A 44,193-nucleotide genomic window follows, 5' to 3' on the forward strand; every position below is an offset into this window, starting at 1 on the left:
GCCATTTATACCGGCCGGATCAGCCCGGCGCAGGCCAAACGTGTCGATGAAATGCAGGCTGTGGCCGATGCGTTGAGCCTGATGGCCAACATCGTGATGGCGTGGAATACCTCACAGATGCAGGCGGTCCTGGATCGCTGGTCGAACCGCCGCCAGGTCATTCCACCGGAACTGATCGGGAAGATTGCGCCCACCAGGCTGGAGAGCATCAACTTGCGGGGTGTGTTTCGCTTCCCGGTTGACCGCTATGCTGACCAAATCCTGCCTTCGCGGCCAAATGCATCGATAACTGGCACCAATGGATGAAACCGACCACGGTTTGACGCCACGAATCGCAGATTTGAAAGTGAACAGGAAAGTCAATGAAATCAACGATCTACCAACACCACCTCCGCGCCAGTGCTAGCTTTTCGTACCGTCACTTATTGCACTGAAAACGAGGAGACCCCAGATTGCGCCGGCGCATTTCCAGGCGGTCCAGGCGGAGATCCTGGGCAGCCATCTCCATCAGCCGCTCGCAGAAGAAGCAGCCCTCGTAGCGCCCGGGGCCGCGGTAGGTGCCGGCCGGGGTCTTGTTGCTGGTGATGGCCCGCGCCTCGAAATGGATGTTGGGCACCTTGTATGGCCCGGCCAGGAACTGCGACACGTTGCGCACCGGCGTCATGCCGTTGGGACGCACGTAGGCGCCGATGTTGACGTTGATCGTGCCGCGCAGGCCGATCACCGTGCCGTCGAGTTCGCAGGCGATCTCCAGCTCGGCCTCCATCTCGCGCGCATGAGCGATGGCCAGGAAGTGCTCGCGGCGATCCTCGATCCACTTGATGGGCCGGCCGAACTTTCTAGCGGCGAAGGCCACCAGGAAGTCTTCGGGATAGAACTCCCCCCTGGCGCCGAAACCGCCGCCCACGTCGAGCTCGATGTAGTCCACCGAGGTTTCCGGCAAGCCCATCATCTGCGCCATCGCGCGGCGGTTGAAGAAGGGCAGCTTGGCCGCGCCCGACACCGACAGGCGTTGTTGCTGCTCGTCCCACTCGGCCAGCAGGCCACGAGTCTCCATCGGCATCGCGGTCTGCCGCTGGGTGCTGAAGCGCTCGCGGCGCACATAGGGCGCGCGCCTGAAGGCGGCATCGGCGTCGCCGCTGTCGGCCGTGAACACCGAGGCGATATTGCTGCCGGTGTCCGGGAACAGCAGCGTTTCGCCGCTGGCCGAAGCCTGCGGGTCCACTACGGGCGGCAGCGGGTCGATGTCCACCCATATCTCGGCCAGCGCATCCTCGGCAATCTCGGCCGTGTCGGCCAGCACCATCGCCACCGGTTCGCCCACGTAGCGCACGCGGTCGCGTGCGATGACCGGCTGTGCGTAGGGGGCGATGGTGGGGTTGGGGCGGCGGAACGGAATGGTGGGAATCTCGCCGTCGATATCGGCGGCGGTGATGACCGCGTGCACGCCGGGTATCGCCAGCGCCGGCGATGTGTCGATGCTGCGCAGCACGCCGTGCGGGTAGGTCGAGCGCAGCATGGCGGCGTGCCATTGGCCTTTGCGCTTGATGTCGCCGATGTACCGGCCCTGGCCGCGCAGGAAGCGCTCGTCCTCGACGCGCTCGACCGGCTGGCCCACGTAGCCCACGGCACCGGCGGCCGCCTGCTGGCCTGCTGGCGCCGGCGAGGCAACTTCGTTGCGCGGATCGTTGACGAATTTGTCGACGAGCTCCATCAGCGTCCTCCCGCGGCTTGCTGGTAGAAGGCCCGGGCCTCCAGCGCCGCCTCGACGATAGGGACATAGCCGGTGCATCGGCACAGGTTGCCCGACAGCACATCGCGGATCCGCGCTTCGTCGGCCCACGGGTCTTCGGTAAAGAGCGCGTGCAGGGTGGTCAGCATGCCAGGCGTGCAGAAACCGCATTGCAATGCGTGGTGTCGGCGGAAGGCCTGCTGCAGCGGCGAAAGCTCGCCGCCGTGGGCCAGGCCTTCGACCGTGGTGACGGACGCGCCTTCGGCCTGTACCGCCAGCATCAGGCAGGAGCGCACGGCGGCGCCGTCCACAATGACGGTGCAGGCCCCGCACACCCCGTGCTCGCAGCCGGCATGGGTGCCGGTCAGTTCGAGCTCGTCGCGCAGGCAGTCGCACAGCGTGGTGCGTGGCGCGACGTCCACCTCGGCCGGGCGGCCGTTCACTTCCAAAAGAATGTTCATGTCTCTTTCCCCCGGCGTCAGGAGCGGGCAGCCGCCGCGGCGAGCGCACGCTCGACCAGGGTGCCGACCAGGGCGCGCCGGTAGTCGGCGCTGGCATGGATATCGTCAGGGGGCGTCACCGACGCGGAGGCGAGGCGGGCCGCCTCGGCGATCGCCGGGCCTTCCACGCGCTGTCCATTGATCGCCGCTTCCACGGCAGGCAGGCGGCGAGGTATGTCGGTGGCGCCGATTACGCTCACGTGGGTGTTATGCGCGCAGCCGCCGCCGTCCTCGTCGTAGTACAGGGCGATGCCGGCATAGGCAAAGTCGCCGCGGCGCAGCGCGAATTCCTCGAACGCCCAGCGCCGGACCGCGGGCCAGGACGGAAAGCGCACCGCCTGCAGGATCTCGTCATGGGCCAGGCAGGTGGACAGTGGGCCGGTAAAGAAGTCGGCCGCCGCCACCCGGCGCGTGCCCGACGGTCCGAAGACCTCGAGCTCGGCCTCGCAGGCCACGACCACACCGGGCATCTCCGAGGCCGGGTCGGCATGCGATAGATTGCCGCCTATCGTGCCCCGGTTGCGGATCTGGTAGTGGGCGATGTGGCCCACTGCCTCGGCTACCAGCGGACAGGCCCGGCGCAGGCGCGCCTCATCCTCGATGTCGCGCCAGCGGGTCATGGCGCCGATCCGCACACCATCGTCGCCGATGTCGATGCCGCGCAGCCCCGGCACCCGGGCCAGGTCCACCAGTACCGTGGGGCTGGCCAGGCGGAAGGCCATCACCGGCACCAGGCTCTGGCCGCCGGCGACCAGCTTGGCCCCGCCTTCCTGTTCGGCGAGGATGCGGGCCGCTTCTTCCAGCGAAGCTGGCCGGCGGTACTCGAATGCGGGTAGCTTCATCGTGTCCCTCGGCTCGGCTGCGTGCTCAGTTGGGCAGGTACTGGCCGAACTTGGCGCGCACATCCTTCTCGAGCTGTTCGCTCGCGCGTACGACGATGGGGAAGGTGTCGCGGCGGCCGAAGGGCTTGCAGGCGTCGATCACGACGCGGGCGTTGCGCGGGTCTTTCTCCGAGTACGCCATGGGGTCGAGTGCCGAGCTCCAGCAGCCGCGGAGGATCTCCATGCCCTCGCGCGGATCGCAGCGCGTGCACATGGCCCAGATGACCTTGTCCATGTCGGCCGGATTGATGTCGTCGTCTACCACCACGACGAAGCGGTTCACATAGGCGCCTGCGTGGCACTGCGAGGCAATCAGTCCGGCCTGCTTGGCGTGACCCGCGTACTGCTGCTTGATCGCTACCGTCAGCCACAGGCGGCTGCCGCCGGCTGCGTGCGACCACACGCCCTTGACCTCGGGTACGCCGGCCGCCTCGAGCTGGTTCCACACCGCGCCCGAACGATAGGAGCCACGATAGAAGGAGTCGTCGTCGGGCGGAATACCGGGAATGGCGCCCAGCAAGACGGGGTCGTTGCGGGTCATCAGCGTTTCGACGTGGATGACCGGCTCTTTCTTGAGGCCTCCGGCATAGTAGCCGGTCCATTCGCCGAGCGGACCCTCGTCGATCTTGTCGTTGGGGTAGATGAAGCCCTCGAAGGCGATCTCGGCATGTGCCGGGATGGGTAGGCCGGTCTTGGGACCCTTGATGACTTCGACGGCCTCGCCGATCAGGCCGCCGGCTGCGTCGAACTCGTTCTTGCCGTGCGGGATCTCCAGGCCGGCGATCATGAACAGCGCCGGATGCATCCCGGCCACTACCACCACCGGGCACGGCAGCCCGCGCTCGTGGTACTTGCGCTGGATCATGTCGCCATGCTTGCCCTTGGAGCACATGACGGTGGCGATTTTCTTGTCGTGGGCCTGTACCCGGTAGGCGCCGTAGTTGACCCAGCCGGTATCGGGATCGCGCATGATGACCATGTCGCCGGTGCCGATGTAGTAGCCGCCGTCGTGCTCGTGCCACTTGGGCACCGGAATCTTGAACAGGTCGATTTCATCGCCGGTGTAGACGTTCTCGAGTATCGAGCCGGTCTCGACCTCGACCGGGGGAATGGTCTTGGCCTCTTTCATATACTTGCGCCAGTGCTGCACCAGTTCGATCTCGGTGCCCTCGATCGGCAGGCCCAGGGTGCGGTTGATCCGGCGGATCGACGTCAGGATGTTGGCCAGCACACGGTGGCCCTTGGGATAGCCGGGCACCTCGTCGAACAGCACCGCCGGGTTGCCGATCTTGCGCTGGTAGATGTCGACGATGCCGCCGATCTCGCGCTCGCGGTCCGCGCCGGCAATGTGCTGGATCTCTCCCAGCTCTTCCATTTCTCGGAGCCAGGCGCGCAAGTCTTGCTTGGGGGAGGGGGTGTCTGCCGTCCGGGTGTATTTGTCGGTGTTCATAACGGATGCTGCTGCACAGGGTGGTCAGAAAGCGGCCCGGTTGATGCCGGGGTGGCGGTGGATAGGAAGATCAGTTGGCGGCGGTTGCGCGCAGGTTGGCGCGATCGATGACCGTGCGCCACTTGGCGATTTCCTCGCGCATGCGCTGGCCCGACTGCTCGGGCGTGGTGGCCAGCGGGGTGAAGCCGAGTTCGTCGAACTTGGCCTGCACGTCGGCGGTCTCGAGGATCTTGGTCAGTAGGCCGTTGAGCTTGGCGATGACTGGCCCAGGCGTGCCGGCGGGTGCCATCACGAACAGCAGCGTTTCGGCCTCCTGGCCCGGATAGCCGGCTTCGGCCAGGGTCGGGACGTCGGGCAGCGCGCGCACGCGCTCGGGGCTGGTGACGGCCAGCGCGCGCATTTCCTTGTTCTTGATCAACGGCACCGCCGGCGGCAGGCCGGAGAAGGTAATGGGGGTGTGGCCGCCGACCGTGGCCTGCAGGGCCGGCCCGGCGCCGGTATATGGCACGTGGATGATGTCGAGGCCGGTGCTTTGCTTGAACAGTTCGCCGGACAGGTGCGGCGTGGTGCCGATGCCGGCGGAGCCGAAGCTGAACGTGTCCGGCGCCTTGCGGATCTGTTCGACCAGGTCCTTCAAGGTCTTGGCCGGATGGTTCATTTTCACCACCAGCACATTGGGTGAGGCGGCCGCGATGGTGATGGGGCTGAAGTCCTTGACCGGATCGTAGGGCACCTTGGCCTGGAGGCTCGGGTTCACCACGAAGCTCGAGCTGGTCACCATGATGCTGTAGCCGTCCTTGGGTGCGCCCGCTGCCGTGCGTGCGCCGATGTTGCCGCCTGCGCCGCCCACGTTGTCGACGTAGAAGGACTGGCCGGTGGCTTCGGTCAGCTTCAAGGCGAGGATGCGCCCCATCACGTCGACCACGCCGCCGGGGGCGAAGGGAACGATGACGCGCACGGCGTGGGAGGGATATTTGTCCTCGGCCTGGGCGGCGGGAATCGCCATGGGAAGAGTCATTGCCGCCAGGAGTACCGCACAAGCCTTGCTGTTCATTTCACGACCCCGTGTTGAGCTGTGTTGATAATGGATTTTATGCCATTAAAAGAACTAAACAGGATAATGAGCCGTTTTTTGAACAGTGTAAAGCTTATGAATCCACTAATGCCGAGTGTTTATGAGGGGAGGGGAAAGCAAGAAGCGGGCAGTGCAAGGCCCTGGTGCAAGTGCCGAAGCATCACCAAAAAAGAGCCCCATGCCGGGGCGGGAATGAAGGCAAATGGTGCGCGGCGCCGCCCTTAGGCGGGCGCGCCTTCCTCAGCCAGGACGGGCGTCTGTTGCGCGTTGCGCGCTGCCTCGATCTTGGCCAGCAACTCGACGGGCGATACCGGCACGCGGTCGATGTGGACGCCGTAGTCGGAAAGAGCATCGTCGATGGCCGAGGCGATGGCCGCCGGTATCGGCAGTACGCCGGCCTCGCCGCAACCCTTGAGCCCCAGCTCGTTGAGCGGCGAAGGCGACTCCACGTGCAGCAGCGTGACCGGCGGCATTTCAGTGGCCGTGACGAGCAGGTACTCGGCCAGGTTGGTGGTGACCGGCTGGGCGTTGTCGTCAAAACCCATGCGCTCGTAGAGCGCGTTGCCGATGCCGTGGGCGATGCCGCCCAGTACCTGGCCCTCGACCATTTGGGGATTGATGACCGTGCCGCAATCATGCACGAACACGATATTGCGCAGCGTGACCGCGCCGGTTTCCTCGTCGACCTCGACTTCCACCGCCGCACAGGCATTGGCGTAGGCCATGAGGTCGATCAGTACGTTCTCGGTCGCTTCGATGCCCGGCGTGCCGGCCGGCAGGTAGAAGCCGGCTACCCCGCCCGAGGCACGCGCGAGCTTCGCGAAGTCGGCGCGCGCACCGGACGAGGCGACGACCTCGCGCCCTTCGATTCGCAGGTCATCCTGCGGAACCTTGAGCGCCGCGGCCGCTACCGCGAGCAATTGTCCGCGCACGCGAAGGGCGGCCTTGTGGGCCGAACTGCCGGCCATGACGGCCTGGCGGCTGTTGAAGCCGCCGAAACCCAGCGACACCTGCGCCGTGTCGCCGGCGATAATCGCCACATTGTCCAGGTCGCCGCCGAGCTGCTCGGCCACCACCTGGGCCAGCATGGTATGCAGGCCCTGGCCCATGGCCGCCGCGCCGGTATAGACGTGAACCTTGCCGTCGGTGCCGATCTGCACGCGCACCTGTTCATAGGGGCCCCGGCCCGTGCCTTCCACCGAGTTGGCCAGTCCCAGCCCCAGCCGTTTGCCCTGCTTGCGCGCGGCCGCGCGTCGTTCGGCAAAGCCGTTCCAGCCGACCGCCTCCAGCGCCATGGCCTGGCAACGCGGGTAGTCGCCGCTATCGAGCACCACCTGCATGCCGCCGCGCGTGACCAGCGGCGTGGCATAGGGCATGCGCTCGGCCGGCACAAGGTTGCGGCGGCGCACCTCGGCGCGGTCGAGATTCAATTCGCGCGCCACGCGGTCCATCAGCCGCTCCATCGCGAAGACCCCTTGCGGCTGGCCGGCGCCGCGCACGGGCGTGACGGGCACCTTGTTGGTCGTGACGCACCTGGCGTCCATGCGGTAGGCGGGAATCACGTAGGCCAGCGGCATGGCGGCGATCGAACCGTAGGGCACGTTGGTGCCGCGGGCGGAGTAGGCGCCGTGGTCGTGCAGCACCGAACCCCGGACGCCGAGGATGCGCGCGTCGTTGTCGACCGCGATCTCGACCTCCCAGATCTGGTCGCGTTCCTGGGTGGTGGAAGTGAAATGTTCGCGGCGATCCTCTATCCACTTCACAGGACGCTTGAGCATCAGTGCCGCCGCAGAGACGGCCGCTTCCTCGGGATAGAACACCAGCTTGGGCCCGAAGCCGCCACCCACGTCCGGCGTGATGACGCGCACTTGGTCCGGACTGCGTCCCAGCAGGTCGCAGAGGAACTGGCGCGCGGCCATGGGGGTCTGGGTCGAGCTCCACATGGTCAGCAGGTCGGACAAGGGGTCGTACTGCGCGACGACTCCCCGTCCTTCCATCGAATGGCTGCCGCCGCGGTGCTGGGACAGGCGTTCGCGGTAGACGTGCGGCGCGTTGGCGAACACCGCATCGACGTCACCATAGCCCAGGCTCAGCTCGGTTACCAGGTTGTGGTCGGCCCAGCTATGGGCGACGGGACTGCCGGGCTCGAGGGCGGTTTCGCAATCGGCCACGACAGGCAGCGCATCGTAGTCGACGAACACCATGGCGGCAGCGTCTTCGGCCAGGTAGCGGTCGTCGGCCAGCACCATCGCAATCGGCTCGCCTACGTGTAGGACTTCGCCGGTCGCCAGGATGGGGCGATGCAGGTTGAGCTTGATGTTGGGCGCGGGCAGGGCGGTGACGAGTTCCGTTTCCTTGAGCAGGGGCCTGAGCTCGTCCAGCGTGAGCACGGCGCGCACGCCGGGCGCCGCAGCTGCCATCGAGGTATCGATCGCGAGGATCCTGGCGTGCGCATGAGAGCTGCGCACAAAGGCCGCATGCAACATGCCGGGGGCGTCGATGTCGTCGACGAAGCGCGCGCGTCCGGTCAGCAGGGCGGCGTCCTCGACACGCCCCATCGGTCGTCCGAAGGTCTTGCCTTTCATGCGGAGGCTCCTTTACGCATGCGCTCGGCCGCCAGCAGCGTCGCCTTGACGATGCCGTCGTAGCCGGTGCAGCGGCACAGATTGCCGGAGATCGCCACGCGCACATCCTCTTCGGTGGGCGCCGGGTTGGTGTCGAGCAGTTCCTTGAGGGTGGTCAGCATGCCGGGAGTGCAGAAGCCGCACTGCAGGCCGTGGGTCTCGTGCAAGGCCTGTTGCAGCGGATGCAGCGTGCCGTCCGCGGCGGCGAGGCCTTCCACCGTCGTCACCTCGTGCTCGTGCGCCTGTACCGCCAGCATCAGGCAGGCTCGCGTGGACAGGCCGTCCACCAGTACGGTACAGGCGCCGCACACGCCGTGCTCGCAGCCGATGTGGGTGCCCGTAAGCTTCAGGCGGTGGCGGAGGAAGTCGGCCAGGGTCCAGCGTACGCGGGTCTCGGCGGTATGGGGGACGCCATTGACGGTGACGGTGACGACGCGCGTCTGTTCCGCGCTGTCGTCGAGATCGGCCTGGGCCGGCTGGATCATCATGGTGCCGTTCATTGGAGGACCTCTTGCGTGGAGGCGGCGCGCGCGGCCGCCGAGGCCAGCGCGCGGCGGGCCATCACGACGGCCAGGCTGCGGCGGTAGTCGGCGGTGACGAGCGCATCGTCCATGGATTCGATATTGCGGCACGATTCGGCCGCTTCGCGCAGCACGGCGTCGGTCGGGACCTGGCCCGCCAGTGCCTGCTCGACCTCGCGCATCCGCAACGGCGCCGAACCGACACCGCCCAGGGCGAGGCTGGCCCGCGCGATCCTGCCGGCGCCATCGAGCAACAGCAGGGCGGCGGCCGAGACGATGGCGAAGTCCCCGTGACGGCGCGAGAATTCTACGAAGGCCGAGCCATGGCCCGCGGGCCAGGGGGCGTAGCGCACGCCGACCACCAGCTCGTCGGGTTCGACATTAGGCATCATATAGCCGAGCGGAAAGTCGCCGAAGTCGATTTCCCGCCGGCCGCGGGAGCTGGCGATCTCGACCACCGCGTCGCAGGCGGCCGATACGGTGACCAGTTCGGCCGCCGGATCGAGATGGCACAAAGAGCCGCCCAGCGTGCCGCGGTTGCGGGTCTGCCGGTGGCCGACATGGAGCAGGGCCTCGGCCATGAGCGGCAGCCGCTGCGCGATAAGGGGAGAGAATTCGAGGTCGCGCTGGCGCGTCATGGCACCGATGTGCAGCAGGCCGGGCTGCTCTTGGATGCCGGCCAGGCCGGCAATGCGGTTGAGGTCGACCAGGTGATCGGGCAGGGCGAACCGCATATTGATCATCGCCATCAGCGATTGGCCGCCCGCCAGCGGACGGGCATTTTCCAGCGTACCCATGAGCCCGAGCGCGTCTTCGAGTGTGTGGGGATCGTGATACTTGAAGACTGACGGTTTCATGACGATCTCGCGGCGCTATAACTTTTTTGGGATTGTATCCCTATTTTGGTACGCCGACAATGCGCAGCGCCCCGCGATTTTCCATTGGGACCGCGTGGGTCCTACTTGGCGTTGGCGCGCTTGCGCAGGGGCGTCGGGGCGGCCGGTTCGTCGCGGTGCTCGTCGAGCAGGTGGCGCAGGAATTTGGCGGCGGACTCGCCCTTGAGCGCGGTGCGCCAGGCATCGTTGACGATGTTCTCGTGCAGCGCGATGGCCTCCGGCGCCGAGGTCGCCATGGCGACGCCGACGCGGATATTGGGATCCTCGCCCAGGCGGAAAGGGCTGATGGTGATCGTGCGCTTGCCGTCCTCGCGGAAGATCTGGAATCCATTGTGCGGGAGCGTGTCGCGCACCAGCCCGATCTGCACCCCCATCGAGTCTTCTTCGATGAGCGAGGCGAAGTGCTCGATTTCCTGGCGTGCGATCTCGAGCCGCTTGGCGCGCTTGGTGTCCGACAAGGGCCGCCGGCCGATCAGGCCGTTGGTGAGGAACTTCTCGATCTGCACGGTCGACATCAGGTTGACGATATTGGGCCGGCGGCGCTTGTAGGTCTGCTTGCGCGCGTGCAGGATCTCCATGATGGCGTCGACGTCGGCCAGGGTGCGGTCGCGGCGGGGGGCGTCGTCGGGAACGCTTTCGCGCAGGACCTGTTCCAGGGCCACTTCGAACTGGTCGGAGGCGAGCAGGAAGGAGATCGGGCCCGCCAGCACGATGATCTGGTCGGCGCTTTCTTCGAGCTGGCGAGTGCGCTCGAAGTAGCTGACGGCCGAAGGCATGTATTCCATGCCCACGCCGAGCAGCGTCGGCATCGAGACTTCCAGCAGTTCGGACAGCTTTTCCAGGGTTTCGATCTTGGCCAGCTCGCCCTTCTCGAAGCGGTACAGCGCCGTGCGCGAGATGCCGATGCGCTGTGCGATTTCGTCAGCGCTCAGGCCCGATGCCAGGCGGAACGCCTTCAGGCGCCTGCCGATGTCCTCGTATTGCAAACCCATGTATGCCGTCCCCTTGTTGAAGCTCGGTTCTCCGCGCGCGACGGCCGTTTGACGGCCGCCGGGCTGGGCGTCATCTTACAATGTATGCCGTTTTCGGTATTCGCGCCGGGTTTCCGCCGGGACGTCCATGCGGCGGCGCGCGGTCATCCTGATGGCTCGTCAGCGGGCCCCGAACCAGCCGCGTATGGTCGCCCACAGGGTCGAGAGAAGTAGCGAGAAGCCGCTGATGGGCTTGGCCGGCTGTGCCGGAGGCGGCACGCGCCGCGGCTGCGCGGCGGGCGTAGCTGGCGTGGCGTTCGCCGGCGCGGCATCGGCGGCGTTGACAGGCGCCGCGGCGGGCGCGGCCGCAGGCGCCGGCTCCTCCGCAGCGACCAGGTCCGGGATCTGTGCCTCGAGATTCCGGGAGAATTGCGCGATGATCTGGCTGGCCAGCGTCTCTACCATGCCCGCGCCGCGGCCGTACTGGGCCACCGCGCCGAACAGGTTGAGGTCGGTATCGATGGTCACCAGCGAACCCTCCGGCGCCGGTTCCAGCCGGAAGGCGATCAGCGCATTGGCGTTGCCGCGGCCTTTGGCGTCGGCTCCCTGGGCCTTCAGGCGCGCGCGGTGAGCGGTGTTGTCGATCTCCTCGAACACGGCGGTGCAGACGAACACCAGCGCCACCGGCCCCAGCTTGACCGACACCTTGCCCTTGAAGGTCTTGTCGTCGACGATCTCGACCAATTCGGCTCCGGGCATGCAGGGCACGATGCGCTCGATGTCCATCAACAGCGGCCAGGCTTTGTCGGGCGGCAGGGAGACGTTGAAACGGTTGGTGAATTTCATCGAAAATCCTCAGGGGGCTGGGGAACAGTAGATCTGGAAGGTCTTGGCAATTTTAATCGAAATTACCAAAAAAATAGCAAATATCCAAAAATATTACAGCCCCCTCGGCCTAGCCTGCTGCAACCGCGCTCTCAGTCCGCGAACCCGGGATCGAGGCGGTAGGCCAGGCGCAGGCAGGCGGCCCAGTCCTTGGCGCCGCTTTGGGCGGGATCCTCGAAATTGATCTGCGATGCCCCGAAGGCTGCGATATCGTCCGGAATCAGATGGACCTCAGAGCCGCCCGCCAGCGCGGCGATCTGCCCGCGGCAGGCCATTTCCAGATAGTTGTGGTCCACCAGGGCCTCTTGCACCGTGCGCCCGCACACCAGGGCCCCGTGGTTGCGCAGCAGGGCGACGCGATGCGGGCCCAGGCTGGCGATGAGCGGGGCGCGCTGCGACATATTGAATTCGTAGCCGCCGAAGTCATGGTAGGCCAGGCGCTTGTAGAACTTCACGGCATGCTGGTTGATCATCAGCAGCCCGTGCTTTTGCGAGGCCACGCCCATGTTGGCCGGGGTGTGGGTGTGAAAGACGGCGTTGATGTCGGGCCGCGCCTGCAGAATACCCGCATGGATGACGAGGCTGCCGCCTATAAGCCGCGGGCCGTCGTGCATGGGGGTGCCGTCGAAGCGGTACTTGCGCAGCGACGAGGCCGTCACCTCGCCAAACATCTCCGTTCCTTGCTTGATCAGCAAGGTATCGGGTTCGTCCAGGACCCGCACGGAAAGGTGGTTGTAGGTGAGGTCTTCCACGCCATAGTGGGCAAGCAGGCGGTAGCAGGCCGCCAGGTGGATCCGCTGTTCCCGTTCGGTTTCGCTCATGGTCGCGCTCTCAGACACAGTAGATATCCAGCATCGTGGGGACGTAGTCGTTCACCAGCTTGATGTGCTTGCGGCGGATGCGCCAGCCGTCGCCGGCCCTGGCCAGGTGATACTGGTTCGAGCCGAAGAATGCGTGCGGATCGCGGTGGCGCGGGAAGACCACATGGCAGCTCCAGCTCGTGCGCACCACGCAGTGGTCAGCGCTGCCCTCCTGCAGCAGCGGCGTGCCGATGATGTGAGTGGTGCGCGGCAGCGGCGAAGAGGCCGGGGATTTTCGCGACCGGATACGGGCAATCCGGTCTTCCAGCCCCGCGCGGCTGGCGTAGTAGATGTGCGACAGGCCCGTGGCCGGGCTGTCGTTCATCGCTTCTTCGGTACGCCACATGGGCATCCAGAATTCGCAGTCCTGCTCGTACAGCGCGAGCCAGTCGGCCCAGCGGTGCTCGTCCAGAAGCATGGCTTCGGTGTAGACCAGGTCAATGGCGGTCTGCCGCAATTCTGCCGGCATCATTGCAGTTCCTCCCGGGCGATGCCCTTGCGCATCAGTCGTTGCCACTCGCGATAGGGCGACAGAAAGCACATTTCCTGCTGCAGCTCGAAACCGCCCTCGACCGAGCCGGCGGGCGTGATGCCGAGCTCGCGGGCAATCGCGCTGGGTTCTGTCTGCAGCACCGCGCGGCCGCGTTCGCAGCCTTGTGCGTACTGGAAGCTGGGCTTGAACCCGCCCGCGCTCTGGTAGCCCTCCTGGCAGTCTTCGTAGACGACCGTGTCGTCCGGGGTGGCAAAGCCAGCCGGGTTGAAGAAGTCCTCGAATTGGCGCAGGCGCCAGGCACGGCGCTCCGGCGATTCGCCGATGGGCGCCATGCAATAGACGCGCATCTCGGTTTCATCGACGGAGATCGGCCGGAAAGTCCGGATGAGCAGCGAGGTGGCATCGGCAATCTGCATGTTGGGGAAGATCACGCAGTTCTTGAGGTTCAGCATCCACTGGGCGCGCAGATCGCCCAGGCGTTCGCGGATCTCGTCGATGACGGGCCAGATCGGCCGCTTTTCCGCCTCGGGTTGGCTGAGCCAGTTCAGCGCATGGCCGTAGTCGAAGAGAAAGGTGCCGCCGCGCTGGGCTTCGCGTTTTTCCCAATCGAACTGGCGGGCCGCCTGGTTGCCTTCGCCATGTTTGCGTTTGGCCTGCACGTCGAGGAAGCTCGAATGCGTCGACGTGAGGTGGTAGTAGTCCATGCCGTTGTCCATCTGCAGCTTCCAGTTGCCCCGGTAGCTGTAGACCGCCCGGCCGGGCACGAACTCCATGCCTTGCGGACTTTGCTCCATGTAGAGGTCGATGAAAAAGCGCAGGTCGCCCAGGTAGGTCTCCAGCGAAGGCACGTCGTCCACCAGGCAGCCGAAGACCAGGCCCTTGTAGGTTTCGACGCGCGCGATCTGGATCAGGTCGTGGTCGCCGGCCTTGAAGGCCTCGCTGTAGTGGCCGGCCGCTTCGGCCTTGATGGTGAAGTTGCGGCCGGTCGTGTCGTAGGACCATCCGTGGTAGGGACAGGGAAAGTACTTGCGGCGGCCTTGCTCCTGTATCAGCAGCTTGGCGCCCTTGTGGCGGCAGGCGTTCAGGAATACGCGAATCTTCATGTCTTCGCCGCGGCTGACGATCACCGGCACCCGGCCGATGTAGGTGCTGAAGAAATCGAAGGCGTTGGGCACTTGTGACTCGATGCACAGAAAGCTCCAGCTGCGTTCGAAGATCAGCTTCTGTTCCAGCTCGAAGATCTCGGGATCGGTATAGATGTCGCGGTGCACGCGGAAGATGCCTTCGTCCGGCCGGTCGTCGATGCATCGCTCCAGTTTTTTCCGCAAGGCTTCGGAAATCATCATGGGCTCCAGGGGGACAGATCGTGCCAATGGTAAAGAGCAAGCGCCGCGGCGGCGCATGAAATTTACTTAACCGGTGGGATAGAAAAAATCGCTTAGGGCGAGGCGTGCATGGTCTCAAAATGGCGGCACAAGAAGTCATGGAGGAGCAGTCGTGTTCAACCGGCCATCAAGCGAGATCTTCATGCGACAAGACACTTCGAGTTTCCTAGCCAAGTGGGTTTTGATATTGGCTGCAACCTGTATCGCCGCTTCGGCCTCTGCGCAGAGCTATCCCGGCAGGCCTGTGCGCTTCGTCGTTCCATTCGCTACCGGGGGCGGCAACGACTTCCTGGCGCGCGACCTGGGCAATGAGCTGCAGGTGCGGCTGGGGCAAAGCTTCATCGTCGAAAACAAGACGGGTGCGGGCGGCTTGATCGGATCCGATCTCGTGGCCCGGGCCCCGGCTGATGGCTACACGCTGCTGATGGCGGCAAACTCCGCAGCGATTGTGGACGCGGCATCGAAGGCGCCGCCGTTCCGCCTGTCGCGCGACCTGGCAGGGGTAGCCATGGTGGCGAACATTCCGATGATTCTCGTCGTGTCCAATAATGTGCCGGCCAAGTCGGTGCAGGAGCTGATCGCCCTGCTCAAGGAAAAGCCGGGTGCCTACAACTATGCGTCGGCCGGGCCGGGCACCATCATGCACATGACTTCCGAAGTGTTCGCAGCCGAAACCGGGACGTCGATGGTGCACGTTCCCTTCAAAGGCGCGAGCCAGATGATTCCGGAAGTGATCGCGGGGCGCGTCCAGGTTCTGTTCGGCGCAGCCAACTCCTTGATTCCTTTCATCAAGTCCGGCCAGGTGCGGGCGCTGAGCGTGGCGGGCGCCAAGCGTTGGCAAGGCATGCCGGAACTGCCGACCCTGATGGAAAGCGGCGTGCCGGTCGACCTGAACATCTGGTATGGCGTGCTGGCGCCCAAGGCGACCCAGCGTCCGGTCATCGACAAGCTCAACAAGGAAATCAACGCCTACCTGGCAACCGATGCGGCCCGGCAGAAACTGGCGGCGCAGGGCATGGAGCCGATGATAGGCACCCCCGAAGAGTTCGATACCTTGATCAAGAACGACGTGGAGCGCTGGACCCAGGTCGCCAAGCAAGTCGGGTTCATGATCGAATAGGGATCCCCCCTGAAAGCCCACCCCCCTACGCTGCGCGTGTCCCCCTCGAGGGGGCGGCACGGGCGGACCGGCGACGCCGGATCCGCGGTGCCCCGGGGTCTGGTGCGGCGGCTTGGGGGAGTACTGTTGCTGTCGCTGGCCGCCGGCGGGTAGGCCTTGCTTGGCGACTTCGTTTTGCCCTGGGCTGGCGTGGGCTCTTTCTAGCGTGGGGGCTTTTTCTTTGCTGTGGAGGGGCGCGGCTTGCGGGGTAGGGCCTTTTTGACTTCGGTGGCTGTGTCGGCGGCTTCGCGGCGCAGCCAGGCCATGAAGGCAAGGATGTCCTCGCGCTGTTCGACCTTGTCGTTGCCTACGACGTGATACGCATTCTGCAGGTCGATGACTATCGGGAGGGGAGCCAGCAGGGATTTCTTCGCGAGTTCGTCCAGGGCGAGGACAGGTGTGGTGGCAACCACGCCCAGGCCTTCCAGCGCTGCGGAGATCGCCATGAAGGCATGAGTGAATCGCGGCCCTGCCGTCGTGTCGATGCCGCTTACGCCGGCGCCTTCCAGCCAGCTCTGCCAGAAGGATTTATTGCCGTAGAGGGATTCCCGGTCGTCGTGCAGCAGGCAGTGGCAGGCGAGGTCTTCCGGGGTCTTCAAGGGTTGGCGGCGCAGCAGCTTGGGGCTGCACAGGGGCGTGATGCTGACGTCGAACAGACGCTCCGCGTGCAGGCCGGGGTAGAGCCCGTTCCCGTACAGCAGCAACAGGTCGGTTTCGGCGGCCCAGGCATGGATGGCGCCCACCCCGGCCCGGGCGCCGCGCCGCCGGTCGAACGGCCCCACGCGGGTAGAAACCTGGACGTCGATGTCCGGGCGTTCCAGAGCGAAGCGATACAGGCGCGGCATGAGCCAGCGCATCGAGAACGAGGGCGAGGAAGCGACCTTCAGAACCTGGGCCCGGGCATGGATGCGGATCTGCTCGACGGACTCGCGCAGGCACTCCATGCCCTCTTGCAGCCTGGGAAGGCACATGCGGGCGGCGGGAGTGAGCTCGATGCCCTGGTTGAAGCGGCGGAACAGCTGGACGCCCAGAATGGCCTCGAGCTGGCTGAGCTGGTGGCTCACCGCCGCGGCCGTGACATGGAGCTCCTCCGCAGCCTTCTTGAAGCTCAGGTGGCGTGCTGCCGCCTCGAACACCCGCAGTGCATTGAGCGGAGGCAGCCGGGGCCGCGTCTTCATTCCGCCTTGATGCCCGCCTCTTTGATCAGCGAGCTCCAGCGTTTTTGCTCCTCGTTCACGAAGCTGGCAACTTGCTCGGTCGAGAGGTAGGCAGGGGTGTCGCCGGTCTTTTCGATCAGTGCCTTGATTTCGGGGTCGGCCAGCGTTTTGCGGACGGCCTCGTTGATGGTCTGGATGACCGCGGGCGGCGTGTTGGCCGGCGCGAACAGGCCGGTCCAGAACTGTACGTTGAAGCCCGGAATGGTTTCTGCAACGGTGGGCACGTCGGGGAAGTCGCGGCTGCGCTCGGGGCCGGTCGTGGCAATCGCGCGGATCTTGTTCAGCTGGATGAAGGACTTGGCCGGAGGGATGGTCGAGAACGAGAAGTCGAGCTGGCCGGCAACGAGGTTCGACATGGCAGGCCCGCTGCCCTTGAAGGGAATGTGCGTGAACGGCGCCTTCGTGTAGAACTTGAGCATTTCGCCCGCCATATGGGGCGTGGTGCCGATGCCTGCGGAGGAATAACTCAGGCCGCCCGGCTTCTTGAACGCGGAGGCGACCAGCGTGGTCAGGTTCTCGACGGGCAGGCCCGTGTGGACCGTCAGCACCAGGGGGGAGCGGGTGATCGTGGAGATGGGGAGGAAATCTTTCTTCAGGTCATAGCCGACATTGGGCATCAGGCCGGTATTGATGACGAAGGCAGGATCGGCGAACAGCAGCGTATAGCCGTCGGGATTGGCCCGCATGACGGCGCTTGCGCCGATGGTGCCACCGGCCCCGGGCTTGTTCTCCACTACGATGGACTGGTTGAGGGCGCGTTGCAGGCCACGGGCCAGCACGCGGGCCGCCGTGTCGGTGCCGCCGCCTGGCGCGTAGGCGACCACCAATGTGATGGGACGTTCGGGAAAGGCCGCGTGTACGGCTGCCGGCGCGCCGATCGCGGCGGCAATCGCGGCCGCGGACCAGGAAAGGCGAGGCGGGAAGAGATCAGACGGTGACATGAGCAACTCCGGTTTTCCAAAGGGTGCAAGGGGACGGCCAGGCAAGTACCGACGGAGCCACCTAAGCAAGTTGCGTTCCAATTTTGGTAAATAGACCGTTTTTTGACTTTCCTGGTCGAACTTGGCCACTCGGCCCGACGAAGGCCGGGTGCCGGTTACTTCAGCCGCGACTGCCAGTAGTTGCGCGCGCGGGCCATCGCGGAGGGCGCGATCTGGGATGCCTTGCTGACTTCACCCGGCGTCAGGCGGTCGACGTGGCCCTGTAGTTGTGCCTGGTGCTGGAAATGGGCGTTGGCGCAACTGGTGACCGCGCGGAACACCAGTTCCGTCAGGTTGCGGGCGACGACCGTCGCACCATGGCGCCGCATCAGTACGCACCAGTGTGGGCCGAGGGCGCGCGCCAGCGAGGCGCCGTGATCGGTATTGCTCAGGAGCAGGTTGGTGTCGCCGAACTCGTCCTGGCTGTCCCAGAACGGCACCTGCTCTCCCATGAAGGCGCCATGCTGATAGACCGGGACGAGCGGCGTGCCGCTGATGCAGAACGGCATGATGGCCGCCGCGTGGTGGTGGCAGACGGCATGGACGTCGGGACGGGCGCGGTAGATTTCACCGTGGATGAAGCGCTCGATGTAGAGCGATTCACCTTGGGTGTCGACCGGCTGCGACCGCTCGTCATACTCCAGAATGTCTGGCGCTCGCACGAGCTCCGGCGCGCGCGAGCAGGACATCAGGAAATGCCCGGGGCGTTCCGGGTGCCGCACGCTGACGTGGCCGAAGGCATCCAGGACATTCTCGTTGGCCAGTATGTGGTTGGCGGTAACGAGTTCGGCAATCAGGGTTTCGGTGCTTGCGGAAACGCTCATGACCCGGCCTCCATGGTCAACACCAGCCGGCCGGGCGCGCTGCGGTTCTGCAGATGTGCCAGCGCTTCGGCGACCCGCTCCAGCGGATAGGTCGTGACCTTGCCGGGGTTCAGCTTGCCTTCGGCATACAGCCGGAAGATCTCGTGGATGCAATGCGCCATCTCGTCGGGCGTGCGCTTGCGGTAGTCGCTGACCTGCAGGCCGCTGACTTCCATGTTCTTGAGCATGACGTAGTTGACCTTCAGGGTGGGGATGCGTCCGGCGGCGAAACCCACCACGACCAGACGGCCGCGCCACGCGACGGCCCGGATCGCGGCGTCGAAAATGTCCCCGCCCAGCGGATCGATGACGATGTCGGCGCCCGCGCCGGCGGTCTGTTCGCGAACCTGCTCGCGCAGGCTGTCGATCAGTTGCGGACGCGACAGGTCGACGATACCGTCGGCCCCGGCCGCGAGTACCTGTCCGGCCTTGGCGGCACTGGACACCCCGGCCAGCACGCGCAGCCCGTAGGCCTTGGCCAACTGGATGCTCGCCAGGCCGACGCTGCCGGTCGCGCCGAGAACCAGCACGGTTTCTCCGGGCTTGGCCCGCGCGCGTTCGCATAGCGCGAACCACGCGGTGTCGAAAGCCAGCGACATGGCGGCCGCGTCGGGGAACGAGAGCGAGTCGGGCAGAGCGAAGCAATCCTTGGCCGCGACGGCCACTTTCTCCGCGTAGCCGCCGTGCTCGGCCAGCGTCAGCACGCGATCGCCGGCGCGCAGGGTCTCGACGCCCGGGCCGACGGCGCTGACGATGCCGGTCGGCAGTTTGCCCGGCGCGAAGGGACGGTCCGGCAGGAACTGGTACTTGCCGGTGATGACCAGCGTGTCGACGAAATTGATGGCGGTGGCCCGTACGTCCACGACGACCTGGCCGGGCCCGGCTACCGGATCGGCCGTGTCTGCGACGCGCAAGGATTCGACGGGACCGAACTCATGGATGAGGGCTGCGCGCATGGGTTTATTCCTTGGGTGATGGAACGTGGACGCTGAAGGTGCCCCGGCCGACGGCCACGACCCGCCCATCGGCGGCGTCGACGACTTCGACGTCGGTGCGGGCGATCGTCCTACCCAGCTGCAAGGTATGGCCGCGGGCGATCAGGTCGCCGGCCGGCGCCGGACGGAGGTAGTCGATGCGCAGGTCTATGGTCGGGGCCATGCGCTGCGTCTGGACGGCAACGGCGGCATGCGCCGTCAAATCGATGAGTGCTGCGATGACTCCGCCGTGCACGTGGCCGGACCCGGCCGCGCGGCCGAAATCCGGCCGGTACGGCAGGCGCACGGCGACCCGGCCGGTCGCCGGGTCGGCTTCCAGTGCCTGCGGCCGCAGTACGGCGTGGAAGGGCGGGTGGGCCAGTTCGTGGCGCAGGCGGGCCAGCGCTTCCGCGGCGGAGGGCGTGCTCATGCCTGTTGTGCCGGCTGGAAGCGCACCGGTGTGACGTTCAGGCGGCCGTGCTGCACGTCGTCGACCAGGGCCCGCTTGTAGATCTTGCCGCTGGCGGTCAGCGGGATGTCCTTGAGCTCCACCATGTATTCCGGCATGTCATAGCGCGACAGGCCCGAGGCGTCCAGGTGGCGCAGCAGTTCATCGAAAGTGGTGGACTGGCCGTCGCGCAGCGAATAGGCCAGGCAGACTTTCTCGCCCAGGCGGGTATCGGGCACGGGTACGACCGCCGCGCGCGCGACCGCCGGATGCTGCAGCGTGAGGTTCTCGATGCGGGCGGGATAGATGTTGTGACCCCCCCGGATGATGAGTTCTTTCTTGCGGCCGGTGATGACCAGGTAGCCATCGGCATCCTGCTTGCCGAGGTCGCCTGTCATGAACCAGCCGGACTGGTTGAACGAGCTTTCGGTCGCGGCCTGGTCGTCGAAATAGCCCAGCATCAGGCTGGCGCCGCGGCCGCCGATCTGGCCGATCTCGCCTGGCGCGGCTTCGCGGTTGGGGTCGTCGATCGACCAGATCTTCACTTCGTAGTTTTCGCAGGCCTTGCCCGAAGTCTGGATGATGCGCTCGGGCGGATCGTCCGGCAGGGTGTAGTGATGCGAGCAGGCCTCGGTCATGCCGTAGCCGCTTTGCGGCTTGACGCCGTAGCGCAACAGTTCGGCCACCACTTCCTTGGGCGCCGACGCCCCCGAGATCCGGAACCCCGTCAGCCGGCCGACGTTGCTGGCCTCGCGCTCGCGCAGTTCCGAGAGCAGGTCGATGGCGTGCGTGGGCACGCCGAAGAGGAAGGTGCTGCCGGTTTCGAGCAGGCGATCCAGAATGCTGGTTCCGCGCGGCTGATCGTGCACTACCAGCTCGGCGCCGGTAGCGAAAGCCGAGATCATGGCGCCGAAGCCCAGGTTGTGGCTGAGGGGGCTCATGGTATAGAGCACGGACTCGGAACCGAAAGACCAGTCCTTGGCCATGGCGCGGGCATTCGACAGCAAGGTGTTGTCGCTGTGCATGACGCCCTTGGGCTGGCCCGTCGTGCCCGAGGTGAAGGCCAGGTAGACCACGCGGTTGGGGTCGTCCGAAGGCTCGGGCTGGGATTCGGCGCAGCTGGGCAGCATGATGCCGCTGGTGTCGTCGGCCACGCGCTCGATACGGATCACGCGGCGCAGGCTGTCCTGTTCCTTCAGCAGTTCGAAGATGTCGTGCCGCCTGGCATCGGCGCCGTAGCCTGTCTCGCCGATGAACGCCGCGGCGCGCACCCGCTTCATCAGCCCGGCGATATCGCCCGCGGTATGGTCGCGATGCAGCGAAGGGCAGCAGGTGTAGGAGTTGCGCGAGCAGGCCAGCAGCGCGATGGCGGTCTCCACGCGGCTGGGCATCCAGACGCCCACGCGCTGCCCGGGGCGCACGCCGGCCGCATGCAGGTCAGCCGCCAGCCCGTCCGCTGCGGCGATCAGCTCGCCGTAGGTCAGCCGCCGGCGGCGGTCGCGGATGGCATAGGCCTGGGGGTTGCGCCGGGCTTGCTCCCGGGCGGCCAGGTAGATGGTCTGGTCGGACCAGTACCCGGCGGCGTAGAAGGCGCGGATTTGCGAGGCACTCAGTAGCGTGAGAGTCGTATTGATCATCATCGTGGTAGGGAAGCCCCCGCGGCGGCGGGGGCGGGCGTTTCAGGAATCGGCCTGCCGAACGTTCAGCAGGGCATGGATGGCCATCGGAGTGACGGGAAGTTCGGTAACGAAGCCGGGTGCATCGAGCGCATCGTCCACGGCGGCGGCAATGGCGGCTCCGACGGCGTTGGTGCCGCCTTCGCCGGCACCTTTCAGCCCAAGGGGGTTCAGCGGGCTGGGCGCGTCCTCGGTGATCATCACGTCGACCTGTTCCGGCATCTCCTTCGCGGTGACCATCAGGTAGTCGGCAAAGGTGGTATTGAGCGGTTGCCCGCTTTCGTCATAGGTGAAGGCTTCGTACAGCGCGCCGCCGAGTCCCTGGGCCAGGCCGCCGACGATCTGCCCGTCGATCAGCATGGGGTTGACGGCGCGGCCGACGTCGTAGGCCACCAGATAACGTTCCACCTTGACGTGCCCCGTGCCGGGATCGATGCAGACCTGGGCCACGTGCACGCCATAGGGGTAGTTCATGTGTTCGCTGTAGAACCAGCCTTCGGCGCGAAGCCCGGGGGGGCGCCGGCCGACCGTGCGCGAGCCGGCGTGGACGTAGCGGGCGATTTCCTCGAGCCGGATGCGGCGGCCGTCGGGCTGGTCGCGCAGGAACACGCAGCCTTGCGCCATGTCGACGTCCTGCAAAGAGACGCCCAGCATTTCTGCGCCGATGTCGAGCGCCTGTTCGCGCAGCTTGCCGGTCGCAATCTGGGTGGCCGAGCCCGACATGACGGTGACGCGCGAGGCATGGGCGCCATTGCCGAATTCGATCAGGTCGGTGCGGCTGTGCACGACGCGCACGCGGCGGTAGTCGATGCCCAGGCCGTCGGCGCAGATCTGCGCCAGCACGGTTTCCATGCCTTGGCCGACCGATGCGGCGCCGGTTACGAGCTCCACCGCGCCGCTGGTATCGACCGTGATCCGCACGCCGTCGGAAGGCCCCAGGCCGGACTTCTCGACGAACATTGCCAAGCCCAGCCCCACCCGCTCGCCCGCGGCCTTGCGGCGGGCCACGTCGGCCTTGGCTTGATCCCAGCCGATCCGCGCGAGGCTCTTGTCGAGCAGGCCGGCGTAGTCGCCGGAATCCAGCACGACGTCGGTGCCCAGCGCATCGAGTGGCCGGGCATAAGGCATTTCGTCGCTGCGGATCAGGTTGCGGCGGCGCACCTCGACCGGGTCCAGGCCCAGGTGTTGGGCGATGGCGTCCATCAGGCGTTCGCGCACGAAGGTGGTCTCGTATCGCCCCGGCGAGCGGTAGGTGCCGCACGGGGTCTTGTTGGTCAGGCGGTAATGGGCCTCTACCGTATAGGCCGGAGCCCGATACGGGCCGAGCAGCAAGCCCGCCGCCATGTCGGCCACCCGTGCGCCGTGGGTGCGTACATAAGCACCGTTGTCGTGGTAGATGCGGTTGCGGATCCCCAGCAGGCGGCCCTGGGCATCGATGGCGGCCTCGATCTGGTGGCGCTGCTGGCGCGAATGGTTGGTGGCCATGAGATGTTCGCGCCGGTCCTCGATCCACTTGACCGGGCGCTTCAGCCGCAGGGCCGCCAGGCACACGAGCACGTCCTCCGGGTAAAGCTCGCCGCGCACGCCGAATCCTCCGCCGACGTGGTCCCCCTGGACATGGAAGCGCGAGGGACTGCGTCCCAGCATCTTGGCCATTTCATCGCGGTTCCAGTGGTTCTTCTTGGCGCCGCCGTACATTTCCAGCACGTCATGGGCGGCGTCATAGCGACCGACCGCGCCACGGCATTCCAGCGGCACGCCCGAGTGGCGGCCGACGGCGAGATCCAGCGCCACGACCGCATGGGCGGCGGCGAAGGCCTGGTCGATATCGCCGTAGCCCTTGCGGATGACCGCGGGCTCGGTAGAGTGACCCGCTGCGAACTCGCCGGGTTCGGCCGACGCATCGAGCAGCACGGGCAGCGGCTCGATCTCGGGCCAGATCATGTCGGCGGCGTCTTCGGCCAGGTATGGATCAGTGGCAAAGACCGCCGCCACCGGTTCGCCGACGTAGCGCACTCTGTCCTGTGCCAGGATGGGCTGGCAGTAGGGATCCAGGCCTTTGAGCGCCGTGGCGCGGTACGGGATGGGCGGGACGTCCGCCACGTCGGTGCCGGTCCATACCGCCACCACGCCGGGCATGGCGCGCGCCGCTTCGGTGTCGATCGCCAGGATCTTGCCGTGTGCGATCTGTGCGCGCACGACACGCATGTGCAACTGGTGCGGGAAATTCACATCACCGGCGAAGCGAGCCTGGCCCTGGAGCAGCGGAGGGTCCTCCAGGCGCTGAACGGAGCGGCCGATATGCTCGCCGGTGCCTTGCACGTCGGCCTCGACCTCATGGTAGGCGTGGATGTTCATGCGCAGCTCTTCAACGGGTGGCGTCGCGGACGGTTTTCACCGCGGCCACGATGTTTTTGTAGCCCGTGCACCGGCACAGGTTCGAAGACAGCGCCTCCAGAAGTTCCTCGTCGCCGATGTCCGGCGTTTGCTCGAGCACGCTGGTCGCCAGCATGAGGAAACCGGCGGTACAGAAGCCGCACTGCAGTGCATGGCGCTCCATGAACGCCTGCTGCAGCGCAGTCAGTTTGCCGTCCCAGGACAGCCCTTCGACGGTGCGGACCTTCGAGTCTTCGGCCTGGACGGCGAACATCAGGCATGAACGCACGGGCTGGTCGTCGACCAGTACCGTGCATGCGCCGCAGACGCCGTGCTCGCAGCCGATGTGCGTGCCGGTCAGGCCGCAATCGTCGCGCAGCGCGTCGGCCAGCGTCCTGCGGGGCTCGACGGTGATGGGATATTGCGCCCCGTTGATCGACAAGGTGATTTCGCGTTTGGACATGGCGAGTTCCGGCGGTGCCTGGGTCAGGGCGTGAATCGGGCGGCGCGGGCGAGCGCCCGTTCCACGGAGGTTCGGACCAGCGCGCGCCGGTAGTCGAGTTCCGCCTCGGACGAGCCTATGGTGGGTTCGACGTTCCGCGCGGCCACGGCGGCGACCTGCTTGAAGAGGGCGGCTGCGGGCGGCTGGCCGTCGCAGGCGGCCTCGGCCTGCGGCGCGCGCAGGGCCTGGCCTGCCACGCCGCCGATGCCGATGCGGACCTGGCGCATGAGGCCACCCTGCAGCTCGAAGACCGCCAGGCACATGGCCTGCGCGAAGTCGCCGGCGCGGCGGCTGATTTCGTCAAACCCGAATCGGGTGTCCGGGCCCAGGACGGGCAGCCGGGCGCCGGTCAGGATTTCTTCGGGGGCCAGCGCGGTGGTCATGTAGCCCTGGAAGAAATCCGCGGCCGGGATGGTGCGCATGCCATGGATGCTTTGCGCCTGCATGTGGGCATCGAGCGTGGTCGCGACCAGGCACCATTCCGATGCGCCATCGGCATTGGCGAGGCTGCCGCAGAAAGTGCCGCGCGTGCGGATGGGCAGGTGGGCGATATGGCGCATCACGGCGCGCAACAGCTCACGCAGCGGGCCCGCGACCGGGGCCGAGGCCAGCTGGGCGTGGCGGACGCACGCGCCGATGTGCAGGAAGGCCCCGTCGGTTTCGAAGCGGCGCAGGGCTTCGATGCCGTTGATGTCGACCAGATGGTTGGGACGCGCGAGCCGCAGGGCCATGGCCGGCACCAGGGTCTGCCCGCCGGCGATCACCCGGCCTTCGTCGTTCGACACTTCGGCCAGGATAGCGAGCGCTTCTTCCAGCGTGCGGGGCGCGTGGTGCGTGAAAGTACCCGGCTTCATTCAGCCATCCTTAAAAGTGTCTTTTGTTCATATATTGGAATTATAATTATTTTTGGAACATCCGCAACGAGTGAGCGCCATGCACCTTCCCCACCACAATCGCTACCCCTATAGCTCGATAAACGCCCGTACCGACTACAGCTGGCCCGAGGGCAAGCGCCTGGCGTTCTATATCGGCCTCAACATCGAACGCTTCGCTTTCGGGACGGGACTGACCCATAACCTGACCGTGCCCATTCCCGCACCAGACCAGCGCGCCTTTTGCTGGACCGAGTACGGCAACCGGGTCGGGGTGTTCCGGCTGTTCGACCTGTTCGACAGCCTGGGCCTGCCGGCCTCGCACCTGATCAATACCTCGCTGTTCGACTACGCGCCGGAGATCGTCGCCGGCATCAATGGCCGCGGCGACGAGATCATCGGCCATGGCCGCACGAACGCCGAGCGCCACGGGCAGATGTGGGAAGAGGACGAGGCGCGTTTCCTGGCGCTGGTGCGCGACGAGATCGCCGATAAGGCGGGGCAGCAGGTGCGGGGCTGGATGGCGCCATGGATGTCCGTCAGCCACGTCACGCCCGATCTGCTGCAGGAGGCGGGTTTCAAGTTCGTGATGGATTGGCCGGCGGACGACCAGCCGTTGTGGATGAAGACGCGCAGCGGACGCATTATGTCCGTACCGTATCCGCTGGAATTGAACGATTCGCCGCAAATGCTGGTGCGGCATGCCACGCCGTCCGCGTTCGAGCAGATGCTGATCGACCAGTTCGAGGAAATGCTGGAGCAAAGCGCCAAGCAGCCGCTGGTGTGCGGCCTGGCCCTGCACGCCATGGTGGTGGGGCAGCCTTATCGCCTGCGCGCCTTGCGGCGTGCCCTGCAGTACATCGCCGATCACCCGCGCCGCGGGGAAATCTGGTTTACCCGGCCCGGGGCGATCTACGACCATTGCGCGGCTTTGCCGGAGGGGACGCTGGCGGGCTGCCGGCCGTAGCCCGCCAAGCCTGGGCCCCGCGGGGAGGCCCGCTTCGACCTCAGGCCATGATGTGCTGAAGCCAGCGCGCCCAGGCCAGCAACTGGGCGTCCTGGCCGCGGCGCGCCACGAGCTGGATGCCCAGCGGCAGGCCGTCCGGACCCGTGCCGGCCGGAACCGTTACGCAGGGCACGTGCAAGGACGTCCACAACCGGTTGAACGTCGAGCTGCCGGTGTCGGCGAGTCCTTTTGGCGCCTGTCCCGGCGCGGACGGGGTCAGGATGAAGTCCAGCTCGCCCAGGCACGCATCGAACGCCTCGCGGCATCGCGCCTGGCCGGCATAGGCGGCATTCAGGGCCGCTTCGCCGGTTGCCAGCCCCTGGTCCAGCAGTCCGCGCAGGTCGGCGCTGATGTCCTCGCGCCGGTAGGCCAGCTCCCAGCCCAGCGACATGGCGCTTTCGCGGAATTGCACGGTGGTGTGGTAGGAGGTGTACAAGGCGTCGAACTCTGCGGGTAGTTCGAACGGAACTGGCGGCACGCCATGGCCTGCGAGCGTGTCCCGCAGCCGCTCGACGAGCGCCACGGTCTCGGGCTGGGCCCCGTCCCAGGCGGGGGATAGGTAGATGCCGACGCGCGGCAGGCGTTCGGTCTTTCTTTCCGGATCGCCCAGGTCGCGCCGCGCCATTGCCCCGGCAAACAGCGCGCAGTCCGCTACGCTGCGGGCCATGACGCCTATGGTGTCCAGGCTTTCCGACATCAGCTTCATGCCGGCGCGCGGAATCAGGCCGAAGGTGGGCTTGTAGCCTACGATGCCGCAGTAGGCGGCCGGCCGGATCGTGCTGCCGGCGGTCTGGGTGCCGATTGCCACTGGGAAATAGAAGTCTGCCACGGCGGCGGCCGAGCCGCTGCTCGAGCCGCCCGGGGTGTGCGCGGGGTTGTGCGGGTTGGTGGTGGGCCCGGGCTTGCGTACGGCGAACTCCGTCGTGACCGTCTTGCCCAGCATGACCGCGCCTTCGCTGCGTGCCCAGGCAACTGCAGCCGCGTCCGCCCGTGGCCGGTGTCCTTGCCAGATGCCCGAGGCATATTGCGCCGGCAGGTCGGCGGTATCGAGTACGTCCTTGACGCCGAAAGGGATGCCATGCAGGCGGCCGGGACCGGCACGCTGCGCAGCCTCGAGGGCCGGTGCAGGGTCGAAATCCACCAGCGCCCTGGTTTGCGTTTCGCGCGCGGCGATCCGTTCCAGGCACGACTCCATCAAGGTCCTGGCATCGAGCCTGCCGCTCGCGATCAGACGCAAGGCCTCGGTCGCGGTCAAACGAAAGGGTTCCATTGTGAGTTCTCTCAGCTGCTGAAGGCCTATTGTCGTCGAGGACGATGCGTCCGGCGACCGCGGCCTGTTCCAGGCTGCGCAGGGTAAGGCTTGTGCACGGAGATGCCTAGAGCCCCGCGGGGCAAGAGGGCGTCACGTTTCGTGAAGGGCGCGGAGATACGGTCCACCCATAAGCAGATTCGGGCGGCGCGTCAGTCTTTTGTGCCATTGGCCTCCTTCAGATTTCTGATAATGACCCGGCCTGACCGAGATGTCGCTCACGCCGACGGCGCTCGGACCGGCGGAGTTCGGCCGCGTCGTGGCGCGCCACCCGGGCTATCGGGATGACGTCATGAAGAAAGTGGGGAAGATATGAGCATGCGCGCCGACCATATCCTGTCCGGCCAGGTCCTGACGCTCGACGATGCCGGCACCCGCGCCGAGGCGGTTGCCATTGCCGGGGGGCGAATACTCGCCACCGGTACGCGGCAGGCCATGCTCGAACTGCGCGGCCCGCATACAGTCGTCAGGGACTTCCCGGCAGCGACGCTGATACCCGGCTTCAACGATGCGCATGCCCACATGGATTCTATCGGCACCCGATTGCTGCGACCGTCGCTGGAGGGGGCCCGCAGCATCGCCGATGTGCTGGCACGGATCAAGGCGCTGGCGCGCAACACGCGGGCGGGCGAATGGATAGTGACCATGCCCGTAGGCGGGCCGCCCTATTACTTCGAAGGGCATGCCACCCTGCAAGAGGGACGCCTGCCGAATCGCTACGAGCTCGATAGTGTCGCGCCGGACCATCCCGTCTATATCCCGGCACCCGGCGGCTACTGGGGCCAGCCGCCATGCCACGCGGCCATGAATTCCCTGGGGCTGCGGCTCAACGGCATCGACCGCGATACGGTGCCGTCCTCGCCCAACATCGTGATCCAGAAGGACGAGGGCGGCGAGCCGCTGGGCGTGTTCACCGAATTGGGCTATGTTCATCTCCTCGAGCCCGACCTGTTGCCAGCCGTGCCGAGGTTTACCTACGTGCAGCGGCGCGACGGCATCCTGCGGGCGATGGCGCTGTATCACCGTGCGGGCATCACCAGTATCTACGAAGGCCACGGTTGCGCGCCCGAAGTGCTGGCGGCCTATCGCGAAGCCTGGGAGCATGGGGACTTGACCATGCGTACCGCGATGACGCTCAGCCCGCGCTGGCGTAACGAGCAGGAAGCCGCGCTGGCCATGCGCGACTGGATGCCCTTGCTGCGGGGGCGCGGCATGGGCGATGCCATGTTCCGCGTGTCCGGCGTATTCGTAGCGCACGGCGGCGACCCGTGCGTGCGGGCGATCCAGCATCGCGAACTGGACTACATGGGATGGTCGGGCTATGTGCAGCAGGTCAACTCCACGGAGGAGTTCGAGGCCTTGTGCATGTTGGCCGGACAGTACGACTTGCGTGTACACACCGTGGTGTCGGACAAGCTCGCGAAGATCGTGCCCGTGATGGAACGCGTGGCGCGCCGTTTCCCGATCGGCGAGCGGCGCTGGGTACTGGAACACATCAGCCGCTCCACGCCCGAGGACCTGACGGCGATCCGGCGCCTGGGGCTGGCGACGACGCTGATTCCCGCGCAATACCTGTGGAAGCACGGAACGCCTTTCCTGACCATCGACGAGCAGGCCATGGACTACCTGTCGCCGGCCAGGCAGTTGTTCGAGCTGGGCGTACCGGTGGCAGCAGGAACAGATTCGGTGCCCTACGACCCCCTTTTCTGCCTGTGGTCCATGACGACGCGTCGCGAGCGCACGACGGGGCGCGTGATGGGGCCGGGCGGCATCGTATCGAACGAAGTGGCGCTGCGGCTGGTTACCCGCGCGGGGGCCTGGCTGACGTTCGAGGAACGGGAGAAGGGCCAGCTGGTGCCCGGCCACTATGCGGATATCGCGGTGCTGTCGGGCGACCCGGTCACTGCGCAGGGGGATGCCCTGCGCGAGCTGTCGTGCCTGGCAACGATGGTGGGTGGCCGCTGGGTTCACGGGGAAGCATGATGAACGTCATCCGTTCGTACCGGCATTCATGAGAGCGGGCATTCGAAGCTGCCATAAGAAGATTGACGAGTGGAAGAACCATTTTGCGGCGCGACCGCACGCCAAGCGTACGAGAATGGCAGAAGCAGGCGGGCAACGGACCGCCTTCCCTTTCTTCCTTTCATCGGGGGATTCGGCATGAACAGTTCTTTCCTGGCGGCAGGCCGCCTGCTGGCGGTGGCTGTCGCGCTCGTGATGTTTGTGCCCGCTGCCGCTCGAGCGAGCGAGGCCGCAGGCTGGCCCAACCGTCTGATCAAACTGGTCGTGCCGTTTCCGGCTGGCAGCATGACCGACCGCATCGGGCGCGTCATCGCCCAGCAACTGGGCGCATCGTTCGGGCAGTCGGTCGTGGTGGAGAACCGGCCGGGCGCCGGTGCCACGATCGGCACCGACTATGTGGCCAAGGCCGACCCCGACGGCTATACGTTCCTTTTGGGTGCCAATGCGCCGCTTGCGGTCAACGTTGCGTTCATGAAGCTGCCCTATGACCCCGTCAAGAGCTTCGAGCCCGTCAGCCTGGTGGCCACTGTGCCCAACGTGCTGCTGGTGGGACCGAAGGTGCAGGCCACGACATTGCGCGACCTGCTGGCCCTGGCCAGGGCCAATCCCGGCAAGCTCACCTATACCTCCGCGGGCATCGGCACGGTCGGACATTTAGGCATGGAAATGCTGGGGTCGATGGCGGATGCCCAGTTCCTGCACATTCCGGCGAAGGGGCCGGTGCAGGCGCTGCAGGATGTCGCGGGCGGGCACGTGGATATCCTGGTCGACAGCATCGCTCTGTCGGCGCCGCTTATCAGGGACGGCCGCTTGCGGGGGCTTGCGCTGACCGGGACCGAGCGCTCGCCCGCCATGCCGGACTTGCCGACCGTGTCCGAGGCGGGCGTTCCGCGATATGAACTGCTTCTGTGGTTCGCGCTTTTTGCGCCGGCCGGCACGCCCCAGCCCATCGTGGATAAGGTGCATGCCGCGACTGCGCGTGCCTTTGCCGATCCGGCAGTGCGTGATCCGTTCACGCGCGACGGAGTGAATATCGTTGCCGGCACGCCGCAGGAGCTGGCGGCTTTCCAGCGCTCGGAAATCGACAAGTTCAGGAAACTGATCAGCACACTCAACCTGAACCTCGGCCAATAGACACGAGAGGGTGGCGCCGCAGCGGATGCCTTGGTCAATCAGGCCCGGTCGCTCGGCATCCGGGTCACGTCGACGGGATTGCCCGGCAGGAGACATGGATGTTCTTGAAAAACGCATGGTATGTGGCCTGTGCGGCCGGCGATATCGCTTCCAAACCGCTGGGCCGTATGGTCTGCGGCGAGCAAATGGTGCTTTACCGCGGCCCTGACGGTAAGCCCGCCGCGCTGGAGGATTTCTGTCCCCATCGAGGGGCGGCCCTGTCGCTGGGTTTCACCCGTCCGGACGGCAATCTGGTATGCGGCTACCACGGGCTGGTCGTCGGGACCGACGGCAAGTGTCTTTCCATGGCGGGTCAGCGCGTGGGCGGCATCTCGTCCATCCGGAGCTTTCCGGTGGAGGAGCGCTACGGTTTCATCTGGGTGTGGCCGGGCGATACGGCCCAGGCCGACGCAGCGAAGTTGCCCTACCTACACTGGGGAGAAAACCCGGAGTGGGTCTACGGTGGCGGCCTCTATCACGTCGCGTGCGACTATCGCCTGATGATCGACAATCTGATGGACCTGACGCACGAGACCTACGTACACGCGGGCAGCATCGGGCAGGCGGAAATCGAGGAGGCTCCACCGACCACCAAGGTCGAGGGCAGCGAGGTCGTGACCAGTCGCTTCATGAACAATATCAAGCCACCCGCATTCTGGGCCGCCACGCTGCGCGGCTATGGCGTAGCCGACGACCTGTTGTGCGACCGTTGGCAAATCTGCCGCTTTTCGCCGCCAAGCCACATCATGATCGACGTGGGGGTGGCCCACGCGGGTCTTGGCGGCTATGACGCGCCACCCGGCCGCAAGGCGTCGAGCATCGTCGTGAACTTTCTTACGCCCGAGACCGAGACCTCGATGTGGTACTTCTGGGGCATGGCGCGCGACTTCAAGATCGACGACGAAGCGCTTACCGAAATGATCCGTCAGGGGCAGGCCAGAATCTTCAAGGAAGACCTGGACGTGTTGGAGGCGCAGCAGCGCAACCTCGCGCGATGCCCCGGACGCCGGCTGACGAATATGAGCATAGATTCCGGCGGTGTACGGTCACGCGCGCTTATCGAGCGCCTGCTGGCCGAGGAGGCCCGCCCCAGCCCGGTCTCCGGGCCAGCGGTTGGCGCCTGAGCGGCCATTTTCCCGGTTCTTAGCGGAACATCCGAGGACATCCGATGAAAACCTTTCCCAGTCTGCAATGGTCGATGCCGCAGATCGATCTGCAGGAAGTCATGGACTACTTGAGCAGCACCGACGAGCGGCGCACCTATCCGCTGTGGCAGGACGACGATTGCCTCTGTTTCGTGGCGCGGGGCCGCGAATACCGCAGCGAGTTCCACCTGAATCCCAGCCATGAAATGCAATACTCGCTCAAGGGAGACCTGCATTTGCACTACCGGACGCCGGAAGGCGTCGAGAAGGTGGCCGTCGTGCCGGAAGGGCATTGCTTGTACCAGCCTCCGATGGTGCCGCATTCACCGCGGTTCCCGCCGGATGCTTTCCAGCTGGTGATCGAACGCAAGCGGCGGCCCGGGGAGATCGACCGTTTCCACTGGTTCTGCCCGTCGTGCGACAACCTGCTGCACGAGGAAACCTTCATCGTCAGCGATTACGGTGCCGATCCCGTGTCGCGGGCCTACGATAATTTCTGGGGCTCGCTCGAGTTTCGCACCTGCAAGAAGTGCGGGACGGTGATGCCCGACCGTTGAGGTGAGCAACAAGCCATGAGCATCATCCTACGCACGCTCGCCGAGCAGGTGCAGCCGCGCCATACCGCGCTGGTCGTGGTCGACATGCAGAACGACTTCTGCGAGCAAGGCGGCTACCTGCAACGGACTCGTGCCGAAAGCGGCCGCAATCCCATCCGCGTCGATGAGAACGCGGCGATTGCCGAGCGCATCGGCCGGCTCGCCGCAGCCGCGCGGGACGCCGGCGCCACCGTCGCGTGGCTGCGGTCGATATATGACTACAAATACCTGGCCGATGCGCACATTGCCATGCGCGAAGGCGAGGGCTGCTGCATGGAGGGGACGTGGGGCGCGGATTTCTTCCGGATCCGTCCGCAACCGGACGACCTGGTGGTCGATAAGCACACGTTCAGCGGCTTTCACGGCACCAACCTGCACGAACAGTTTCAAGCCCGCGGGATCAAGACCCTGGTGATGACCGGAGTCGCCACCAACGTATGCGTGGACTCGACATTGCGCCACGGTTTTTTCCTCGGCTACTACATCGTGGTGGCGGAGGACTGCGTGGGAAGCGGGAACCGGACCGGTCACGAAGGCACCTTGTCCACGGTACGGGTCAATTTCGGTTCGGTGGTGGCGGCCGGCGAACTGCTGCGGTTGTTCGGCCAGCATGCCGGGGCTGCGATCGGACACGACCGATGACGGGTTACTTCTTGCGATAATGTTTTCATGAACATTGCGACTTCGCTGTTCGCCGCCGCTCCTATGCATCGCCTGCGCATCGGCGACGTATCGATCGCGCGCGTCGAGGACTACCACGGTCCCGGCTTGCCCGGCACCGGCATGTTCCCGGCGCTGCGGCCCGATATGTGGCAAGCCCAGCAGGACTGGCTGGTCCCGCATTTCTACGACCCCGCCAGCAGCAGGCTGCGCACCAGCATCCACAGCTGGCTGGTCGTCACGCCGCGCCACAAGATCCTGATCGACGCCTGTATCGGCAATCACAAGAACCGGCCGTCCGATCCGCGTTTCCACATGCGCGACGAGCCCTGGCTGGAACGCCTGGCGGCCGCGGGCGCCCATCCGGATGAGATCGATTTCGTCATGTGCACCCACTTCCACGCCGACCATGTCGGCTGGAACACCCGACTGGTGGATGGCCGCTGGGTCCCGACCTTCCGGAATGCGCGCTACCTGTTCAAGCGCGACGAGTTCGACCGGTGGGACGAGCGCCGGCCGGACTACGTCCCGCGCGAGTCGCAACGCTTCGTGTTCGGCGACAGCGTGCTGCCGGTGGTCGAGGCGGGCCAGGCCATACTGATCGACGACGGCTACGCGGTGGATGACCGGCTGACGGTCGAGCCGGCGCCAGGCCATACGCCGGGCAATGCCACGATCCGGCTGCGCGCGGCAGGCGAGCAGGCTTTGTTCAGCGGCGACGTCATCCACCACCCGATTCAGTTGCCTTATCCCGAATTGTGCTCCGTCTTCGACGACGATCCGGTCCAGGGTCTCGCCACGCGGCTGGCGGTGCTCGATGCCGCCGCGGCCAGCGGGATATTGCTGCTGCCCACGCATTTCGCCGCGCCGTTTTGCTGCCGGATCGACGTCGCCCACGCCGCGGGCGAGCGCTATCGCCCCCGCTGGCCGGCCGGCTAGGCGCCGGCGCGAGCGGCATGCTGCACACCAAGCACTTGCGGCCCTTCCTGGCGGTGGTCCGCCATGGCAACCTGACGCGTGCCAGCGAAGAGCTTCGCCGCGCCCAGTCGGCGGTGTCGCGATCGATCCAGGAGCTGGAGTCGTGGTTCGGCGTCGCCTTGTTCGAACGCGGCGCACGCCAGTGGCTATTGACGGACTTCGGCCAGGCGCTGTTCCGGCGGGTGGAGCTGGCCTTTGCCGAACTGCAGGAGGCCAGCGAAGCCCTGTGCGCCTGCTATCCGGAGTCGGCCGCCCGGCTGCGCGCAGCGCCTTTCTTCTCGCTTGCCGTGCATGAGCGGCGGCTCGAGCTGCTCTTCGCCTTCACCGAGCGCAAGCACATCAGCACGGCGGCCGCGGCCGTCGGCGTCTCGCAGCCTGCAGCCAGCATGGCACTCTACGATCTCGAGGCCAGTGTCGGGGTGCCCTTGTTCGATCGCGCCCACGCCGGCGTCGCGCTGAACGAATCCGGCGAATTGCTGCTGGCTCACGTCAAGCGGGCGTTGGCGCAGCTGCGGCTGGCGGCAACGGAGATCTCGGCGCTCAAGGGCGTGATCGAAGGCCAGGTGGTCGTGGGAGCGTTGCCATTCAGCCGCCCGTACGTGCTGCCGGTTGCCATCGGGCGTGTCCTCGCCTCGCATCCCCGCCTGCAAGTGCGGACGCTGGAAGCGCCCATGGAAGCACTGACGACGGGCTTGCGGCTGGGCGACGTGGATTTCCTCGTCGGGGCGCTGCCGGTCGAGCCGGTGGAGACGGCCTTGGTGGCCGAGCACCTGGTGCGCGAACCGATGGCGGTCCTGGCCCGCAGCGATCACCCGCTGGCACGCCGGCAGGCGCTGGACCTGGCCGATCTGCTGGAGGCTTCGTGGGTGCTGTCGCGGCCCGGCACGCCGACGCGGGAAGCGCTGAGCGCCTGCCTGGCCCAGAACGGGCTTACCGAACCGCGCGTGGCGGTGGAGTCGTCGGATATCTCCATCATCCGCGGCCTATTGCTCGAGACAGACATGATTACTGCCGCTTCGCGTCAGCTGTTCCCGCACGAACTGAAGGCCGGCATACTGGCGACGCTGCCCGTGGAGCTGCCGGGAACCGAGCGTTCCATGGGCATCTTGCGCCGCACCCCCGGGCATTCTTCGCCCGGGGCGCAGCTTCTCATCGAGGAGATCCGCCGGGTCTGCCGGCCGGATTAGCGGTCCTTGTACCGCGCCTCGATGCGTTGGCCGATGTTCGCATCGACGTTCTTCCAGTACTCGAAAACGCGTTCGAGCACCGGCGACCGTACGCCGGACCGGAGCGTGCCCACGACCGTCTCGACCAGGCGTTCGCGCTGGGCGTCGTCGAAGACGTCCCGCACCAGCGTGCCGGCCTGGCCGAAGTCGTCGTCGTCCTTGCGCAGCGTATAGGCTTCACGCACCAGGCTGCCGTCCGCCTCCCAGCTTTCGTCCATCGCCCCGGTCTGGTCGGCCCAGTTGCGGCCTTCGCTGTTAGGCGCGTAGGTCGCGGCGTTGCCCGCGTGGTCGTAGGCCATGTTGCCGTCGAACATATAGGTGTTGACAGGAATCCGCGGCCGGTTGACGGGCAATTGATGGAAGTTGGTACCGATGCGCGCCCGCTGGGCGTCGTTGTACGCAAAGGCCCGGCCCAGCAGCATCTTGTCGGGCGACAGGCCGATGCCGGGTACGGTATTGCCCGGCGAGAACGCAGCCTGCTCGATCTCGGCGAAGAAGTTCGAGGGATTGCGGTTCAGCGTCATGACGCCGACCTTGATCAGGGGATAGTCCTTGTGGGGCCACACCTTCGTCAGGTCGAAAGGATTGAAGCGGTAGGTCTTGGCGTCCGCATAGGGCATGACCTGCACCGACAGCACCCATTTGGGATGGTCGCCGCGGGCGATGGCATCGAACAGGTCGCGCCGGTGGTAGTCGGCGTCCATGCCGGCAATGCGCGCGGCGTCTTCGTTGCTGAGGTTCTTGACGCCTTGCTGGCTGTGGAAGTGGTACTTGACCCAGAACTTCTCGCCGGCGGCGTTGACCCACATGTAGGTGTGCGAGCCGAAGCCGTTCATGTGGCGGTAGGTTTCCGGCAGGCCGCGGTCGCCCATCAGGTAGGTGACCTGGTGGGCCGTCTCCGGATTGAGCGTCCAGAAATCCCACTGCATGTGGGCATCGCGCAGGCCCGAATCGGGCAGCCGCTTCTGGCTGCGGATGAAGTGGGGGAACTTCATCGGGTCGCGTACGAAGAAGACCGGGGTATTGTTGCCGACGAGGTCGTAATTGCCCTCGGTGGTATAGAACTTCAGCGAGAAGCCGCGCACGTCGCGCCAGGTGTCCGGGCTGCCGGCCTCGCCCGCGACAGTGGAGAAGCGGGCCAGCATCTCGGTCTTACAGCCTTTCTGGAACAGCGCCGCCTTGGTGTAGCGGGAAACGTCCTCGGTGGTCTCGAATACGCCGAAGGCGCCGGAGCCCTTCGCATGGGGTTGGCGCTCGGGGACTTTTTCCCGGTTGAAGTGCGCCATTTGTTCCAGGAAGTGGACATCGTGCAGGACGAGGGGACCGTCGCGGCCGACGGTCAACGAATTCCGGTCGCTCGGGGCCGGGGCGCCCGCGCCGGTGGTGCTGTGTCCTGAAGTAGAGAGTTTGTCGCTCATCGCAAGGCTCCTGGGTTGACAGGGAGAGGCACGAGCATTTGTCGTTTTTCCCCCGAGATTCCCCATGCTAGCGAAGAAGCCTGGCTATCCCGGCATGAACTTCCTTACCTCGTGAAACGAGTTGTAACGATGGCGCGGCCGCAGAAGGCGGGGGCAACGGCGCGGCGTCAGGCAGGGCCCCCGGCGTGCCAACGCACGGTTCTTTCGGCAGCGCTGCGCGGCGCCTGCTCCATCATCATGGCTATCGTCTGGCGCGACAGTTCATGGCGCCAGGCTGCCTCGGCGCTGCGCATGGCCGACGCAATGGCGCACGGCCGCCGGCATTCGGCGGCGCTTGCCGCGCCTTCCCCCTGTCGCCGGATCTCGGCGCAGCGGAAAGGCGCTTCCGGCCCCTCGATGGCATCGACGACGTCCAGCAGCGTGATCTCCGCAGGCGCCCTGGCCAGCCGGAAGCCTCCCTTGGGGCCGGCCGAGGACGCCAGGATGCCCGCCCGGGCCAGGGCCTGCAGCGATTTGTTCAGATAGGCCGCCGGCAGCCCGAACCGGGCGGCCAGCCTGGCGGTAGAGACGACCCGGTCCTGGCCGATCCAGCCCAGCGCTACGCAGCAATGCAGCCCCCATTCCACGCCTTCGCTCATTCTCATGTCAGGTACCTTCCGATAAACCAGGACTTTCCGGATCCAGATTGTAGTTGACGAGCAAAGGACACCGTATCAAAATTTCCATAATCTAGTTAATAACTATCCAGATATTGATCGTGCCGGACCCCATCGCCGGGAGGGCGGGCGGGACCTCCCGATCCTCTTGCCAAGGAGCTATCCAGATGAAACGCATCGTTGTCTTGGGAGGCGGGTTCGCCGGACTGTGGAGCGCGGTCGGGGCCGCCAGGAAGCTGGACGAACACGGTGTCCGTCCGGATGAGGTCAGGGTTACGCTGGTGGACCAGAACGACTTCCATAGCATTCGCGTGCGCAACTACGAAGAAGATCTGGACGCGACGATCGTGCCGCTTGCCCAGGTACTGGATCCTGCCGGCGTCGAGCGTATCCGTGGCGAGGTGACCGGCATCGATGCGGAACACCGGGCCGTGCGCGTGCGGACGGATGCCGGCGTGCAGGTGCTGCACTACGACCGATTGGTGTATGCGTTGGGCAGCCGGCTGCGGCAGCCACCTATCCCTGGTCTGCAGGAGCACGCCTTCGATATCGACACCTACCAGGAAGCCCGGCGGCTGCAGGCCCATCTGCGCGGGCTGGCCGGCCAGGCAGGCGATCCTGAGCGCTTGCGCGTACTGGTGGTCGGCGCCGGCCTGACCGGCGTCGAACTTGCCTGCGAATTGCCGGCCAGGCTCGGAAAACTGTCTGCCCAGGCGTCCGACCGGCCGGCACCGCAGGTGATCCTGGGCGACGCCAGTCCTTTCATCGGGTCGGACATGGGCGGCGAGGCGCGAACCGTGATTGCGAAGGCGCTGGCAGCGCTGAGAGTCGAAACCCGAACCGGGATCGCGGTCGCTTCGGTGGACCGGGGCGGCGTGACGCTGGCCGATGGCAGCCGGATCGACGCCGCCACTGTCGTCTGGTGTGCCGGCCTGCGGGCCCATGAGCTGGGCGAAGCGCTGCCCGGCCAGAAAGACGCCCTTGGCCGCCTGGAGGTGGACGAGTTCATGCGGGTGCGGGGCGTTCCGGGCGTATTCGCCGCGGGGGATGCGGCCCGCGCGGTGCTGGATGGCACGCATGCCTCCGTCATGTCCTGCCAGCACAGCCGGCCCATGGGCCGGCATGCCGGCCACAACGTAGCGGCGGACCTCATTGGCCAACCCATGTTGCCGCTGCATATAGACCGGTACTCCACCGTACTCGACCTGGGGCCGTGGGGCGCCGTTTATACCGACGGCTGGGACCGCCGGGTGATCGCCGCTGGCGCGCCGGCCAAGGAGACCAAGCGGATCATCAACCGCCAGCGCGTCTATCCCCCGTTGAGCGGCGATCGGGCGCAACTCCTGGCTGCGGCGGCGCCCGTGGTGGAGGGGCCGCCGCAAGTGGCACGCCCGGCCTAGGCCCGGCTTCGGCGGCTATCGGCGAACAGCCGGACGACGCACCAGCAGAGCGGCAGCGCCAGCATGGCAAAGCCGGCGCGATAGCTGCCGCTCAGGTCCGACACCAGGCCGAACAAAGGCGGGCCCGCTACCACCCCGAGGAAGGTAATGGCCGAAGCCCCGCCGGTAATCGTGCCCGCCATGCCCTGGGGCGCGCGCCGGGCCAGTTCCGCGAGGTAGACCCCGTTCCAGCCGATGGCCGCGGCGCCGAATGCGCCCAGCAGGACCAGCAACGCGCGCGCTGAAATCGTGGCGGGCATGAGGGTCGCGACAATGGAGCACGCCAGGCTGAGCGTGCCTAGCAGCGCCAGCGTCCTGAGCGCGCCCAGCCCGCGGTCGGCCACCCAGCCCCAGCCGATACGGCCTACCACCCCGGCGAGCTGGCAGACGGAAGAGGCCAGCCCCGCCGCCACGAGCGTCATGCCGAGCTCGGCATGCAGGAAGGTCACCGTATAGGTGGTGAGCGAGACCTGCACGGCGGAATACAAGAGCGAACATATCGCCAGCGAGCGCAGGGGGCGGTGCGCCCAGACCTGGCGCAATGGCGCCAGAATGCCCGGCGAGCCGGCGGTATCGGGTGCGGCCAGGCCCGTGTCCAGGCCGCGGCGCAACGGCTGCGCCACGATCGCGCAGGCGGCGCAGGCGAGCGCGACCACGCCTATCGCCCATTGCCAGTCCGTGCGCATGGCAACCAGCGGAACCAGCGCGCTGGCCAGCATGCCGCCCAGCGGCACGCCGGTTTGCTTGAGGGAGAAGATGAGCGCCATGTGCCGTGGTGAACTGGTCTGGGCCAGCAGGTGCGAGCTGGCTGGCGTGATGGGGCCATAGCCCAAGCCGAGTATCAGCGCGCCGGCCAGCATGAGCGCCAGCTGGGCGCTGCTGGACAGGACCAGCCCGGCCGCAATCAGCAGCAGCCCGAGCTGGCTGGCACGGATGGCGCCCCACCGCGGCACCAGGCTGCCGGCGGCCAGGCTCCCCAGCACGGCGCCGATATAGGCCACGCTAATGTAATAGCCGACGAAAACGGCGGACACTCCCAGCGTCGTTCCTACCGCAGGTGCGACCATGGGCAGCGCCAGCAGCGCCATCGAGGCGGTCGCCTGGACGGCCAGGGTCAAGATCAGGCCAAGCATGCGTGGGGTCGGGGAGGGTGGGGCAGCGCGGACGCGCGTTTGTCCGGGCAAGTGGAGTCAGAGGTCTGCAACTGCATGTCCATCCTGATCGTGAGCTGCACCTGCCTGGACCGCAGGGGCATGGGGGTCTTCTGGTCGAGAGGCGCCTGCAGGCGGGCTTCGCGTCCGGCCCGGCACCGTGCCGCGCCCAGTATACTGGGCCGAAGGCGCGTCCCTTCCCGTGCAAACCGCTCCGGCGGCGCCAGCCGTACCCGGCACGATGCCTGCGCGGTTACAGCGTTGTGCCCGCGAGACGCCGGTCCCGATCGGATCCCCGGCCGCTGCGTTGACAGCTTGTTATTGTGCGGGCTATCATGGCAAGCTCTCTGGAGTCGGCTCGCCCGGGCCGCGCGTTCTTTGATGTGCAGAACTGCAATATCTGGCAGGTATAAATCGCCCGGATATCTCGCCAGCTCTGCCTTTCTCAAGAGCCGCGTCGCGGCGTTCCTCCCCCAGCAGGTGATTTTCATGCCGCACGATCGGGCGGCCCGTGCATGCTTCCTCTTCCGGTTTTCCCCGGTGGCGGCTTCTTGCGCGAGGCCGCGCTGCCGGGCGGCTTGTTGTAGACGTCTGCACCTTGTGACGTAGGTTCAGACCCAACCCAGACCCCGAAAGGTTACGGAAGAGGGCTTATGCCAACTATCAGCCAACTCGTGCGCAAGCCGCGCGAATCCAGTCATGCCAAGAGCAAGTCGCCTGCTCTTGAAAGCAGCCCGCAGCGTCGCGGCGTCTGCACCCGTGTCTACACCACGACCCCGAAGAAGCCGAACTCGGCGCTGCGTAAGGTCGCCAAGGTGCGCCTGACCAACGGCTACGAGGTGATCTCGTATATCGGCGGTGAAGGCCACAACCTGCAGGAGCACTCGGTGGTATTGGTGCGCGGCGGCCGGGTGAAGGATCTCCCGGGCGTGCGCTACCACATCGTCCGCGGCTCGCTGGATCTGCAGGGCGTGAAGGACCGCAAGCAGGCACGTTCGAAGTACGGTGCCAAGCGCCCCAAGAAGGCCTGATCGTCCGGCCCTGCCTTCACTGGCAATAACGCAAGCAGCAACCAAGCAACAACGTTACGTCGCCGCGTCCTGTCCTGGTTTGCAGGGCGGCACGAGTAAGGGGCCCGTCGGGGCGCAAGCTCTCTGGACCGGCCACGGCCGCAGGCGAAAGCCGGCGGTTCAACTGAAGACATAGGAAGTAGAAATGCCTCGTCGTCGCGAAGTACCCAAGCGTGAAATCCTGCCCGATCCCAAGTTCGGCAGCGTGGAACTCGCCAAATTCATGAACGTCGTGATGCTCTCCGGCAAGAAGGCCGTTGCAGAGCGCATCGTTTATGGCGCCCTCGACCAGATCCAGACCAAGACCGGCAAAGACCCCATCGAGGTGTTCGGTCAGGCGATCGGCAACGTCAAGCCCATCGTCGAGGTCAAGAGCCGTCGCGTGGGCGGCGCCAACTACCAAGTGCCGGTTGAAGTGCGCCCCGTGCGCCGCCTGGCCTTGGCCATGCGTTGGATCCGCGAGTCCGCCAAGAAGCGTGGCGAAAAGTCCATGGACCTGCGTTTGGCAGGCGAGCTGATGGACGCCGCGGAAGGGCGCGGCGGCGCGGTCAAGAAGCGCGACGATACGCACAAGATGGCCGAGGCCAACAAGGCCTTCAGCCACTTCCGCTGGTAATCCGGCACCTTTTGTTTTTCATGGCCCGCGGCCGATCGTCGCGGGCCGACTAGCCCCGTCATCAAGGAAATCCGATCATGGCCCGCAAGACCCCGATCGAGCGCTACCGCAACATCGGCATCTCTGCGCACATCGACGCAGGGAAGACCACCACCACCGAACGTATCCTGTTCTATACGGGCGTCAACCACAAGCTCGGCGAAGTGCACGACGGCGCCGCGACGATGGACTGGATGGAGCAGGAGCAGGAGCGCGGTATCACGATTACCTCGGCCGCCACGACCTGCTTCTGGAAGGGCATGGCCGGTAATTTTCCCGAGCACCGCCTGAACATCATCGACACCCCGGGGCACGTGGACTTCACGATCGAGGTCGAGCGCTCGATGCGCGTGCTCGACGGCGCGTGCATGGTCTATTGCGCCGTGGGCGGCGTGCAGCCCCAGTCCGAGACGGTCTGGCGCCAGGCCAACAAGTACGGCGTCCCCCGTCTGGCGTTCGTCAACAAGATGGACCGGACCGGCGCGAACTTCTTCAAGGTGTACGAGCAGATGCGCCTGCGCCTGAAGGCCAATCCGGTGCCCCTGCAAGTGCCTATCGGCGCCGAGGATTCGTTCAAGGGCGTGGTCGACCTGGTCAAGATGAAGGCGATCCTGTGGGACGAAGCCAGCCAGGGTACCAAGTTCGAGTACGGCGACATCCCCGCCGATCTCGTGGACACCTGCAACGAGTGGCACGAGAAGCTGGTCGAGGCCGCTGCCGAGTCGTCCGAAGAGCTGATGAACAAGTACCTGGAAACGGGCGAACTGACGGAAGCCGAGATCAAGTCGGCCATCCGCCAGCGCACCATCGCCGGCGAAATCCAGCCCATGCTGTGCGGCTCCGCGTTCAAGAACAAGGGCGTGCAGGCCATGCTCGACGCCGTCGTCGAGTACCTGCCGTCGCCGGTCGACATCCCGCCCGTCGAGGGCACCGATGCCAACGACCAGCCGGTCATCCGCAAGGCGGACGACAAGGAAAAGTTCTCGGCGCTCGCGTTCAAGCTCATGACCGACCCGTTCGTCGGCCAGCTGACCTTCATCCGCGTCTACTCGGGCGTGCTGTCCTCGGGCGATACGGTCTACAACGCGATCAAGGGCAAGAAAGAGCGTATCGGCCGTCTGCTGCAAATGCACGCCAACCAGCGCGACGAGATCAAGGAAGTGCTGGCGGGCGACATCGCCGCCGCGGTCGGCCTGAAGGAAGTCACCACGGGCGAAACCCTGTGCGACCCCGAAGCCATCGTGACGCTGGAGAAGATGGAGTTCCCCGAGCCCGTGATCGCGCAGGCCGTCGAACCCAAGACCAAGGCCGACCAGGAGAAGATGGGCATCGCCCTGAACCGCCTGGCTCAGGAAGATCCGTCGTTCCGCGTGCGTACCGACGAGGAGTCGGGCCAGACCATCATCTCGGGCATGGGCGAATTGCACCTCGAGATCATCGTCGACCGCATGAAGCGCGAATTCGGTGTCGAGGCCAACGTCGGCAAGCCGCAGGTGGCCTACCGCGAAACCATCCGCAAGGTCTGCGAAGAGTCCGAAGGCAAGTTCGTCAAGCAGTCGGGCGGCCGCGGCCAGTACGGTCACGTCGTGCTCAAGATCGAGCCGCTCGAGCCCGGTGGCGGTTTCGAGTTCGTCGACGCCATCAAGGGCGGCGTGGTGCCGCGCGAATTCATCCCGGCGGTCGAGAAGGGTTGTATCGAAACCCTGCAGGCCGGCGTGATGGCCGGATACCCGGTGGTGGACGTCAAGGTGACGCTGTTCTTCGGTTCGTACCACGACGTGGACTCGAACGAAAACGCGTTCAAGATGGCGGCCTCGATGGCCTTCAAGGACGGCATGCGCAAGGCCAACCCCGTGCTGCTGGAACCCATGATGGCCGTGGAAGTCGAGACGCCTGAGGATTATGCCGGTACCGTGATGGGCGATCTGTCCTCGCGCCGCGGCATGGTCCAGGGCATGGACGACATGGTTGGCGGCGGCAAGATCATCAAGGCCGAGGTCCCGCTGGCCGAGATGTTCGGCTACTCCACGGCGCTGCGTTCCGCGACCCAGGGTCGCGCCACGTACACGATGGAGTTCAAGCATTACGCGGAAGCGCCGAAGAACGTCGCCGACGCAATCATTAGCGCTCGCGCCAAGTAAGGCGCAGGGCAGAGTATTCGTTTAACCTCCAGGCAAACTGCAGGAAGAGAGAACATGGCAAAAGGCAAGTTTGAGCGTACCAAGCCGCACGTGAACGTTGGCACGATCGGTCACGTTGACCACGGCAAGACGACGTTGACGGCGGCGATCACGACGGTGCTGTCGAACAAGTTTGGCGGGGAAGCCAAGGCGTACGACCAGATCGATG

General features: G+C 66.0%; 41 protein-coding genes. 15 read left to right on the top strand and 26 right to left on the bottom strand.

The features are described from left to right. Nucleotides 1-306: Tn3 family transposase (locus QHC78_RS20240; RefSeq protein ID WP_319747819.1), on the top strand; the 306-nt coding region annotated here is incomplete at its 5' end. A 112-nt stretch (nucleotides 307-418) separates the two neighbouring features. Here the strand turns inward: QHC78_RS20240 and QHC78_RS20245 are convergent. From QHC78_RS20245 to QHC78_RS20305, 13 genes are all read right to left on the bottom strand, one after another. Beyond that, on the bottom strand, nucleotides 419-1,714 hold the full coding sequence (locus QHC78_RS20245; RefSeq protein ID WP_319747821.1) for a xanthine dehydrogenase family protein molybdopterin-binding subunit: 1,296 nt from the start codon (nucleotides 1,712-1,714) through the stop codon (nucleotides 419-421). After that, complete coding sequence (locus QHC78_RS20250; RefSeq protein ID WP_319747822.1) at nucleotides 1,714-2,193, bottom strand: (2Fe-2S)-binding protein; 480 nt, start codon at nucleotides 2,191-2,193, stop codon at nucleotides 1,714-1,716. Before QHC78_RS20250 ends, QHC78_RS20245 begins: the two co-directional genes overlap by 1 nt. Before the next feature lie 17 nt (nucleotides 2,194-2,210). After that, on the bottom strand, nucleotides 2,211-3,074 hold the full coding sequence (locus QHC78_RS20255; RefSeq protein ID WP_319747824.1) for an FAD binding domain-containing protein: 864 nt from the start codon (nucleotides 3,072-3,074) through the stop codon (nucleotides 2,211-2,213). Between the two features lie 25 nt (nucleotides 3,075-3,099). Then, nucleotides 3,100-4,563: a UbiD family decarboxylase gene (locus QHC78_RS20260; protein WP_319747826.1), complete on the bottom strand. Its 1,464-nt coding sequence runs from the start codon at nucleotides 4,561-4,563 to the stop codon at nucleotides 3,100-3,102. A gap of 70 nt (nucleotides 4,564-4,633) precedes the next feature. Beyond that, nucleotides 4,634-5,617: a Bug family tripartite tricarboxylate transporter substrate binding protein gene (locus QHC78_RS20265; protein ID WP_319747827.1), complete on the bottom strand. Its 984-nt coding sequence runs from the start codon at nucleotides 5,615-5,617 to the stop codon at nucleotides 4,634-4,636. Between the two features lie 242 nt (nucleotides 5,618-5,859). Next, the gene (locus tag QHC78_RS20270; RefSeq protein WP_319747829.1) at nucleotides 5,860-8,223 is read right to left on the bottom strand and encodes a xanthine dehydrogenase family protein molybdopterin-binding subunit; all 2,364 of its coding nucleotides are present in this window, start codon (nucleotides 8,221-8,223) and stop codon (nucleotides 5,860-5,862) included. Next, nucleotides 8,220-8,762 (bottom strand): (2Fe-2S)-binding protein, encoded by a 543-nt coding sequence (locus tag QHC78_RS20275; protein WP_319747831.1) that lies wholly within the window; start codon nucleotides 8,760-8,762, stop codon nucleotides 8,220-8,222. The genes QHC78_RS20270 and QHC78_RS20275 overlap by 4 nt, the downstream gene beginning before the upstream one ends. Further along, nucleotides 8,759-9,640, bottom strand: a complete 882-nt coding sequence (locus tag QHC78_RS20280; protein ID WP_319747832.1) for an FAD binding domain-containing protein — start codon at nucleotides 9,638-9,640, stop codon at nucleotides 8,759-8,761. Before QHC78_RS20280 ends, QHC78_RS20275 begins: the two co-directional genes overlap by 4 nt. Nucleotides 9,641-9,741: 101 nt before the next feature. Further along, a complete protein-coding gene (locus QHC78_RS20285; RefSeq protein ID WP_319747834.1) occupies nucleotides 9,742-10,671 on the bottom strand; it encodes a helix-turn-helix domain-containing protein in 930 nt (309 codons plus the stop codon). A 159-nt stretch (nucleotides 10,672-10,830) separates the two neighbouring features. Then, nucleotides 10,831-11,496, bottom strand: a complete 666-nt coding sequence (locus QHC78_RS20290) for an SRPBCC family protein (RefSeq protein WP_319747835.1) — start codon at nucleotides 11,494-11,496, stop codon at nucleotides 10,831-10,833. A gap of 131 nt (nucleotides 11,497-11,627) precedes the next feature. After that, nucleotides 11,628-12,356 carry a class II aldolase/adducin family protein gene (locus QHC78_RS20295; RefSeq protein ID WP_319747837.1) on the bottom strand — a complete coding sequence of 243 codons (729 nt, stop codon included), beginning with the start codon at nucleotides 12,354-12,356 and terminating at the stop codon, nucleotides 11,628-11,630. A 10-nt stretch (nucleotides 12,357-12,366) separates the two neighbouring features. Further along, nucleotides 12,367-12,867, bottom strand: coding sequence for an aromatic-ring-hydroxylating dioxygenase subunit beta (locus QHC78_RS20300; RefSeq protein ID WP_319747839.1), 501 nt, complete (start codon nucleotides 12,865-12,867; stop codon nucleotides 12,367-12,369). Then, complete coding sequence (locus QHC78_RS20305) at nucleotides 12,864-14,234, bottom strand: aromatic ring-hydroxylating oxygenase subunit alpha (protein WP_319747841.1); 1,371 nt, start codon at nucleotides 14,232-14,234, stop codon at nucleotides 12,864-12,866. The genes QHC78_RS20300 and QHC78_RS20305 overlap by 4 nt, the downstream gene beginning before the upstream one ends. A 181-nt stretch (nucleotides 14,235-14,415) precedes the next feature. Here QHC78_RS20305 and QHC78_RS20310 point away from each other — a divergent pair, with 181 nt between their 5' ends. Beyond that, nucleotides 14,416-15,393 (top strand): Bug family tripartite tricarboxylate transporter substrate binding protein, encoded by a 978-nt coding sequence (locus tag QHC78_RS20310; RefSeq protein WP_319747842.1) that lies wholly within the window; start codon nucleotides 14,416-14,418, stop codon nucleotides 15,391-15,393. Nucleotides 15,394-15,593: 200 nt separating this feature from the next. On the opposite strand, the gene QHC78_RS20315 is transcribed toward QHC78_RS20310, so the two are convergent. The 9 genes from QHC78_RS20315 to QHC78_RS20355 form a co-directional block, all read right to left on the bottom strand. Beyond that, entirely contained in the window at nucleotides 15,594-16,610 is a 1,017-nt protein-coding gene (locus QHC78_RS20315) for a LysR substrate-binding domain-containing protein (protein ID WP_319747844.1), read from the bottom strand. Next, nucleotides 16,607-17,590 (bottom strand): Bug family tripartite tricarboxylate transporter substrate binding protein, encoded by a 984-nt coding sequence (locus QHC78_RS20320; protein WP_319747847.1) that lies wholly within the window; start codon nucleotides 17,588-17,590, stop codon nucleotides 16,607-16,609. Before QHC78_RS20320 ends, QHC78_RS20315 begins: the two co-directional genes overlap by 4 nt. A gap of 155 nt (nucleotides 17,591-17,745) precedes the next feature. After that, the gene (locus QHC78_RS20325; RefSeq protein WP_319747849.1) at nucleotides 17,746-18,453 is read right to left on the bottom strand and encodes a class II aldolase/adducin family protein; all 708 of its coding nucleotides are present in this window, start codon (nucleotides 18,451-18,453) and stop codon (nucleotides 17,746-17,748) included. Further along, the gene (locus QHC78_RS20330; RefSeq protein WP_319747851.1) at nucleotides 18,450-19,448 is read right to left on the bottom strand and encodes an NADPH:quinone oxidoreductase family protein; all 999 of its coding nucleotides are present in this window, start codon (nucleotides 19,446-19,448) and stop codon (nucleotides 18,450-18,452) included. The genes QHC78_RS20325 and QHC78_RS20330 overlap by 4 nt, the downstream gene beginning before the upstream one ends. Before the next feature lie 4 nt (nucleotides 19,449-19,452). Continuing rightward, nucleotides 19,453-19,896, bottom strand: coding sequence for a PaaI family thioesterase (locus QHC78_RS20335; protein ID WP_319747854.1), 444 nt, complete (start codon nucleotides 19,894-19,896; stop codon nucleotides 19,453-19,455). After that, the gene (locus QHC78_RS20340; protein WP_319747856.1) at nucleotides 19,893-21,554 is read right to left on the bottom strand and encodes a class I adenylate-forming enzyme family protein; all 1,662 of its coding nucleotides are present in this window, start codon (nucleotides 21,552-21,554) and stop codon (nucleotides 19,893-19,895) included. The genes QHC78_RS20335 and QHC78_RS20340 overlap by 4 nt, the downstream gene beginning before the upstream one ends. Nucleotides 21,555-21,593: 39 nt before the next feature. Continuing rightward, nucleotides 21,594-23,948 (bottom strand): xanthine dehydrogenase family protein molybdopterin-binding subunit, encoded by a 2,355-nt coding sequence (locus QHC78_RS20345; protein WP_319747858.1) that lies wholly within the window; start codon nucleotides 23,946-23,948, stop codon nucleotides 21,594-21,596. A gap of 10 nt (nucleotides 23,949-23,958) precedes the next feature. Further along, nucleotides 23,959-24,429 carry a (2Fe-2S)-binding protein gene (locus QHC78_RS20350; RefSeq protein WP_319747860.1) on the bottom strand — a complete coding sequence of 157 codons (471 nt, stop codon included), beginning with the start codon at nucleotides 24,427-24,429 and terminating at the stop codon, nucleotides 23,959-23,961. Between the two features lie 23 nt (nucleotides 24,430-24,452). After that, nucleotides 24,453-25,322, bottom strand: coding sequence for an FAD binding domain-containing protein (locus tag QHC78_RS20355; RefSeq protein WP_319747862.1), 870 nt, complete (start codon nucleotides 25,320-25,322; stop codon nucleotides 24,453-24,455). Between the two features lie 79 nt (nucleotides 25,323-25,401). Here QHC78_RS20355 and QHC78_RS20360 point away from each other — a divergent pair, with 79 nt between their 5' ends. After that, nucleotides 25,402-26,307, top strand: coding sequence for a polysaccharide deacetylase family protein (locus tag QHC78_RS20360; RefSeq protein ID WP_319747864.1), 906 nt, complete (start codon nucleotides 25,402-25,404; stop codon nucleotides 26,305-26,307). A gap of 40 nt (nucleotides 26,308-26,347) precedes the next feature. Here QHC78_RS20360 and QHC78_RS20365 read toward each other — a convergent pair whose 3' ends face one another. After that, on the bottom strand, nucleotides 26,348-27,616 hold the full coding sequence (locus QHC78_RS20365) for an amidase (protein WP_319747866.1): 1,269 nt from the start codon (nucleotides 27,614-27,616) through the stop codon (nucleotides 26,348-26,350). 357 nt (nucleotides 27,617-27,973) lie between these two features. Here QHC78_RS20365 and QHC78_RS20370 point away from each other — a divergent pair, with 357 nt between their 5' ends. From QHC78_RS20370 to QHC78_RS20400, 7 genes are all read left to right on the top strand, one after another. Continuing rightward, entirely contained in the window at nucleotides 27,974-29,638 is a 1,665-nt protein-coding gene (locus tag QHC78_RS20370) for an amidohydrolase (RefSeq protein WP_319747868.1), read from the top strand. A gap of 177 nt (nucleotides 29,639-29,815) precedes the next feature. Continuing rightward, nucleotides 29,816-30,811 (top strand): tripartite tricarboxylate transporter substrate binding protein, encoded by a 996-nt coding sequence (locus QHC78_RS20375; protein WP_319747869.1) that lies wholly within the window; start codon nucleotides 29,816-29,818, stop codon nucleotides 30,809-30,811. A 98-nt stretch (nucleotides 30,812-30,909) separates the two neighbouring features. Then, complete coding sequence (locus QHC78_RS20380) at nucleotides 30,910-31,974, top strand: aromatic ring-hydroxylating dioxygenase subunit alpha (RefSeq protein WP_319747871.1); 1,065 nt, start codon at nucleotides 30,910-30,912, stop codon at nucleotides 31,972-31,974. 44 nt (nucleotides 31,975-32,018) lie between these two features. After that, the gene (locus tag QHC78_RS20385) at nucleotides 32,019-32,552 is read left to right on the top strand and encodes a 3-hydroxyanthranilate 3,4-dioxygenase (RefSeq protein WP_319747873.1); all 534 of its coding nucleotides are present in this window, start codon (nucleotides 32,019-32,021) and stop codon (nucleotides 32,550-32,552) included. A gap of 15 nt (nucleotides 32,553-32,567) precedes the next feature. Continuing rightward, entirely contained in the window at nucleotides 32,568-33,233 is a 666-nt protein-coding gene (locus QHC78_RS20390) for a cysteine hydrolase family protein (protein WP_319747875.1), read from the top strand. Nucleotides 33,234-33,260: 27 nt separating this feature from the next. Beyond that, complete coding sequence (locus QHC78_RS20395; protein WP_319747877.1) at nucleotides 33,261-34,190, top strand: MBL fold metallo-hydrolase; 930 nt, start codon at nucleotides 33,261-33,263, stop codon at nucleotides 34,188-34,190. A gap of 17 nt (nucleotides 34,191-34,207) precedes the next feature. Further along, nucleotides 34,208-35,416, top strand: coding sequence for a LysR family transcriptional regulator (locus QHC78_RS20400; protein WP_319747879.1), 1,209 nt, complete (start codon nucleotides 34,208-34,210; stop codon nucleotides 35,414-35,416). Here QHC78_RS20400 and QHC78_RS20405 read toward each other — a convergent pair. Continuing rightward, nucleotides 35,413-36,873: a catalase gene (locus QHC78_RS20405; protein WP_319747881.1), complete on the bottom strand. Its 1,461-nt coding sequence runs from the start codon at nucleotides 36,871-36,873 to the stop codon at nucleotides 35,413-35,415. The genes QHC78_RS20400 and QHC78_RS20405 overlap by 4 nt on opposite strands. A gap of 167 nt (nucleotides 36,874-37,040) precedes the next feature. Next, nucleotides 37,041-37,517 (bottom strand): RrF2 family transcriptional regulator, encoded by a 477-nt coding sequence (locus tag QHC78_RS20410; protein ID WP_319747883.1) that lies wholly within the window; start codon nucleotides 37,515-37,517, stop codon nucleotides 37,041-37,043. Nucleotides 37,518-37,696: 179 nt separating this feature from the next. On the opposite strand from QHC78_RS20410, the gene QHC78_RS20415 reads away from it, so the two are divergent. Beyond that, nucleotides 37,697-38,929, top strand: coding sequence for an NAD(P)/FAD-dependent oxidoreductase (locus tag QHC78_RS20415; protein WP_319747885.1), 1,233 nt, complete (start codon nucleotides 37,697-37,699; stop codon nucleotides 38,927-38,929). On the opposite strand, the gene QHC78_RS20420 is transcribed toward QHC78_RS20415, so the two are convergent. Further along, complete coding sequence (locus tag QHC78_RS20420) at nucleotides 38,926-40,101, bottom strand: MFS transporter (RefSeq protein WP_319747886.1); 1,176 nt, start codon at nucleotides 40,099-40,101, stop codon at nucleotides 38,926-38,928. The two genes, QHC78_RS20415 and QHC78_RS20420, sit on opposite strands and share 4 nt — an antisense overlap. 671 nt (nucleotides 40,102-40,772) lie before the next feature. On the opposite strand from QHC78_RS20420, the gene rpsL reads away from it, so the two are divergent. The 4 genes from rpsL to QHC78_RS20440 all read left to right on the top strand — a co-directional run. Next, nucleotides 40,773-41,150 (top strand): 30S ribosomal protein S12, encoded by a 378-nt coding sequence (gene rpsL / locus QHC78_RS20425; protein ID WP_087779991.1) that lies wholly within the window; start codon nucleotides 40,773-40,775, stop codon nucleotides 41,148-41,150. Nucleotides 41,151-41,334: 184 nt separating this feature from the next. Next, a complete protein-coding gene (gene rpsG / locus QHC78_RS20430; RefSeq protein WP_319747889.1) occupies nucleotides 41,335-41,805 on the top strand; it encodes a 30S ribosomal protein S7 in 471 nt (156 codons plus the stop codon). Nucleotides 41,806-41,882: 77 nt separating this feature from the next. Beyond that, the gene (gene fusA / locus QHC78_RS20435; RefSeq protein ID WP_319747891.1) at nucleotides 41,883-43,985 is read left to right on the top strand and encodes an elongation factor G; all 2,103 of its coding nucleotides are present in this window, start codon (nucleotides 41,883-41,885) and stop codon (nucleotides 43,983-43,985) included. Between the two features lie 54 nt (nucleotides 43,986-44,039). Then, on the top strand, nucleotides 44,040-44,193 hold a 154-nt coding region (locus QHC78_RS20440), incomplete at its 3' end, for a GTP-binding protein (RefSeq protein ID WP_319747893.1).

It is taken from the genome of Pigmentiphaga sp. (assembly GCF_033795525.1).
Lineage (GTDB): Bacteria > Pseudomonadota > Gammaproteobacteria > Burkholderiales > Burkholderiaceae_B > Pigmentiphaga.

Coding starts and splice junctions, on each gene's coding strand:
- QHC78_RS20245 (WP_319747821.1), bottom strand. CDS start 1,714: ATGGAGCTCGTCGACAAATTCGTCAACGATCCGCGCAACGAAGTTGCC.
- QHC78_RS20250 (WP_319747822.1), bottom strand. CDS start 2,193: ATGAACATTCTTTTGGAAGTGAACGGCCGCCCGGCCGAGGTGGACGTC.
- QHC78_RS20255 (WP_319747824.1), bottom strand. CDS start 3,074: ATGAAGCTACCCGCATTCGAGTACCGCCGGCCAGCTTCGCTGGAAGAA.
- QHC78_RS20260 (WP_319747826.1), bottom strand. CDS start 4,563: ATGAACACCGACAAATACACCCGGACGGCAGACACCCCCTCCCCCAAG.
- QHC78_RS20265 (WP_319747827.1), bottom strand. CDS start 5,617: ATGAACAGCAAGGCTTGTGCGGTACTCCTGGCGGCAATGACTCTTCCC.
- QHC78_RS20270 (WP_319747829.1), bottom strand. CDS start 8,223: ATGAAAGGCAAGACCTTCGGACGACCGATGGGGCGTGTCGAGGACGCC.
- QHC78_RS20275 (WP_319747831.1), bottom strand. CDS start 8,762: ATGAACGGCACCATGATGATCCAGCCGGCCCAGGCCGATCTCGACGAC.
- QHC78_RS20280 (WP_319747832.1), bottom strand. CDS start 9,640: ATGAAACCGTCAGTCTTCAAGTATCACGATCCCCACACACTCGAAGAC.
- QHC78_RS20285 (WP_319747834.1), bottom strand. CDS start 10,671: ATGGGTTTGCAATACGAGGACATCGGCAGGCGCCTGAAGGCGTTCCGC.
- QHC78_RS20290 (WP_319747835.1), bottom strand. CDS start 11,496: ATGAAATTCACCAACCGTTTCAACGTCTCCCTGCCGCCCGACAAAGCC.
- QHC78_RS20295 (WP_319747837.1), bottom strand. CDS start 12,356: ATGAGCGAAACCGAACGGGAACAGCGGATCCACCTGGCGGCCTGCTAC.
- QHC78_RS20300 (WP_319747839.1), bottom strand. CDS start 12,867: ATGATGCCGGCAGAATTGCGGCAGACCGCCATTGACCTGGTCTACACC.
- QHC78_RS20305 (WP_319747841.1), bottom strand. CDS start 14,234: ATGATGATTTCCGAAGCCTTGCGGAAAAAACTGGAGCGATGCATCGAC.
- QHC78_RS20310 (WP_319747842.1), top strand. CDS start 14,416: ATGCGACAAGACACTTCGAGTTTCCTAGCCAAGTGGGTTTTGATATTG.
- QHC78_RS20315 (WP_319747844.1), bottom strand. CDS start 16,610: ATGAAGACGCGGCCCCGGCTGCCTCCGCTCAATGCACTGCGGGTGTTC.
- QHC78_RS20320 (WP_319747847.1), bottom strand. CDS start 17,590: ATGTCACCGTCTGATCTCTTCCCGCCTCGCCTTTCCTGGTCCGCGGCC.
- QHC78_RS20325 (WP_319747849.1), bottom strand. CDS start 18,453: ATGAGCGTTTCCGCAAGCACCGAAACCCTGATTGCCGAACTCGTTACC.
- QHC78_RS20330 (WP_319747851.1), bottom strand. CDS start 19,448: ATGCGCGCAGCCCTCATCCATGAGTTCGGTCCCGTCGAATCCTTGCGC.
- QHC78_RS20335 (WP_319747854.1), bottom strand. CDS start 19,896: ATGAGCACGCCCTCCGCCGCGGAAGCGCTGGCCCGCCTGCGCCACGAA.
- QHC78_RS20340 (WP_319747856.1), bottom strand. CDS start 21,554: ATGATGATCAATACGACTCTCACGCTACTGAGTGCCTCGCAAATCCGC.
- QHC78_RS20345 (WP_319747858.1), bottom strand. CDS start 23,948: ATGAACATCCACGCCTACCATGAGGTCGAGGCCGACGTGCAAGGCACC.
- QHC78_RS20350 (WP_319747860.1), bottom strand. CDS start 24,429: ATGTCCAAACGCGAAATCACCTTGTCGATCAACGGGGCGCAATATCCC.
- QHC78_RS20355 (WP_319747862.1), bottom strand. CDS start 25,322: ATGAAGCCGGGTACTTTCACGCACCACGCGCCCCGCACGCTGGAAGAA.
- QHC78_RS20360 (WP_319747864.1), top strand. CDS start 25,402: ATGCACCTTCCCCACCACAATCGCTACCCCTATAGCTCGATAAACGCC.
- QHC78_RS20365 (WP_319747866.1), bottom strand. CDS start 27,616: ATGGAACCCTTTCGTTTGACCGCGACCGAGGCCTTGCGTCTGATCGCG.
- QHC78_RS20370 (WP_319747868.1), top strand. CDS start 27,974: ATGCGCGCCGACCATATCCTGTCCGGCCAGGTCCTGACGCTCGACGAT.
- QHC78_RS20375 (WP_319747869.1), top strand. CDS start 29,816: ATGAACAGTTCTTTCCTGGCGGCAGGCCGCCTGCTGGCGGTGGCTGTC.
- QHC78_RS20380 (WP_319747871.1), top strand. CDS start 30,910: ATGTTCTTGAAAAACGCATGGTATGTGGCCTGTGCGGCCGGCGATATC.
- QHC78_RS20385 (WP_319747873.1), top strand. CDS start 32,019: ATGAAAACCTTTCCCAGTCTGCAATGGTCGATGCCGCAGATCGATCTG.
- QHC78_RS20390 (WP_319747875.1), top strand. CDS start 32,568: ATGAGCATCATCCTACGCACGCTCGCCGAGCAGGTGCAGCCGCGCCAT.
- QHC78_RS20395 (WP_319747877.1), top strand. CDS start 33,261: ATGAACATTGCGACTTCGCTGTTCGCCGCCGCTCCTATGCATCGCCTG.
- QHC78_RS20400 (WP_319747879.1), top strand. CDS start 34,208: ATGCTGCACACCAAGCACTTGCGGCCCTTCCTGGCGGTGGTCCGCCAT.
- QHC78_RS20405 (WP_319747881.1), bottom strand. CDS start 36,873: ATGAGCGACAAACTCTCTACTTCAGGACACAGCACCACCGGCGCGGGC.
- QHC78_RS20410 (WP_319747883.1), bottom strand. CDS start 37,517: ATGAGAATGAGCGAAGGCGTGGAATGGGGGCTGCATTGCTGCGTAGCG.
- QHC78_RS20415 (WP_319747885.1), top strand. CDS start 37,697: ATGAAACGCATCGTTGTCTTGGGAGGCGGGTTCGCCGGACTGTGGAGC.
- QHC78_RS20420 (WP_319747886.1), bottom strand. CDS start 40,101: ATGCTTGGCCTGATCTTGACCCTGGCCGTCCAGGCGACCGCCTCGATG.
- rpsL (WP_087779991.1), top strand. CDS start 40,773: ATGCCAACTATCAGCCAACTCGTGCGCAAGCCGCGCGAATCCAGTCAT.
- rpsG (WP_319747889.1), top strand. CDS start 41,335: ATGCCTCGTCGTCGCGAAGTACCCAAGCGTGAAATCCTGCCCGATCCC.
- fusA (WP_319747891.1), top strand. CDS start 41,883: ATGGCCCGCAAGACCCCGATCGAGCGCTACCGCAACATCGGCATCTCT.